Source organism: Dokdonella sp. (assembly GCF_019634845.1).
GTDB lineage: Bacteria > Pseudomonadota > Gammaproteobacteria > Xanthomonadales > Rhodanobacteraceae > Dokdonella_A.
In genome coordinates, this window is sequence record NZ_JAHCAQ010000006.1 from 113402 (window position 1) to 169940 (window position 56539).

At 68.8% G+C, this 56539-nt stretch carries 51 protein-coding genes and 1 pseudogene (2 of these 52 cut by a window edge); 27 read left to right on the forward strand and 25 right to left on the reverse strand.

The window, feature by feature from the left end:
• Together KF903_RS06115 and tldD are read left to right on the forward strand one after the other, a co-directional pair.
• Positions 1–3798 carry the 3' portion of a YhdP family protein gene (locus KF903_RS06115; RefSeq protein ID WP_291212452.1) on the forward strand. 18 nt of this gene lie to the left of the window's left edge, so the window shows 3798 of its 3816 coding nt (coding positions 19–3816); its start codon lies off the left edge, out of view; the stop codon is at positions 3796–3798.
• A gap of 116 nt (positions 3799–3914) precedes the next feature.
• Complete coding sequence (gene tldD, locus KF903_RS06120; protein WP_291212455.1) at positions 3915–5354, forward strand: metalloprotease TldD; 1440 nt, start codon at positions 3915–3917, stop codon at positions 5352–5354.
• Positions 5355–5390: 36 nt separating this feature from the next.
• On the opposite strand, the gene yjgA is transcribed toward tldD, so the two are convergent.
• A complete protein-coding gene (yjgA, locus tag KF903_RS06125) occupies positions 5391–5936 on the reverse strand; it encodes a ribosome biogenesis factor YjgA (protein WP_291212458.1) in 546 nt (181 codons plus the stop codon).
• A 21-nt stretch (positions 5937–5957) separates the two neighbouring features.
• On the opposite strand from yjgA, the gene pmbA reads away from it, so the two are divergent.
• Together pmbA and KF903_RS06135 are read left to right on the forward strand one after the other, a co-directional pair.
• Positions 5958–7313: a metalloprotease PmbA gene (gene pmbA / locus KF903_RS06130; protein WP_291212460.1), complete on the forward strand. Its 1356-nt coding sequence runs from the start codon at positions 5958–5960 to the stop codon at positions 7311–7313.
• Positions 7314–7389: 76 nt separating this feature from the next.
• On the forward strand, positions 7390–7806 hold the full coding sequence (locus KF903_RS06135; RefSeq protein ID WP_291212463.1) for a DUF4870 domain-containing protein: 417 nt from the start codon (positions 7390–7392) through the stop codon (positions 7804–7806).
• A gap of 7 nt (positions 7807–7813) precedes the next feature.
• Here the strand turns inward: KF903_RS06135 and KF903_RS06140 are convergent, their stop codons facing one another.
• From KF903_RS06140 to tdh, 4 genes are all read right to left on the reverse strand, one after another.
• On the reverse strand, positions 7814–8698 hold the full coding sequence (locus KF903_RS06140) for a farnesyl diphosphate synthase (protein WP_291212632.1): 885 nt from the start codon (positions 8696–8698) through the stop codon (positions 7814–7816).
• Positions 8699–8887: 189 nt separating this feature from the next.
• On the reverse strand, positions 8888–9148 hold the full coding sequence (locus KF903_RS06145) for an exodeoxyribonuclease VII small subunit (protein WP_291212465.1): 261 nt from the start codon (positions 9146–9148) through the stop codon (positions 8888–8890).
• A 33-nt stretch (positions 9149–9181) separates the two neighbouring features.
• Positions 9182–10531, reverse strand: a complete 1350-nt coding sequence (tilS, locus tag KF903_RS06150) for a tRNA lysidine(34) synthetase TilS (protein WP_291212467.1) — start codon at positions 10529–10531, stop codon at positions 9182–9184.
• A 43-nt stretch (positions 10532–10574) separates the two neighbouring features.
• Positions 10575–11597 (reverse strand): L-threonine 3-dehydrogenase, encoded by a 1023-nt coding sequence (gene tdh, locus KF903_RS06155; protein ID WP_291212470.1) that lies wholly within the window; start codon positions 11595–11597, stop codon positions 10575–10577.
• A 177-nt stretch (positions 11598–11774) separates the two neighbouring features.
• On the opposite strand from tdh, the gene KF903_RS06160 reads away from it, so the two are divergent.
• The 8 genes and pseudogenes from KF903_RS06160 (at position 11775) to KF903_RS06195 (ending at position 19119) form a co-directional block, all read left to right on the forward strand.
• A complete protein-coding gene (locus KF903_RS06160; protein WP_291212473.1) occupies positions 11775–12284 on the forward strand; it encodes a response regulator in 510 nt (169 codons plus the stop codon).
• 80 nt (positions 12285–12364) lie between these two features.
• Positions 12365–13294 carry a tRNA (adenosine(37)-N6)-dimethylallyltransferase MiaA gene (gene miaA, locus KF903_RS06165; RefSeq protein ID WP_291212475.1) on the forward strand — a complete coding sequence of 310 codons (930 nt, stop codon included), beginning with the start codon at positions 12365–12367 and terminating at the stop codon, positions 13292–13294.
• 167 nt (positions 13295–13461) lie between these two features.
• A complete protein-coding gene (gene hfq, locus KF903_RS06170; RefSeq protein ID WP_291212477.1) occupies positions 13462–13734 on the forward strand; it encodes an RNA chaperone Hfq in 273 nt (90 codons plus the stop codon).
• A 68-nt stretch (positions 13735–13802) separates the two neighbouring features.
• The gene (gene hflX, locus KF903_RS06175; RefSeq protein ID WP_291212636.1) at positions 13803–15182 is read left to right on the forward strand and encodes a ribosome rescue GTPase HflX; all 1380 of its coding nucleotides are present in this window, start codon (positions 13803–13805) and stop codon (positions 15180–15182) included.
• A 111-nt stretch (positions 15183–15293) separates the two neighbouring features.
• Complete coding sequence (gene hflK, locus KF903_RS06180) at positions 15294–16349, forward strand: FtsH protease activity modulator HflK (RefSeq protein ID WP_291212479.1); 1056 nt, start codon at positions 15294–15296, stop codon at positions 16347–16349.
• Positions 16349–17209, forward strand: coding sequence for a protease modulator HflC (gene hflC, locus KF903_RS06185; RefSeq protein WP_291212482.1), 861 nt, complete (start codon positions 16349–16351; stop codon positions 17207–17209). The genes hflK and hflC overlap by 1 nt, the downstream gene beginning before the upstream one ends.
• Before the next feature lie 396 nt (positions 17210–17605).
• Positions 17606–17740, forward strand: a pseudogene (locus KF903_RS06190) (adenylosuccinate synthetase); the annotation flags it as partial.
• An 86-nt stretch (positions 17741–17826) separates the two neighbouring features.
• On the forward strand, positions 17827–19119 hold the full coding sequence (locus tag KF903_RS06195) for an adenylosuccinate synthase (protein WP_291212484.1): 1293 nt from the start codon (positions 17827–17829) through the stop codon (positions 19117–19119).
• A 37-nt stretch (positions 19120–19156) separates the two neighbouring features.
• Here KF903_RS06195 and KF903_RS06200 read toward each other — a convergent pair whose 3' ends face one another.
• On the reverse strand, positions 19157–19726 hold the full coding sequence (locus KF903_RS06200) for a M15 family metallopeptidase (protein WP_291212487.1): 570 nt from the start codon (positions 19724–19726) through the stop codon (positions 19157–19159).
• Complete coding sequence (locus tag KF903_RS06205; protein ID WP_291212490.1) at positions 19723–21252, reverse strand: DUF3887 domain-containing protein; 1530 nt, start codon at positions 21250–21252, stop codon at positions 19723–19725. The genes KF903_RS06200 and KF903_RS06205 overlap by 4 nt, the downstream gene beginning before the upstream one ends.
• 144 nt (positions 21253–21396) lie before the next feature.
• Between KF903_RS06205 and KF903_RS06210 the strand changes: the two genes are divergently transcribed.
• Both KF903_RS06210 and KF903_RS06215 read left to right on the forward strand, forming a co-directional pair.
• Positions 21397–23565 (forward strand): hypothetical protein, encoded by a 2169-nt coding sequence (locus KF903_RS06210; RefSeq protein WP_291212493.1) that lies wholly within the window; start codon positions 21397–21399, stop codon positions 23563–23565.
• A gap of 332 nt (positions 23566–23897) precedes the next feature.
• Positions 23898–25217, forward strand: coding sequence for a M64 family metallopeptidase (locus tag KF903_RS06215; protein ID WP_291212496.1), 1320 nt, complete (start codon positions 23898–23900; stop codon positions 25215–25217).
• Here the strand turns inward: KF903_RS06215 and KF903_RS06220 are convergent.
• Together KF903_RS06220 and KF903_RS06225 are read right to left on the reverse strand one after the other, a co-directional pair.
• On the reverse strand, positions 25110–27290 hold the full coding sequence (locus tag KF903_RS06220) for a M1 family metallopeptidase (protein ID WP_291212500.1): 2181 nt from the start codon (positions 27288–27290) through the stop codon (positions 25110–25112). The two genes, KF903_RS06215 and KF903_RS06220, sit on opposite strands and share 108 nt — an antisense overlap.
• 267 nt (positions 27291–27557) lie before the next feature.
• Positions 27558–29114, reverse strand: a complete 1557-nt coding sequence (locus KF903_RS06225) for a phage tail sheath subtilisin-like domain-containing protein (RefSeq protein ID WP_291212639.1) — start codon at positions 29112–29114, stop codon at positions 27558–27560.
• On the opposite strand from KF903_RS06225, the gene KF903_RS06230 reads away from it, so the two are divergent.
• Together KF903_RS06230 and KF903_RS06235 are read left to right on the forward strand one after the other, a co-directional pair.
• On the forward strand, positions 29028–29237 hold the full coding sequence (locus tag KF903_RS06230) for a hypothetical protein (protein ID WP_291212650.1): 210 nt from the start codon (positions 29028–29030) through the stop codon (positions 29235–29237). The two genes, KF903_RS06225 and KF903_RS06230, sit on opposite strands and share 87 nt — an antisense overlap.
• 103 nt (positions 29238–29340) lie before the next feature.
• Positions 29341–29793: a hypothetical protein gene (locus KF903_RS06235; RefSeq protein ID WP_345777742.1), complete on the forward strand. Its 453-nt coding sequence runs from the start codon at positions 29341–29343 to the stop codon at positions 29791–29793.
• 21 nt (positions 29794–29814) lie between these two features.
• On the opposite strand, the gene KF903_RS06240 is transcribed toward KF903_RS06235, so the two are convergent.
• The 4 genes from KF903_RS06240 to KF903_RS06255 form a co-directional block, all read right to left on the reverse strand.
• Positions 29815–30588, reverse strand: coding sequence for a CPBP family intramembrane glutamic endopeptidase (locus tag KF903_RS06240; protein WP_291212503.1), 774 nt, complete (start codon positions 30586–30588; stop codon positions 29815–29817).
• Positions 30585–30776, reverse strand: a complete 192-nt coding sequence (locus KF903_RS06245; protein ID WP_291212506.1) for an Arc family DNA binding domain-containing protein — start codon at positions 30774–30776, stop codon at positions 30585–30587. The genes KF903_RS06240 and KF903_RS06245 overlap by 4 nt, the downstream gene beginning before the upstream one ends.
• Positions 30777–30875: 99 nt before the next feature.
• Positions 30876–31754 carry an SPFH domain-containing protein gene (locus tag KF903_RS06250; RefSeq protein WP_291212508.1) on the reverse strand — a complete coding sequence of 293 codons (879 nt, stop codon included), beginning with the start codon at positions 31752–31754 and terminating at the stop codon, positions 30876–30878.
• Positions 31755–31883: 129 nt separating this feature from the next.
• Positions 31884–33329: a transglutaminase-like domain-containing protein gene (locus KF903_RS06255; RefSeq protein ID WP_291212511.1), complete on the reverse strand. Its 1446-nt coding sequence runs from the start codon at positions 33327–33329 to the stop codon at positions 31884–31886.
• 148 nt (positions 33330–33477) lie between these two features.
• Here KF903_RS06255 and KF903_RS06260 point away from each other — a divergent pair, with 148 nt between their 5' ends.
• The gene (locus KF903_RS06260) at positions 33478–33759 is read left to right on the forward strand and encodes a hypothetical protein (RefSeq protein WP_291212513.1); all 282 of its coding nucleotides are present in this window, start codon (positions 33478–33480) and stop codon (positions 33757–33759) included.
• On the opposite strand, the gene KF903_RS06265 is transcribed toward KF903_RS06260, so the two are convergent.
• The 4 genes from KF903_RS06265 to KF903_RS06280 all read right to left on the reverse strand — a co-directional run bounded on the left by KF903_RS06265 (position 33737) and on the right by KF903_RS06280 (position 36564).
• Positions 33737–34465 (reverse strand): arginyltransferase, encoded by a 729-nt coding sequence (locus KF903_RS06265; RefSeq protein WP_291212516.1) that lies wholly within the window; start codon positions 34463–34465, stop codon positions 33737–33739. The two genes, KF903_RS06260 and KF903_RS06265, sit on opposite strands and share 23 nt — an antisense overlap.
• 202 nt (positions 34466–34667) lie before the next feature.
• On the reverse strand, positions 34668–35054 hold the full coding sequence (locus KF903_RS06270; protein ID WP_291212518.1) for a hypothetical protein: 387 nt from the start codon (positions 35052–35054) through the stop codon (positions 34668–34670).
• A gap of 4 nt (positions 35055–35058) precedes the next feature.
• Entirely contained in the window at positions 35059–35934 is an 876-nt protein-coding gene (gene tesB, locus KF903_RS06275) for an acyl-CoA thioesterase II (RefSeq protein WP_291212521.1), read from the reverse strand.
• Between the two features lie 57 nt (positions 35935–35991).
• Entirely contained in the window at positions 35992–36564 is a 573-nt protein-coding gene (locus KF903_RS06280) for an N-acetylmuramoyl-L-alanine amidase (protein ID WP_291212524.1), read from the reverse strand.
• 294 nt (positions 36565–36858) lie between these two features.
• On the opposite strand from KF903_RS06280, the gene KF903_RS06285 reads away from it, so the two are divergent.
• The 7 genes from KF903_RS06285 to KF903_RS06315 all read left to right on the forward strand — a co-directional run bounded on the left by KF903_RS06285 (position 36859) and on the right by KF903_RS06315 (position 43849).
• Entirely contained in the window at positions 36859–37371 is a 513-nt protein-coding gene (locus tag KF903_RS06285; protein WP_291212526.1) for an alpha/beta family hydrolase, read from the forward strand.
• Between the two features lies 1 nt (position 37372).
• Entirely contained in the window at positions 37373–39574 is a 2202-nt protein-coding gene (gene rlmKL / locus KF903_RS06290) for a bifunctional 23S rRNA (guanine(2069)-N(7))-methyltransferase RlmK/23S rRNA (guanine(2445)-N(2))-methyltransferase RlmL (RefSeq protein ID WP_291212528.1), read from the forward strand.
• A gap of 79 nt (positions 39575–39653) precedes the next feature.
• On the forward strand, positions 39654–40112 hold the full coding sequence (locus KF903_RS06295) for a hypothetical protein (protein WP_291212530.1): 459 nt from the start codon (positions 39654–39656) through the stop codon (positions 40110–40112).
• Positions 40113–40308: 196 nt separating this feature from the next.
• Complete coding sequence (locus tag KF903_RS06300; protein WP_291212533.1) at positions 40309–40926, forward strand: methyltransferase domain-containing protein; 618 nt, start codon at positions 40309–40311, stop codon at positions 40924–40926.
• 67 nt (positions 40927–40993) lie between these two features.
• Entirely contained in the window at positions 40994–42181 is a 1188-nt protein-coding gene (phaE, locus tag KF903_RS06305) for a class III poly(R)-hydroxyalkanoic acid synthase subunit PhaE (RefSeq protein WP_291212535.1), read from the forward strand.
• Positions 42182–42187: 6 nt separating this feature from the next.
• Complete coding sequence (locus KF903_RS06310) at positions 42188–43252, forward strand: class III poly(R)-hydroxyalkanoic acid synthase subunit PhaC (RefSeq protein WP_291212537.1); 1065 nt, start codon at positions 42188–42190, stop codon at positions 43250–43252.
• A 15-nt stretch (positions 43253–43267) separates the two neighbouring features.
• Positions 43268–43849, forward strand: coding sequence for a DUF488 domain-containing protein (locus KF903_RS06315; RefSeq protein WP_291212540.1), 582 nt, complete (start codon positions 43268–43270; stop codon positions 43847–43849).
• A 134-nt stretch (positions 43850–43983) separates the two neighbouring features.
• Here the strand turns inward: KF903_RS06315 and KF903_RS06320 are convergent, their stop codons facing one another.
• A complete protein-coding gene (locus KF903_RS06320) occupies positions 43984–44199 on the reverse strand; it encodes a DUF2945 domain-containing protein (RefSeq protein WP_291212543.1) in 216 nt (71 codons plus the stop codon).
• A 96-nt stretch (positions 44200–44295) separates the two neighbouring features.
• Here KF903_RS06320 and KF903_RS06325 point away from each other — a divergent pair, with 96 nt between their 5' ends.
• A complete protein-coding gene (locus KF903_RS06325) occupies positions 44296–44601 on the forward strand; it encodes a lipid-A-disaccharide synthase N-terminal domain-containing protein (RefSeq protein ID WP_291212546.1) in 306 nt (101 codons plus the stop codon).
• A gap of 66 nt (positions 44602–44667) precedes the next feature.
• Here KF903_RS06325 and metH read toward each other — a convergent pair whose 3' ends face one another.
• The 3 genes from metH to KF903_RS06340 are packed head-to-tail and all read right to left on the reverse strand — an operon-like array spanning position 44668 to position 49386.
• Positions 44668–47499, reverse strand: a complete 2832-nt coding sequence (gene metH / locus KF903_RS06330) for a methionine synthase (protein WP_291212549.1) — start codon at positions 47497–47499, stop codon at positions 44668–44670.
• Entirely contained in the window at positions 47405–48448 is a 1044-nt protein-coding gene (locus tag KF903_RS06335; protein WP_291212551.1) for a homocysteine S-methyltransferase family protein, read from the reverse strand. The genes metH and KF903_RS06335 overlap by 95 nt, the downstream gene beginning before the upstream one ends.
• Positions 48445–49386: a metalloregulator ArsR/SmtB family transcription factor gene (locus KF903_RS06340; protein WP_291212554.1), complete on the reverse strand. Its 942-nt coding sequence runs from the start codon at positions 49384–49386 to the stop codon at positions 48445–48447. The genes KF903_RS06335 and KF903_RS06340 overlap by 4 nt, the downstream gene beginning before the upstream one ends.
• Positions 49387–49476: 90 nt before the next feature.
• Here KF903_RS06340 and KF903_RS06345 point away from each other — a divergent pair, with 90 nt between their 5' ends.
• Positions 49477–50277: a hypothetical protein gene (locus KF903_RS06345; protein ID WP_291212557.1), complete on the forward strand. Its 801-nt coding sequence runs from the start codon at positions 49477–49479 to the stop codon at positions 50275–50277.
• A gap of 16 nt (positions 50278–50293) precedes the next feature.
• On the opposite strand, the gene KF903_RS06350 is transcribed toward KF903_RS06345, so the two are convergent.
• Positions 50294–51127, reverse strand: coding sequence for a TlpA disulfide reductase family protein (locus tag KF903_RS06350; protein WP_291212560.1), 834 nt, complete (start codon positions 51125–51127; stop codon positions 50294–50296).
• Positions 51128–51253: 126 nt separating this feature from the next.
• On the opposite strand from KF903_RS06350, the gene KF903_RS06355 reads away from it, so the two are divergent.
• Complete coding sequence (locus tag KF903_RS06355) at positions 51254–52414, forward strand: acyl-CoA dehydrogenase family protein (RefSeq protein ID WP_291212563.1); 1161 nt, start codon at positions 51254–51256, stop codon at positions 52412–52414.
• An 85-nt stretch (positions 52415–52499) separates the two neighbouring features.
• Here the strand turns inward: KF903_RS06355 and KF903_RS06360 are convergent, their stop codons facing one another.
• The 3 genes from KF903_RS06360 to KF903_RS06370 all read right to left on the reverse strand — a co-directional run.
• The gene (locus KF903_RS06360) at positions 52500–54215 is read right to left on the reverse strand and encodes a heparinase II/III family protein (RefSeq protein ID WP_291212566.1); all 1716 of its coding nucleotides are present in this window, start codon (positions 54213–54215) and stop codon (positions 52500–52502) included.
• Positions 54216–54342: 127 nt separating this feature from the next.
• Positions 54343–56142, reverse strand: a complete 1800-nt coding sequence (locus tag KF903_RS06365) for an ATP-binding protein (RefSeq protein ID WP_291212569.1) — start codon at positions 56140–56142, stop codon at positions 54343–54345.
• Positions 56143–56147: 5 nt separating this feature from the next.
• Positions 56148–56539 carry the 3' end of a hypothetical protein gene (locus tag KF903_RS06370; RefSeq protein WP_291212571.1) on the reverse strand. The gene runs 1399 nt beyond the window's last position, so 392 of the gene's 1791 nt are visible here — the last part of the coding sequence; its start codon lies off the right edge, out of view — the gene reads right to left on this strand; it ends in the stop codon at positions 56148–56150.

A 56539-nucleotide genomic window follows, 5' to 3' on the forward strand; every position in this document is an offset into this window, starting at 1 on the left:
CGCCTTGCGGTGTTCGGCATGCTGGCCACGGGCGTGATCGTGCTCGGCGTGCTGGCCGGGCTCACCCATCTGGCGATGCCGTGGCTGGTCAGTCACCCGCAGAGCGTGGCGCGTTGGCTCGGCGAGCGGCTCGGTCGCACGGTCGCGATCGGGCGCCTCGAAGGGGCCTGGTATGGCGGCGGTCCAGTGCTGACGTTGCGCGAGGTCAGCATCGGCCAGCGCGACCCGGCCCAGCCGCCGCTGACGCTGCCCACCGCGCAACTGGCCTTCGACCTGCTGGCGCCGCTGCGCCGCGGCCGCGCGTTCTCCGAGTTCCGCATCGACGGCCTGGAGCTGCAGCTCAGCAACGAGCAGGGCCAGTGGCGCCTGCACGGCTTGGAGCCGGGCGCCACCGATGCGACGGCGCAGGAACCGTTCTCGCTCGGCGCGCTCGGCGCGCTCGAGCTGACCCATGCCCGCTTGCGCATCGACGACGCACAGCGCGACCTGCACCTGCAGTTCGGTTCGCCGGCACTGCGCGTGCTCAATCGCGGCGACGAGCTGCGCGTGCTGGCGCGACTGTCGCCCGGCGCGGCCAGCACCGGCATGTTCGACGTGGTGGCCGACGTGAATCCGGCCACCCATTCGGGCACGGTCTACGTCGGCAGCAAGGACGTCGATGTCGCCGCCGCCCTCGGCGCGCATGCGCCGGCCGGGTTGCGCGTGCCGGCCGGACGCGGTCTCGTGCAGGCCTGGTTGCAGGTGCGGCAGGGCCGCGTCGAGGCCGTGCGCGCGCGGCTCGATCTTCGCGAGGTGATCGTCGCCGCCGCCGACCCGCTGCCGCTGGCGCCGGGCCTCGCGCCGGCGCCGCAGGCGGCGTTCGAGCGCCTGGGCCTGGCCGCGCGCTGGCTGCGCACGGACTCGGGCTGGGCACTCGATGTGGCCGACCTCGTGGCTGGCGCGGCCGACAGCGCGCCGGCGCGGCTGCGCGTGCAGCGCAGCGGGTCTGCCGATGACGCGCACTGGGACGCCGCGGCCCGCGGGTTGGACCTGGAGCCGCTCGGTTCGCTGGCGATGCTCGCATCGCAGACGCCGGCGTCGCTGCGGCGCTGGCTGTACCAGGCTCATCCGCGCGGCAGGCTCGACACGCTCGGTCTGCGCTGGGACGGCGAGAACGATTTCGACCTGCGCGCGAGCATGCGCGGCGGCGAGATCGCGAGCGCCGGCCTGGTGCCGGGCGTGGAGCGCCTTGATCTCGACGTCGTTGGCGATGCGCAGGCGATCCTGCTGCAGGTGCCGCTACAGGCCACCACCGTGAACCTGCCGCCGGTGTTCCGCCGGCCGTTCGTGTTTGCGCAGCTGGGCGGCGACGTGGTGCTGCGCCGGACCGACGACAACGCCTGGCGCATCGAGACCGACCGCGTCGCCTTCGAGGGCGAGGGCTACGGCGGCGAGTTGCGCGGCGCTGTCGAACTGGCTTCCGGCCGGCGCCCGTTCCTCGACCTGTATGCGGTGACGGCGCATGGCGACGTGCCGGCGGCCAAGCTGTTCTGGCCGCTCAACATCATGCCGCCGACGGCGGTGGCCTGGCTCGATCGCGCGCTCGTCGAGGGACGCATCGTCGACGGCCGCGTCGCGTTCCGCGGCGACCTCGCCGACTGGCCGTTCCGCAACCACGCCGGCAACTTCGTCGCACGCGCCGAAATCGACGATGCGACGCTCGACTATCACCCGGACTGGCCGCGCGCCCAGGATTTGCATGCAGTCGCCTACTTCATCAACGACGGCATGCAGGCCGACGCCAGCGCCGCCAGTGCGATCGGCAACAGCGTGCAGGCCGCCAGCGCGACCATCCCCAGCTTTTCCGACGCGGTGCTCGACCTCGCGGTCAAGGGCAGCGGCAGTGCCGCCAACCTGCTCACGTTCGTGCGCGCCACGCCGTTCGGCAAGCGCTACGCCGAGCCGCTCAAGGATCTCGTCATCGATGGCAGGGGCAACGTCGAGTTCAAGCTGACACTGCCGTTCGATGCGCTCGACGCGCTCGCGCTCGACGGCAACGTGAAGCTGCAGGCGCGCAAGCTCGACCATCTGCGCTACGACCAGCACTTCAGCGATGTCAGCGGAACGCTCCATTTCACCCAGCAGGGTCTTGCCGCCGAGGCGCTCGATGTGACCTACCGCGAGCGGCCGGCCAAGCTCTCGCTCGACATCGGCAGCTTCGCCAGCGACCCCGCGCACGCGCTCGAACTGCGACTCGATGGCCTGTTTCCGGCCGCCACCGTGTTCGCCGATGCGCCGGTGCTGGCACCGGTCGTCGCCCACTTGCAGGGCGAGTCGGCCTGGAGCGCGCTGGTCGCGGTCGGTGCCGTCGACAGCGGCGCTGCGCCGATCCACCTGACCCTGGACAGCGACCTCGTCGGCACCACCATCGACCTGCCGGTGCCGCTCGACAAGTCCGCGACCGCGCGCTGGCCGCTGCACATCGCGCTCGACCTGCCTTATGCAGGCCAGCGTGTCGCCGTGCGGCTGGCCGACCTGCTCGCGATCAGCGCGCAATTGCCGGCCGACGACAAGCCGTTCGGTATGCGCCTGCGGTTCGGTGCCGCCGACGCGGGCATGCCGCCCGCCGGAGAAATCCTCGTCGATGGCAACCTGCCGCAGCTCGATGCCGGTGCCTGGATCGAACTCGCGCTCGCCGGCGGCGGCACTGCCGGCGCTGCCGCCCACGCCATCGACGTGCGCGGTGCCGACGTGGTGCTCGGCGGCCGCCACTTCGCCGACGTGCGACTGGCGATCGAAAACCTGGCGCAGGCCACGCGCATCGGCATCGACAGTGCCGCGCTCGCCGGCACGCTCGACATCGCACGCGGTGGCGGCGCCGGCGGCATCGACGCGCATTTCGCCCGCGTGCACTGGCCCGAGGCGCCAGCGGGCAAGGACACTGCGAGCACGCTGGCCGCGGTGGCGCCGGGCAGCCTGCCGCCGATCCACCTCGTCGTCGACGACTTCCGCCTCGGCACGGCCAATTTCGGCAGCGCGCAGTTCGACAGCCATCCGATCGCCGACGGCATGGCGATCGAACGACTGACCACCCACTCACCCAACATCGAGATGTCGGGGCAGGGCGAGTGGACCGGCAGCGCGGCCGCCAATCGCTCGCGCATGACGATCGCGCTGCGCGCGCACGACGTCGGCCGCATGATGGATGCGCTCGGCTACGCCGGACTCATCGACGGCGGCGCCACCCGCGCCGACATCGACGCGAGCTGGCCCGGCCCGCCCTCGGCGTTCGCGCTGGCCGATCTCGATGGCAGCCTGGCGATCAACATCGCCGATGGCCGCATCCCCGATGCCAAACCCGGCGCCGGCCGCATCTTCGGCCTGCTGTCGATCACCGAGATCCCGCGCCGGCTGAGCCTGGACTTCAGCGATTTCTTCAAGTCCGGGCTCGGCTTCAATTCGATCGAAGGCAAGTTCCACCTCGCCGACGGCAACGCCTGGACCGATGGCCTGCGCGTGGACAGCCCAGCCGCCGAGATCATCGTCACCGGGCGCACCGGGCTGCGTGCGCGCGACTATGACCAGCGGCTCGTGGTCGAGCCACGCGCGGGCGCCACCCTGCCGGTGGTCGGCGCGCTTGCCGCCGGCCCGGTCGGCGCCGCGGCCGGCCTGGTCGCGCAGGGCCTGCTCAACAAGCCGATCGGCCAGGCGGTCAAGCGCCAGTACAGCGTGACCGGTTCCTGGGACAAGCCCGAGTTCACACCGATCACGGCCAGCGCGACAGATCGCAAGCCCGGTCCGGTGCGCCCGAAACGTTGATCGTCGCCGCGCCGACGGTCGCTGTCATTGTGTTGCGGCCGCCGCGCCCCCATTGAACCTGCGTCATACTCGCGCGGCGCCTGCCGCGCCTGCCGCCTGCCGAGTGCCCGCCGCCGATGTCCGACCTGATCCTCACCGCCGAACGCCAGTTGCTTGCTCCGGGCGGGCTTGCCAGCGCCGATCTGGAGCGCGTGTTCGCCCGCCTCATGGGGCCGGCGATCGATGCCGCCGATCTGTATTTCCAACACTCGCGCAGTGAGTCGTGGGTACTCGAGGACGGCATCGTCAAGGACGGCAGCCACGCCATCGAGCAGGGCGTAGGCGTGCGCGCCCTGGCCGGCGAGAAGGCCGGTTTCGCCTATTCCGACGAGATTGTGCTGCCGGCCCTGCTGGAGGCGGCCGGTGCCGCGCGCGCGATCGCCCATGCCGGCGCCAGTGGCGTCGGCAGGCCGCTCGCGATCGCCAAGGCGCATGCGCTGTATCCGCCGATCGACCCGATCGACACGCTCGGCAACGAGGCCAAACTGGCCGTGCTGCGCGAGGTCGATGCGTATTGCCGCGCCGCCGATCCGCGCGTGCGCCAGGTCATCGTCAGCCTCGCCGCGACGGTCGACACCGTGCTCATCGCCCACTCCGACGGCACGCTCGCCGCCGACGTGCGGCCGCTGGTGCGGCTCAACGTGCAGGTCATCGCCGAGGCCAACGGCCGTCGCGAGAGCGGCAGCGCCGGCGGCGGTGGTCGCTATGGATTCGACGAACTCCTCGCCGGCGGCCGCGCCCGTGCCTTCGCGCAGGAAGCCGTGCGCAGCGCGCTGGTCAACCTCGACGCGGTGCCCGCGCCGGCGGGCACGATGACCGTCGTGCTCGGCCCCGGCTGGCCCGGCGTGCTGCTGCACGAGGCGATCGGGCACGGTTTCGAGGGCGACTTTCACCGCAAGGGCACCTCGGCCTTCGCCGGCATGCTCGGCGAGAAGATCGCCGCCGATGGCGTCACCGTGGTCGACGATGGCGCCATGGCCGGGCGCCGCGGTTCGTTGTCGATCGACGATGAAGGCACGCCCACCCAGCGCACGGTACTGGTCGAGAACGGCGTCATGAAGGGCGTCATGCAGGACAAGCTCAATGCGCGCCTCATGGGCCAGCGCGCCACCGGCAATGGCCGCCGCGAATCGTTTGCGCACCTGCCGATGCCGCGCATGACCAACACCTACATGCTGCCGGGCGCGCACGCGCCCGACGAAATCATCGCCTCGGTCGATAAGGGACTGTATGCGGTCAACTTCGGCGGCGGCCAGGTCGACATCACCAACGGCAAGTTCACGTTCTCGGCCAGCGAGGCCTACCTGATCGAGAACGGCCGCGTCACGCGGCCGGTCAAGGGCGCCACCCTGATCGGCTCGGGTGCCGAGGTGCTCAAGCGCGTGTCGATGATCGGCAACGATCTCAAACTCGACGAAGGCGTCGGCGTCTGCGGCAAGGATGGCCAGAGCGTGCCGGTCGGCGTCGGCCAGCCGACGCTGCGCATCGATGCGATGACGGTGGGCGGTACGGCGTGACGGCGTTGGGCCGGGCCCGCGCCGCCGCCGGGCACGCTATTCGATTTCGCTCGCTCCAGCCGTTGCCGTGGTGTCACGCACGAGGCGAAACAGCTCGCGCTGCGCATGCGGCGGCTTGCCGGCCTTGCGTTCGGCCAGCGCATTGCGCACGAGCTGGCGCAGTTGCTGGCGGTCGGCGGCCGGGTGCTCGGTGATGAACTCGGCCAATGCCGCGTCACCTTCGTCGAGCAGGCGCTGCCGCCAGCGCTCGCTGCGGTGCAGGGCGGCGGCCTCGCGCTGGGCACGGCCGCGGTCCTCGCCGAGCACGGCGCGGATCGCGGCCAGCGCTTCCTCGTCGAGGCCGCGCAGCTGCTTGGCCAGATACTGTTCCTGGCGCTTGCGCGCGATGTGCGAGGTGACCGCGCGCGTGCGCTGTACCTCATCGCGCAACGGATCGGTGAGCGGGATTGGCGCCAGTTGCGCCGGACTCAGGCTGGCCAGTGCCTGCGCCAGTTGGAGCACGTCGAGCGCGTCGCGGCGGCGCTGGCTGCGGCTGGGTTCGGGGGTGGCGAGCGCATCGCCCGGGGTTTCGTTATCGTGCATCGGAATGGATGGGGCAGTGCAGTGAATTCGATCGTCGCAAACAAAGATACCAGCTTGGCCGACCTCGACCGTCTGGCGCAGATCGCGCAGGACGTGGTGGCGCAGGCGCGGCGCCAGGGCGCCAGCGCGGCCGACGCGGCCGCCAGCATCGACCTGGGCCTGGCGGTCGGCGTGCGGCTGGGCGAGGTGGAGACGGTCGAACGCACGCGCGATCGCGCGGTGTCGGTCACGGTCTACTTTGGCCAGCGCAAGGGATCGGCGACCACGGCCGACCTCGATCCGCGCTCGATCGCGCAGACCGTCGAACATGCCTGCGCGATCGCGCGTTACACCGAGCCCGATCCGGCCAGCGGCCTGGCCGATCCGGCCTTGCTGGCAAAGACGTTTCCCGATCTCGACCTGTGGCATCCGTGGGACATCACGCCCGAGGAGGCGATCGCGCTCGGCGTGGAGATCGAGGCGGCCGGTCGCGCGGTGGACGCACGCATCGACAATTCCGACGGCGCCGCGGTGCAGGTTGGCGCCTCGCTCACGGCCTACGCCAATTCGGATGGTTTCGTCGGCACCGAGCGCGGCACGCACCATTCGCTGTCGGTGGCGCTGATCGCCGAGGACGACGCCGGCATGCAGCGCGACTACTGGTACGACAGCGTGCGCCGGCCCAGCGATTTCGCCAGTGCCGAATCGATCGGACGCAAGGCGGCGCAGCGCACGCTGGCGCGGCTCGGTGCGCGCCGGCTGTCGACGCGGCAGTGTCCGGTGCTGTTCGCGCCGGAGGTGGCGCGCAGCCTGATCGGGCATTTCCTGTCGGCGGTCAGCGGCGGCGCGCTGTATCGGCGCGCGAGCTTCCTCGTCGACCACGTCGGCCAGCGCGTGTTTCCGTCGTGGCTGCAGATCGTCGAGCGGCCACACATCCCGCGCGGGCACGGCTCGACCGCGTTCGACAACGATGGCGTCGCCACGCGCGATTCGGACCTGGTCAGGGACGGCGTGCTGGCGCGCTACATCCTCGGCAGCTATTCGGCGCGCAAGCTCGGCCTGCAGTCGACCGGCAATGCCGGCGGCGTGCAGAACATCCTCGTCGAACCCGGCGCCGATGACTTCGCCGCGCTGCTGCGGCGCATGGGCAGCGGGCTGCTCGTGACCGAATTGATGGGGCAGGGCGTGTCGCTGATCACGGGCGATTACTCGCGCGGCGCCAGCGGCTTCTGGGTCGAGCATGGCGAGATCGTGCATCCGGTCGAGGAAATCACCATCGCCGGCAACCTGCGCGACATGTACGCCAACCTCGTCGCTGTCGGCAGCGACGTCGATCCACGGTCGCACATCCTCACCGGCTCGCTGCTGCTCGAGCGCATGACGATCGCCGGCGAGTGAGGCCATGACCTCAGGCCATTGACGCCACGCGTGGATGCGGCACCATGCAGGGCGACATCCACGCGGGAGTTGATCCATGAGCGAGCTCGACAACCTGACTGCGCCACCACCGCCGCCCGAGTCGGCGACACCGCCATCGAGCGAGGAGCGCACCTGGGCCCTGTTCGGCCACCTGTCGTCATTCACCGCTTTCGTCACCGGCGGCCTCGGCGGCATGCTCGGACCGCTCGTGGTGTGGCTCATCAAGCGCGACACGATGCCGTTCGCGGGCGATCAAGCCAAGGAAGCGCTCAATTTCAACATCACGGTGTTCATCATCGGCTGCGTGCTCGTGCTGTTCTCGATCGTCACCTTCGGCATCGGCCTGCTGCTGGCCTGGCCGCTCGGCATCGCGCTGTTCGTCGGTTGGGTGGTGCTGACGATCATCGCCGCGATCAAGGCCAACGAGGGCACGGCCTATCGCTATCCGTGGACGCTGCGCCTGGTGAAGTGAGCGCGGCTCAGCTCGCGCGCTGCGCCACGAAGCGGGCGAGATCGGCCAGGTGGCCGGCGCGCGCAGCGAGCGGTGCGATCGCGCCGAGCGCGCTGGCGGTCAGCGCGGCCAGTTCGCGACGCGAGGCCTCGACGCCGAGAATGGCCGGGTAGGTCGGTTTGTTGGCCGCCACGTCCTTGCCGGCGGTCTTGCCGAGCTCGGCGGTGGCGCCTTCGATGTCGAGCAGGTCGTCGCGGATCTGGAACGCCAAGCCGATGGCGTGGCCGTAGCGGTCGAGCGCGGCGAGCGTGTCGGCGTCGTGGCGGCCGGCGGCGATCGCGCCCAGGCGCACGCTGGCGCGGATCAGCGCGCCGGTCTTGTATGCATGCATGCGCTCGAGCTCGACCGCGTCGAGGCGTTGGCCGACCGCGGCAAGATCGAGCGCCTGACCGCCGGCCATGCCGTGCGAGCCGCAGGCCGCCGCCAAGGTGCGCAGCATGTCGAGGTGGGCGGGCGCGTCGGCGGCGAGCGCCGTGTCGGCCGCGAGCACCTCGAACGCGAGCGCCTGCAGCGCATCGCCGGCGAGGATCGCCATCGCCTCGCCGAACGCGACGTGGCAGGTGGGTCGGCCGCGCCGCAGTTCGTCATCGTCCATCGCCGGCAGGTCGTCGTGCACCAGCGAGTAGGCGTGGATCACCTCGACCGCGACCGCGCTGGAATCGAGCCGGTCGAGGCTGGCGCCGAAGGCGAGTCCGGTGGCATAGACCAGCAGCGGCCGCAGCCGCTTGCCGCCGCCGAGCACGGCGTAGCGCATCGCGCGATGCAGCGCGTGCGGAGGCTGCGTTTCGGCCGGCAAGGCGCGCGCGAGCGCGGCGTCGGCGCGTGCCGACAGCGCGAGCAGCTCGGGTGTCAGTTCGTTCAAGACCCAAGACCTGTGTTGGGCGCGGCGGCGCTGGCGGTTGCCGGCGGCAGCGCGTGGCTTGCGCAGGACGGGCGGCGCCGCAGCCGGGGTGGACGGGCGACGGAGGTGTCGCAAGCCGAGCGGCCGCCGGCGCCAAGGGCGCCGGCGCGGCACCTGCCGCGCGCAACCGTCAAGGCAGCCTCATGGCGGATCGCGCAGGTCCTCGTCGAACGGCTGCGCCGATCCGGGAGCGTCGGGGTCGAGAAGCTGGCTGACGCGCAGCTTGGCGCGGTCGAGCGCGCCCTGGCAGTCGCGATAGAGCGCGATGCCGCGCTCGAAGGACTGCAGCGAATCATCGAGGCTGAGTTCCCCCTGTTCCATCCGCACGACCAGTTGTTCCAGTTCGTCGAGCGATTGTTCGAACGAGGCGGCGGGCGGCGGCGTGGCGGGCTGCTTTGGCATGGGCGCGAACGCTAACGCAGCGGCGCGGCAAGATCAATTCGCGCGCGGTCGGCGCAGCATCGTCGGCGCATCGCCGGTGTCCCACTCGATGCCCGCGGTCAGCGGCGGCAGCAGGGCCGTCGCGGTGTCGCTGAGGTAGATGTCGGCGACCGCGAGCAGGCGGTCGTCGGCGTCGAACAGCAGCGGCAGGCGCGCACGCTGCCATGGCGGCACGCCGGCTTCCTGCAGCAGGTCGCGCAGCTCGCGGCTGGGGCCACTGCCGTGCAGGCGCAGGCTCTCGCCGCCGCGGCGGAAGCGCACCTGCAGCGGCGCGGCCAGGCGCGCCTGCGCGCTGGCGCCGCGCAGACGCAGCACGCCGAGGTCGAGCGGCAGCGCCAGTTCGCCGCCGTCGAAGCGGCCCTGCCACTCGGGCGGCGGCAACTGCAGCGGGCGCATCGCGTACAGCAGGTCGCGGTAGCGGCGCACCTCGACGCCGGGCCAGCGGACGCAGGGCTGGCGATCCTCGCCGGCCTCGCTGACCTGCCGCAGCAGTTCGCTGGCCTGGTAGTGGGTCGGCTCCGGCAGGTCGAGACCACGCAGCCACAGCCGCAGCACCGGGTCGCGCAGCGCCTCGGGCAGGTCGAGCCAGCCGCGAAAGCGCAGCGTGGCGGGGTCGGGGCCCTGCAGCAGCTCGAGCATGCGCCGCGCGTGGTCGTCGACGAACTGCGCCGCACTGCGCGCCCAGGCGGCGCTCTGCGCAATGCTGGCGCCGGCCTCGGGCCAGCGCGCGAGGATGCGCGGCAGCACCTGCAGGCGCAGGTAGTTGCGGTCGATGTTGCGGTCGTCGTTGCTCGGGTCGGCCAGCCAGTCGAGGCGATGCACGATCGCGTACTGCTGCAGCGCCGCGCGCGGCAGTGCCAGCAGCGGCCGCCAGGCGTAGCCGCGTCCGAGTGGGCGCAGTGGACGCATCGCGCCCAGACCTTCCGGACCGGCGCCGCGCAGCAGCTTGAGCAGCACGGTTTCGGTCTGGTCGTCGCGGTGGTGGGCCAGCGCGACGAATTCGCCCGGCCGCAGCAGGGCCTCGATCTCACCGTAGCGCGCCTGCCGCGCACTGGCCTCGAGGCCGAGCTCGGGCAGGCGTGTCACAGTGACCCGGCGCACGCTGAGTTCGACTTTGAGCGAACCGGCGAAGGCCTCGCAGTGGCGGGCCCACTGGCCGCTGTCCTCGTGGATGCCATGGTCGATGTGCACGGCGCGCAGGCCGCGCGCACGAGCGGCGTCGCTGCAGGCCAGCGCGTGCAGCAGCGTGGTCGAATCGAGTCCGCCGCTGCAGGCGACGAGGATCGGTCCCGGCGCCAGTGCCTGCAGGGCTGCGTCGACGACTTCGCGCAGGCGCAGGGTCACGCGCCCGGATCCGCAGGCAGCCGCCGATGCTGGCCGCGCGCGGTCAATTCCACGAGCACACGACCTTGCCGCAGTTGCCTGCATCCATGAGGTCGAAGCCCTTCTGGAAATCGTCGATGTGGATCTGGTGGGTGAGCACCTTCTGCAGCGGAAACCCGGTCAGCACCATCTGCGTCATCTTGTACCAGGTCTCGTACATGCGCCGACCGTAGATGCCGTGCAGCGTGAGGCCCTTGAAGATCACCTTGTCCCAGTCGATGCCGGCACCGTTGGGCAGGATGCCGAGCAATGCGACCTTGCCACCGTGGTACATCACGTCGAGCATGTCGGCGAACGCGCGCGGGTTGCCGCTCATTTCCAGCGCGACGTCGAAGCCCTCCATGTGGAGGTCCCTGACCACGTCCTTGAGCGACTGCTGCGACACGTTGACCACGCGGGTGGCGCCCATGTCGGCGGCGAGCTTGAGCCGGTAGTCGTTGACATCGGTCACGACCACGTTGCGCGCACCGACATGCTTGCAGATGCCGGCGGCGATGATGCCGATCGGGCCGGCGCCGGTGATGAGCACGTCCTCGCCGATCACGTCGAATTCGAGCGCGCAGTGCGCGGCGTTGCCGTATGGATCGAAGAACGCGGCCAGTTCGCTCGGAATCTGGTCGGGGATAGGCCACAGGTTGGAGGCCGGCATCGCGATGTATTCGGCGAAGGCGCCATTGCGGTTGACGCCGATGCCGATCGTGTGGGGGCACAGATGCTGCTTGCCGGCGCGGCAGTTGCGGCAAACGCCGCAAACGAGATGTCCCTCGGCCGACACACGCTGGCCCAGCTCGTAGCCGCGCACGCCGGCGCCGATGTCGACGATGCGGCCGACGAATTCGTGGCCGATCACGAGGCCGGGCTTGATCACGCGCTGCGACCATTCGTCCCACTTGTAGATATGCAGGTCGGTGCCGCAGATCGCGGTCTTCTCGAGCTTGACCAGCACGTCATTGGGGCCGATCGTCGGCACCGGCACCTGTTCCATCCAGATCCCGCGCGCGGCTTCGCGCTTGACCAGGGCTTTCATCATCTGCGGCATGGCGGGCTTCGGTCCGGGTGGGGGCGCAAGTATACGTCGCAGGCCCGCCGCTGGCCGCGTCGGCCCGCCCGCGGTGCGCCCAATCGCGTGCCGGCGCTTGTATGTGGTCCGGTCACGCGGGACACTAGCGGGCGCCGGCGAGGGGCACGGCAGGGGAGTAGCTGGATGTTCGGGTTCCTGAAGCGATTGTTTGCGGGCAAGTCGGCGGCCAGCTTCGACGGTGCGCGTCGCCAGCACCAGCGCGTGAACGCACGCAGCGGCATGCGCGTGCTCGTGGTCGACGATTCGACCACGATCGTCGCCACGCTGCGGCGCATGCTCGAACAGAACGGCTACGAGGTGGTCGAGGCGCTCAATGGCGAAAAGGGCGTCGAAGTGGCGACTGCCGACCCGCCCGATCTCATCTTCCTCGACATCATCCTGCCCGGCATCAATGGTTTCGCGGCGCTGCGCCAGTTGCGCCGCAATGCCGCCACGCGCGACGTGCCGGTCATCATGATGAGCGGCAACGAGCAGGCCACCGAGCAGTTCTATGCGCAGCGCATCGGTGCCGACGACTTCATGAAGAAGCCGTTTTCGCGTGCCGAGGTGTTCTCGCGCATCGAGAAGCTGCTCGACATCTCGCTGATGCCGCGCCGCCGCCAGCATGCGGCCGACGCGCGCTCGACCGCCTGAGCGGGCTTGACCGCGCCGCCGGGCGCAGTTGCAATGCCGCGATGCGCGGCAGCGATCGACGGCCACCGGCGATATTCCTGATGGGGCCGACCGCGAGCGGCAAGACGGCCCTCGCCTGCGAGTTGGCCACGCATCTTGCGCTCGACCTGGTCAGTGTCGATTCGGCGCTCGTGTACCGCGGCCTCGACATCGGCGCGGCCAAGCCCGACGCGGCGACGTTGGCGCGCCACCCGCATCGCCTCATCGACATCCGCGAGCCGACCCAGGCGTACTCGGCAGCCGATTTTCGCGGCGACGCGCTGGCCGCCATGCGCGAGATCAGCGCCGCCGGCCGCGTGCCGCTGCTGGTGGGTGGCACCGGGCTCTACTTCCGCGCGCTGGCACAGGGGCTGGCGCGCTTGCCCGACGCCGATCCACAACTGCGCGCACAGCTCGCCGCCGAGGCAACGGCCAAGGGCTGGCCGCTGCTGCATGCGCGCCTGCTGCGACTCGATCCGGTGGCTGGTGCGCGCATCGGGCCCAACGATGCGCAGCGCATCCAGCGCGCACTGGAAGTCATCGAGCTCAGCGGCAAGCCACTGTCGCAGTTGCAGGATGGCGCGCTCGAACGGCCACCGTTCCGCATCCTCAAGCTCGCGCTGCTGCCGGCCGCGCGCGGGCTGCTGCACGCACGCATTGCGGCGCGGGTCGATGCGATGCTGGCGGCAGGTCTCGTCGACGAAGCCCGCCGGCTGCGCGCGTTGCCGGGCTGGGATGCCGATCTGCCGGCGATGCGGGCGGTCGGCTACCGACAGGCATGGCCCTACCTGGCCGGCGCCTGCGACCTGGCCACATTCCGCGAGCGCGTCGTGTTCGCGACGCGCCAGTTCGCCAAACGCCAGTTCACCTGGCTGCGCGGCGAACTCGATGCACGGCCGCTCGATCCCGACGCCAGCGCGCTGCCAGACCATGCCGCGGCGATCATCGCGGCCTTTCTCGGACCCTGCCGCGGTGCCGTCGGCGAGTTGTGAAGCCGGTCATTTCTCTTTGTGCGGACAAACGCTTAAGATCGCCGTGCAAGTTTGGAACCGGGCGTGAGCGACGACGGGGAGTGCAGGGCGCCGGGGACGCCCCACGCAGTGCGACGCGCGCGCGATTTGGCCGGTTCCGCGACACATCCAATTGGAGAACAAGACTCATGTCCAAGGGGCAATCGTTGCAGGATCCATTCTTGAACGCGCTGCGCCGCGAACGCGTGCCGGTGTCGATCTACCTCGTCAATGGCATCAAGTTGCAGGGGACCGTCGAATCGTTCGACCAGTTCGTGGTGTTGCTGCGCAATACCGTCAGCCAGATGGTCTACAAGCACGCGATCTCGACGATCGTGCCCACGCGCAACGTGCGGCTGGGAGTGGCCGACGCCGGCCATGCCGGTCACGCGGCCGAAGCGGCGAGCGTCGACGAGGCCTGAGCGGGATGCCTTGAAACGGCGCCACGGTGGCCGCATCAAGGGTTGTCCCATCCGACGGGTGAATCGAGCTGTTCGAGCGATCAAAAAAAGGTGAGCGCGCGCTGCTGCTGCAGCCGCAGGCGCCCGGGCAGGCCGATCCGCAGGCGCTCGACGAGTTCGCCGAGCTGGCGCGCTCGGCCGGTGCCACCGTGGCTGGCCAGTTGCTGGCGCGCGTGGAACGCGCCAATCCGCGTTATTTCGTCGGCAGCGGCAAGGCCGAGGAGCTGCGCGAACAGCGCCAGGCGCTCGATGCCGACCTCATCCTCGTCAACCATGCGCTCAGCCCGGTGCAGGAGCGCAACCTCGAACAGTTGACGCAGTGCCGCGTGGTCGACCGCACCGGCCTCATTCTCGACATTTTCGCCCAGCGTGCGCGCTCGCACGAGGGCAAGCTGCAGGTGGAACTGGCCCAGCTCAAGCACATGTCGACGCGGCTGGTGCGCGGTTGGACCCATCTCGAACGCCAGCGCGGTGGTTCGATCGGCCTGCGCGGCCCGGGCGAAACCCAGCTCGAGCTCGACCGCCGGCTGCTCGGCGAGCGGGTCAAACAGCTGCAAAAGCGCCTCGACAAGGTCGAGACGCAGCGCGCCACCGCACGCCGTGCACGCCAGCGCAATGCGCTGCCGGTGGTGGCGCTGGTCGGCTACACCAATGCCGGCAAGTCGACCCTGTTCAATACGTTGACCGGTGCCGCGGTCTACGCCGCCGATCAGTTGTTCGCCACGCTCGACCCGACCTTGCGCCGCCTCGATGGTCTGGACTGTGGGCCGCTGCTGCTGGCCGACACGGTCGGCTTCATTCGCGAGCTGCCTCACGATCTCGTCGCCGCCTTCCGCGCCACGCTGGCCGAGGCACGCGACGCCGACCTGCTGTTGCACGTCGTCGATGCGGCCGATCCCGAGCGCGACGAACGCATCGCCGACGTGGAGCGCGTGCTGGCCGAGATCGGCGCGGCCGAGGTGCCGCAGGTGCTCGTGTACAACAAGATCGACCTGCTCGCTGCCGCGGACCAGGCCGACCATTCTGGCGCCGCGTCCGCGCCAGCGGCCGCCTATCGCCTCGATCACATCGACGGCGGCGAGTTGCCGCGCGCGTGGGTGTCGGCGCGCAGCGGCGCCGGGCTGGAGGGCCTGCGGCGCGCGATTGCGGCGCGGCTCGGCACGCAGCGCGTATGCGCCGATCTGTTGCTGCCACCGGTCGCGGGGCGACTGCGCGCGCGTCTGCATGCGCAGGGCCTGGTCGCGCACGAGCGCGTCAGCGAGCAGGGCTGGCATGTGCACATCGATGCGCCCCGCGTGCTGGTCGAGCCCTTGTTCGGCATGCCCGATGGTGACGGATCATGGTTGCGCGAGCATTTGCTTGCCGCAGTGCAGGGGGCTACCTACAATCCCGCGACGACTGCATCCTGAGGATGCGCCCACGCAAGCTGGCCGTGGCCTTCCGGCACGGCCCGTGACGATTCCACTGGCGTAGCGGATGGCGACATCGTCTCGCCCGACGCCGCGCGACAAGGCAGAACGATGGCTTGGAACGAACCCGGCAGCGGCAAACAGCGCGATCCCTGGAAGGATCAGGGCGGTGACGGCCCGTCGCCCGATTTCGACGCCTGGTTGCGCAAACTGCGCGACGCCGCACGCCGCGTGCTCGGTGGCGGTGGCGGCGGCATTGGCATTGCCATCCTCGGAATCGTGCTGGCATGGGTGGCCTTCGACAGCGTCGTGCGTGTCAATGCCGGCGATACCGGCGTGGTGCTGCGCTTCGGCCGCATGGCACGGCTGGCACCGCCGGGCCTGAGCTTCAAGTTCCCGCGGCCGATCGAGACCGTCACCATGGTCAACACCGGCAAGACGCTGCAGACCAGCGACCAGGTGCGCATGCTCACGCGCGACGAGAACATCGTACTGGTCGACTTCTACGTGCAGTATCGGATCGACAACGCCAGACGCTTCCTGTTCGACGTCAAGGATCCCAACGAAACGCTCGGCCAGGCCGCCGAGAGCGCGGTGCGCTCGGTGGTCGGCAGCAACGACATGGATTCGATCCTGACCGGCCAGCGCAACGAGCTGGTGGCCAAGGCGCGCGAGGTGCTGCAGCGAACGCTCGAGCAATACCAGACCGGCCTGGTGCTGATCGATCTCAACATCCAGAACGTGCGCCCGCCGGCCGAGGTCAAGGATGCCTTCGACGACGCCAGCCGCGCGCTGCAGGACAAGTCGCGCCTGGAGGAAGACGCGCGCGCCGAAGCCAGTCGCATCGTGCCCGAGGCGCGCGGCGAAGCCGCCGAGATCCGTGCGCGTGCCGAGGGCGACAAGAGCGAGCGCATCGCGCGCGCGCAGGGTGATGCGCAGCGCTTCAGCCTCGTTGAGGCGCAGTATCGTGCCGCGCCCGAGATCACGCGCAAGCGCCTCTACATCGAGACCATGCAGGACGTGCTGCGCAAGACGCCCAAGATCATCGACGGCACCGGCGGCAAGAATCTGCTCAACCTGCCGCCGCCGCTGCAGGCACCGCCACCGCATGCCACCACGCTCGGCACCACCGTGGTCACGCCCGAATCCGGCAAGGCAGGCAACTGATGCGTACCGTACTGCTCGCGATCGCCGCGATCGCGCTGTTCATCGTCGCCAGCTCGGCCTACGTCGTGTCGGAGGCGCAGACCGCGATCCTGTTGCAGTTCGGCCGCATCGTGCGTACCGACATCACGCCTGGCCTGCACTGGCGCATCCCATTCATGCAGCAGCCCAAGCGCTTCGACAAGCGCCTGCTGTCGTTCGACTCGCAACCCGAACGCTCGCTCACCGCCGAGAAGAAGGACGTCACCATCGACTTCTTCGTCAAGTGGCACATCGTCGATGCCGCGCGCTACTACGTGGCGGCAGCCGGCGACGAACTGCAGGCGCGCGATCGCATCGCGCCCAAGGTCAAGGAAGGCCTGCGTCGCGCGGTCAACACGCGCACCCTGCAGGAACTGGTCGCCGGCGGTCGCGTCGACCTGACCAAGGAACTGGTGGCCGACGCCAACAAGGCCACCCAGGAGCTGGGCATCGAGATCGTCGACCTGCGCATCAAGCGCATCGACCTGCCCGAGGACGGCACCGTGATCGGCTCGGTCTACGAGCGCATGAAGGCCGAGCGCAAGAAGGTCGCCTCGCAGTTGCGCGCCGAAGGCGAGGAATCGGCGCGCACGATCCGTGCCGATGCGCAGCGCCAGGTGCAGGTGATCCGCGCCGAGGCCTCGCGTGACGCCGAGAAGACGCGCGGCGAGGGCGATGCGACAGCAGCGCAGACCTACGCCGCCGCTTACGGTCGCAACCCGGAGTTCTACGGCTTCTACCGCAGCCTCGAGGCCTACCGCGACGTGTTCGACGCCGGCAACGGCACCTTCGTGCTCGATCCCAGGTCGGAGTTCCTGCACTACCTGCAGGACAGCAAGTGAGCCGCTGCGTGCTGGCCTGAGTCGGGCAAAAGCCGCATAATCCAGCAAAGCCGGTCGAGGCCCTGTGCCTTGCCGGCTTTTGTCTTGTCTGCGTCCCGTCACCCGATGGGCGCCGCAGGCCGGGTGACCTGACGAGCGAGGAACGCGAGGCTGGTCACCGACGTCGCCCCACGGGTGGGGCACTGGATCGGAGTGGAAAGGTCATGGGTCAATCGGTAGTGGTGCTGGGTGCGCAGTGGGGGTGAGCCGGGGTTTCGCGCAATGCGATCGCGCATTGCGCGCCGGCGAACGCCGGAGGCAGGAAGCCGTAGGCCGGGTGACCTGACGAGCGAGGAACGCGAGGCTGGTCACCGACGTCGCCCCACGGGTGGGGCACTGGATCGGAGTGGAAAGGTCATGGGTCAATCGGTAGTGGTGCTGGGTGCGCAGTGGGGCGACGAAGGCAAGGGCAAGATCGTCGACCTGCTCACGCAGGACATCGGTGCGGTGGTGCGCTTCCAGGGCGGCCACAACGCAGGCCATATGCTCGTAGGCCGGGTGACCTGACGAGCGAGGAACGCGAGGCTGGTCACCGACGTCGCCCCACGGGTGGGGCACTGGATCGGAGTGGAAAGGTCATGGGTCAATCGGTAGTGGTGCTGGGTGCGCAGTGGGGCGACGAAGGCAAGGGCAAGATCGTCGACCTGCTCACGCAGGACATCGGTGCGGTGGTGCGCTTCCAGGGCGGCCACAACGCAGGCCATACGCTCGTCATCCACGGCAACAAGACCGTGCTGCACCTGATTCCGTCGGGCATCCTGCGCGCCGACGCACTGTGCCTGATCGGCAACGGCGTGGTGCTGTCGCCGGCGGCGTTGCGCAAGGAAATCGAGGAGCTCGAGGGCAGCGGCGTCGAAGTGCGCTCGCGCCTGAAGATCAGTCCGGCGGCGCCGCTGATCATGCCCTACCACATCGCGCTCGATCAGGCGCGCGAGAAGGCCGCCGGCGGCAAGGCCATCGGCACCACCGGCCGCGGCATCGGTCCCGCCTACGAGGACAAGGTGGCGCGACGCGGCATCCGCATCGCCGACCTGCATTATCCGCAGCAGCTCGCCGAGCTGTTGCACAGCGCGCTCGATTACCACAACTTCGTGCTGGAAAAATACCTCGGCGCCGAGCCGATCGACTTCCAGCGCACCTACGACGAAGCGCTGGCGTTTGGCGAGTATGTGCAGCCGATGAAGTCGGACGTGGCCGGCATCCTGCACGAGTTGCGCCGGCAGGGGCGGCGCGTGCTGTTCGAGGGCGCGCAGGGCGCGCTGCTCGACATCGACCACGGTACCTATCCCTATGTGACCTCGTCCAACACGACGATCGGCGGCGCGCTGGCTGGCGCCGGCGTCGGCGCCGACGCGATCGACTACGTGCTCGGCATTGCCAAAGCCTACGCGACGCGCGTCGGCGGTGGGCCGTTCCCGACCGAGCTCGACGACGCGGTGGGGCAGGGCCTGCGCGACCGTGGCCAGGAATATGGCGCCTCCACCGGTCGGCCGCGCCGCTGCGGCTGGATGGACATCGTCGCGCTCAAGCGCGCGGTGGCGATCAATGGCATCAGCGGCCTGTGCATCACCAAGCTCGACGTGCTCGACGGCATGGACAAGCTCAAGATCTGCATTGCCTACGAATACCGCGGCAAGCGCACCGAGTACGCGCCGCTCGATGCGGGCGGTTGGCAGGAGTGCACGCCGGTGTACCTCGAGTTCCCGGGCTGGAGCGAGTCGACCCACGGCATCACGCAGTGGGATCGCCTGCCGGCGGCTGCGCGTGCCTACCTGCGCGCGCTCGAGGAGCTGGCCGGTTGCCCGCTCGCGATCGTCTCAACCGGGCCCGACCGCGACGCCAACATCGTGCTGCGCGATCCGTTCGCCTGAAGCCGCGCCGCCACAGCGCGGTCGCTGTCGGCGCGCCTCAGCCTGAGCTGCGCCGCGCGTGCCAGCACCAGTGCCACGGTTCGTAGCTGATGCCGTGGCGATTGCCGCGCGGGTAGGACAACGCGAACCCGAAGCGTGCGGCGTGGCGTTGCAGCCACGCGAATGCGGCCGAGTGTTCGAATTCCTGCTCGAGCGCGGCACAACCTGGCGTGGTGAGGTCGATGGCGCGCCCGCTGTGGTGTTCGCTGTAGCCCGGCGCCGCGCTCACGGCGAGGATGTCCTCGATCTCGATGCCGCGCTCGCGCTTGCGCGCGATGATGCCGAGCTGGTAGCGCGCCGAGCGGAACGCCGACACCGGCTGCAGGTCGATGCCATCGTCCTGCGCCGCCGCCCGCATGCGCCGCCAGGCGCGCGCGGCGCGCGGCAGCAGCCACTGCTCGCGGCCATGAACGTCGGTTCCTATCGAGGCCAGCATCGCGGGTTCGCGCACGAGACGCAGGCCGCGCCGACGTCCATAGTCGGCGGGTACGCCCAGCGCGATGGCCTGCTGCACGATGACGGCGCGTTCGCGCGCATCGCAGCGCTGCGGGGCTGAATCGGACGTCATTGCGCGGCGGCGTCGATCGGTTTGATGTAGAAGCCGGCGATGCGGCCGTCGCTGCCGCAGGCCACCTGCGCATAGAGGTTGCCCTTGTCGAACAGCAGCGGGATCGTGATCGCGATGTAGCCTTGGACGTCGGCGGCATGGCTCTGGCCGCGCGCCTGCAGCGTGCCGAACTGCGCCAGCGATTCCCAGGCCGCGCGGAACTTCGGCACCGGCAGCGCGCTGCGCATGGTGGCGTCGAAGTCGCGCGTGGCGGCGGTGAAATCACCCTTCTGTGCCGCATCGAGCAGGGCGGTGGCGCGCGCCTCGCAGCTCTTGACGAGTGACCGCGCCGCGTCGTCGGCACTCTCCGGCGCAATCGCTTGCGCATTCGTCGTCGGCGCCGCGGGCGCAGGCTCGACCGTGTCCGGTGCAGATGCGCCGGCTTCGCTGCCAGCGGTCGGCGCGGCGGCCGGTGCGTCGGCAGCGGCCTCATGCGTCGTGTCGGCTGTGGGCTCGACTGCGGCGGGCACGGCGGAGGCTGGTGCCGGTGCATCCGCTGCAGCGTCGTGAGTCGCAGCCGCTGCGGGTTCGACTGCGGTGGATGCGGGCGCTGGAATATCGGAGGCGGTTCCGTGCGTCGCTTCGGCTGCTGGTGCGGCGCTGCTGGCAGGTGCTGCGTCCTGCTTCTCGGCGGGTGCCTGGGCGGGCGTCGGCGCGGGCGCTTGTGCCGTCGGTGCGGCTGCGGTCGGTGTCGCGGTCGGTTTGGCGTCCTTGGCGCGCGCGAGCGCATCGCCGTCGATGTCCTGGGGGGCGGGCTGCGCTGCCGCCGTCGGCTCTCGTGTCACGTCGGCGGTTGCAGCCGCACTTGCTTCGGTGGCGACGGGCGCGTCGTCGGATGCAGGGTTGGGGGCTGCGGCTGGCGCTGCTGCGGCGGGCGGTGAGGCTTCGGTTGCCGGCGGTGTTGCTGCCGCGGATTGTGGTGTGTCGGCGGCTTGCGCTGCGTTGGTCACGCGTCTTGCCGCAGCGGGCCCGGCTGCTTCGACGGGTCGAACCGCGTCGGTGGCCTGCGCGCTGCTGGCAGCTTGCGATGTCGTGCCGGACTCCGCGGCGCTCATGTTGGTCGCGGCTTGAGTATTGCCGGCCGGCACTGGTGCAGCGGCCTCGGGCGGCGCGGCTTGCTTGTCGTCGGCGGGCGGTGCCGCCGGGCTCGGCTCGGCGCTCGTCGCGGCAGGCGTCGCTGTGCTGCCGGGCTTTGCGTCCTTGGCGCGCGCGAGTGCATCGACGTCGATGTCCGCGGGTGCCGTCATTGCAGCCGGTCGGCTTGCCGGAGTCGCGGATGGCGGCTTCACGGCAAGTGCGGGCGGGCCCACGACGAGCAGGCAGGTGGAGAGCAGGGCGCTGGCTTTCATCGGCGGATCTCGGGCTCGGCGGCCCGCGCAAGCTAGCACGATGGCGTGTGGCGTGCCGGCGATCATCATCACGCGCGAGCCGCCGAAGCCGGGTAAGTACATGGTGAGTCGGACCATCAGCACCGGACTGTGCGCCACTTGCTCGAGGAAACTTCCGCGGTCGCTGCCGAAGCGAGGTCGCACGAAATGGTTTGGGTACCGTCATCGAAGGCTTGCACGCGGCTGCTGGCGCCTTGCGGCTGATCCAGTAGAATCGTGTCGACTCTTGGCTAAGGACCAACCATGAGGATTCGATCGTTGGTCGCGCAATTGATCGTTGCCGCGATTGCTGGCTTCTGCTTCAGCGCATTCGCCGCGCCGCCGGCCGGACCCGAGTTCCGGCCACTGGGGCGCATCACCGACTACTTTCAAGGCGCCGGGTCGGGAGGGATTGCCAAGGCGGATTTCGATCAGGATGGCGCCGACGAGATGGTGTTCGGCGCGGCTTCCGGCGACCCCCTGCTCTATGTGGTCGGGGATGACGGTTCCGGCGTGCCCGGAATCAAGCAGTCATTGATCATCACGGGAACGAGCGGGCAGCCCGGGTATGCCCCTTATGCGACGATCCTTGCCTGGGAGCAGGGGGCCGGGGCCAAGCTCGTCGCGGTGACTCGGGATGGCACGGCGCTCGTTTTCTCGGGTTGGCCATTGGCCGAGGAGTACAGGTTCGCGGTGGCGGGTGCGGCGGTCGCAGCTGCCATTGGCGATGTGGACGCGGATGGCAACGATGAACTGCTGGTGCTGACACAGAACGGCGTCCATGTTTATTCGATGGCCAGCGGCGCTGCGTTGTGGAGCCATGCAATAACGACTGGCAGCGATATCGCGTTGGCGCAACTCGACGCTGATCCAGCACTTGAAATCGTCATTACCGGGTCGAATGTCGGCATCGTTCTCGATGGCGCGACCCGCGCCACGGAGTGGAGCTACGCCGACGGCTTCGGTCAGCGCCTCGCGACGGGTGTATTCACTGCCGGTGGCATGACGCAATGGGTGGGTGCCAAGGGCTGGTACTGGTTCTCCATTTTTGGTTCGAGTCCGTGGTCGCGACTGTGGGATTACGCGACCCAATCCGACATCGGTGCGATAGCGACCGGTGATCTGGATGGCGCCGGTATCGATTCGATCCTGTATGGGGATAGTCAGTGGGGCAAAGTCCACATCATCAATCCGGCAACGCATCAGGAACGTTTCAGCATACCCTACGACGGATTCTCGGTACGAGCGATCGCCATTGCGAACCTGCTGGGAGGCAACAATCCACAGATCGGCTTCCTGTCTGCTTCTACCGCTACGGATGGCGGCTTGTTCACGCTCGCCAGCGCCGCGACCGGCGGGACGGTCTGGCAGTTCGAATCGGTTGGCGGGCCGTATCGGGTTACCGCGGTCGGCGATGTGGACGGCGACGGCGCGGATGAAATCGTCGCCGCCACTGGCGGTAGTCAATACAACTTGGGGGTGTCCGTCTACGACTTCGTGACCGGACAGAGGAAGTGGCAAAGCCCACCCCCCGCCCCCAATGCCGATGACCCGTTTTACATGTTGGTGCGGCGCATCAAGTTGGTACCGCGAGCGAATGCACCGGGCATGAACATCGTGCTTGCCGGGTCAGGAACCTACTACGGCAAGGCCGTGGTAATTGACGGCGTCGACAAGCATGTTATCCGGCAGATAGGTCACTACCAGACGCCGTCGATTCCGGACCGTGCTATCACCGGTATTGGCATGTTGGACTTCGATCATGACGGCGTCGACGATTTCGTCTTCGCGACGGCGCCTTCGACCACCGCTACTTCCGGTGCCAAGTTGTTCGTCGTATCGGGCACCAGTGAGCAGATCCTGTGGGAATCGATTGCAATGGGCAGCGGTTTCAGTGACATCAACGATGTCCTGGTGATTCCGCCCCAGACTGCGGGGGCGGCCAGCGAGCTTGTGGCGGTACTGCCCGGGAGCCTGCGCGCGTACAACAGCCAGACGCTGCTGCTCGACTGGGTCATTCCCGCCACCAACACTGGCGCCGCCTACATCGCCGACGGGGTCGCGGGCCCCGAATTCGTGACGTGGCAGACCAATGGTGCGGTCACGTTCTACGACGCCGCGACACAAGCGTACCTGCGTGCGTTCTCGCTGGCTTCCCCCTTGAGTGCCCTGACGGTGCTGCAAGGCGGCGAAGGCAGCCTGTTGGCGGCCGCGGACAATCGCCTCGAGCTTGTGGCCGGCAACGACGGCAGTGTGCTGGCTGCGAGCGACCCGTTGGGCGAGTTGTGGTCGATGGCACCGCTCGCGGCACCGGCTGCAGTCCCGACGGGTACGTCGTCCTGGCATGTGGCGCTTGCGTCGCAGCCCGCGCTGTGGCGCATGCAGCTGGATGCGACCGACCGCATCTTCCTGGGCACCTTCGATTCGCCTTGAGCGTGTGCGAGGCCCGCAATTCTTGCTGTGCCACGCATCCGATGGCAAAAGCGATGCGGGGCGAAAACGGGGGCGTAGTCGGCTTTCTTTCGCCAGCCATGTGCAGTATTGCGCCAACCGTACGATCAAGAGCTTAAAGTACGCGAACGGGGTCCTGCGCGAGCTGCAGCTGAAGGGACGCAAGCCTCTTCAGGCAGGCGGGGATGGCGCGGTGCCGCCGCGCGGGGGCGGCTCGAACACGCTGCAGCCCACGCCGGGGGCGAGGTGGGCGCGGCGACGTGGGTGTTGAGGACATCGCCTGCGTGTGGCGGACAGCATTGGGGCGGGGCGGCATGAAGATCGTGGATTGCGCCGTGGTCGGGTGGGTGTGTGCAGCTTTGGCGTGCCTGGGCAGCGTGGCTGCCGCGGCGACCCCGGTGCACTACGTGGTGTTCGAGATGAGCCAGGACGGCCGCGTCAGTCCGCTGCACTATGCGCGGGTGGAGATGCAGGCCGACGCGGAGGCGCTGCTTGCAGCGCAGACGGTCGCCGCAAGCGGCCACGATGCGGTGGTGGACTACCACCTGCGCCAGCATGGGGTGGACCTCGGCGCACGGCAGCTGCGACTGCCGCTGCTACGCGGCGAATTTGCCCGCGATCCCGGTCGCGACGGCAGCATCGTGGCGGCGTCGGTTGACGACTCCGCGCCGCGCGCGTTCGTGCTGCGCGTGCCGGTCGACGCGGCCGGTGCGATCGAGTTCGGTAGCGGCGCTGCCGTACAGACATTCGACCTGGCCACGCTGGCGCGGCAGGCCACGCAGTTGCGCGAGGCGCGGCTGCCGCAACTGCAGGTGCAGCGCGCCTCCGCCAGCGGTCCGGCCGCCAATCGCGTCGACCTGCTGGTGTTCGCCGAAGGCTACACCGCAGCGCAGCAGGCGCTGTTCAACGCCGATGTCGCGTTGCTGCACGATGGCCTGTTTGCGCTCACGCCGTACAAGGACTACGAGAGCCACATGAACTGGACGCCGGTTTTCGCCGTCTCGGCGCAGGCGGGTGCCGATCATCCGCCCTATCAGGCCGGCTGCACAGGCACGAACTGTTGCGCCGACACGGCGGCGCAGTCCGATCCGCGCGCGGGCCAGTTCGTGAACACCGCGTTCAATGCGCGCTTCTGCGCCTACCAGGTACACCGGCTGCTGACGGTCAACAATGCGCTCGTGCTCGCCGCGGCGGCGGCCTATCCAGACTGGGACGAGATCGTCGTGCTCGTCAACGATCCTGTTTATGGCGGTTCGGGCGGTGACCTGTCGGTGACTTCGACCAACACCTATGCCAGGGAGATCGTGCTGCACGAGTACGGGCACAGCTTCACCGGTCTGGCCGACGAGTACAGCGATCCCTACCCGGGCTTTCCGGCCTGCAGCGACCTTGCTGGCAGCGCGCAGTGCGAGGCCAATGTCACCAACCAGACCAACGCCGCACTGGTGAAGTGGCGCGCCTGGTTCACGCCCGGCAATCCGATTCCGACACCGGCTGGCACGACCGGGGTTACCGCCAGCGTCGATTCAACTGTCGGTTCCCGACAGCCAGGCGTCCACGGCCGGCAAGCGATCGCGACGCACCATCACGCGATATTCGACGTCGGCAATGGCAGTGTCCGCATCCTTGCGTGAAGTGGGCGCAAGGGTGGCCGCGTAGGCCTTGAGCTTGCCGATCATCGATGGGCTGGACGAGTTGCCGCCCAATCTCGGGTAGTAGCGGGCGAGCGAGGACCCTCCGACCAGCCTGTCCACTTGGGCGCGATGCGCCATTGCGAAGTCCCACGCGAGGTCGGGATGCAGCGCGGCCACATTCCGGATCATCTTCGCTCCGGTGGTGGCGCCGGGCTCGTCGGTCAGCGCCAACGCCAGCGCCCGCCCGGCAAGGGTCTCGTCCCCGACCGAGGCGAGCAAGGTGTACAGGTTGTCCTTGACCAGCGGCGTGGTTTCCGCCTGCGCCTCGGCGCGAAGCTGGTCCCACATGGGGGCATCGGCGTGCTGCGAGACCACCGCGAGGATCACCTTGCGCAGTTCCCCCGGCACCGCATTTGGATCGCCTGCCTGCGCGGTGTAGCGTCGGTTCGCTTCGGCGATCACCGTCTGGTCGTCAAGGGCGGACAAGGTGCCGATCAGCAGGCTGCGCAGGATCTTGGCCGATGCACCGTCATCCGCGCGTGGCTCCCAGCCGATGCGACGGAACACCGGCGACAAGCGCGCGATGGCGAAGCGCTGGAACGCTGCCTGACGCGCGGCATCACCGCGGTAATAAGCGTTCAGTTCGCCGAGCTTGCCGGTGATCGCCGCCCAGAGATACGGATCCGCATCAGTGGGCATCGCCGTGGCCAGGTCCAGGAAATCGGTCACCGGCTGCAGCCCCGCCAAGCCAAGCGCATAGGTGTCCCCCAGCACGCCAAGTGCATCGACCGGGTCGAGCCTGGCTGCGTCGCGCCTGATCGCGCCGAATGGCGCCGGTGCGTACAACGTGCGGTAGTAGCCGCGCTGACCCGCATTGACCACCAGGGTTCCGCAGCCGGGCACGCTGAAGTTCACGTCGCCGCCGCTGACCAGCATGCGCGCAGACGCGCCGCCTAGCGTCTGCGCGGTCACCGGCACCCGCCAGCGTAGCGGGGTCTTGTGGGGACGGTCCTTGGTGAACTCGGCCTGCGTCAGCCGAACCTCGGTGTCGCCATTCCGGCACGATGCCTCATCGACGCGGATCAGCGGCACGCCCGACTGCAAAGTGAAGTCGTGCGCGATGGCGGTGACCGGTTTGTCTGGCGCGGCGCTTTCCATTGATCGCCACAAGTCGTCAGATACTGCGTTGCCGTAGGCATGAGCCTTGATGTATCGGCGCACTCCACCACGCCAGGCATCCGGTCCGATCCAGCCCTCCAGCATCCGGATCACCGCTTCGCCCTTTTCATACGTGATTGCATCGAATGCCTGCGCGGCCTGCTCCACGGTTTCGACGTGCCGGACCACGGGATGGGTGCTGGCGGCCGCGTCCAGCGCCATCGCGCGCTCGCGGGTAAAAACGGGAAACAGTGCCGGATTCCATTCCGGATGCATCGTTTCCTGCGCGCGCTGCGACATCCACGAGGCAAAGCCCTCGTTGAGCCAAAGGTCGTCCCACCAGCGCATCGTCACGAGGTTGCCGAACCACTGGTGTGCGATCTCGTGGGCGGCGGTGTTGAACACCTCCTGACGGTCGTCCTGCGTAGAAATCGATGGGTCCAGCAGCAACCAGTATTCGAACGTGTAGATGGCGCCCCAGTTCTCCATGGCACCGGTGGACTCGGCCCGGCCCGGCGAGGCGACGTTGTCGAGCTTGGGCAGTGGATACGGTACGCCGAAGTAGTCGTTGTACTCGTGCAGTACCGCTTTGCCCGATTCCAGCGCAAAGGCCGATTGATCGGTCTTGCCCTTCTGCGTGACCACGCCTATTTCGGTGCCATCCGAGGTGGCGGTGGCACGCTCGAAATCACCGAGGCCGAAGAACACCAGGTAGGTCGACATCTTCGGCGTGGTCTGGAACTTCACCCGCGCAAGGCCGTTGCCGAGATCGACGCGCGAAGCAACGGGCATGTTGCCGATCGCCATCTGCCCGGCGGGCACCGTCGCTTCGATTACGCCGTCGACGGCGAATCCAGGATTCGATCCGATGCGGAACCGACCCCGCAGGGCTGCGCTCGGCCCATTGTTGAGCATCGGTCAGAGTTGCCCAGGGATGGCGCCGATGAGCGGCCCCGATCTGCCGAAATCCAACGCGTGGTCGTCCGGTTCGGTGGCAGAACCGGCGCTTGCACGACCGCCGCCTGCCCGCCAGACTCCCCGAAAAGGCCGTTTGAAATTCCTACACTCGCACGACGATGCACGCTGCCTTTCAGTCGTCTGTTTCCGCGCCGTGCCGTCGCCGTCCCGCACACACCGGGACCGCATCGTGGTCGTCGCAGTGGGACGACGATCAGCACCTCATCACGCCTCGAAACCGGATGCGAACAGGCGGTCGTCGTACGGCATGTCGAATTGAAGGATGATGAATTCCGCCGGTCGCACTGGCGCCACGCCGAAGAAACAATGCAACGTGTCGTCGGAATCCGTGCACTGCACGAAATAACCCTGAGCAGGCGTGCTTCCCATCAATGCGCCGCGCTGCCAGTACGCGTGAAAATAACTCTCGATCAGACTTGAAATTTGCGCCGACGTCGGTCGCGGAGCGGCAACCGGAACCCACGAAAGCGAACGGCGAATCGAGAAGTCCAGCAATCGCACAAAACGCGATACCGACACATAGCGCCATTCCGGATTCTGGCTCACCGTGCGTGCGCCCCAAACGAGGATGCCGTCGATCCCCACAAAGCGCCGCAGCACGTTGACGCTTGCGGGATTGAGCTGATCCTGTTCGGCCTGAGTGAACGCTTGTTGCAGTTGCACATCGATGCTCGTGGACAGTGCGGCGTCGCGTCCGGACGGCGCTTTGAAAATCCCCTTGTCGTGATCGATGCGAGTGACCACGCCCGCCACGGCGGCGGAGGCTGGCATGGCGATCGTGGTACCGCCACCATCGATCGGCACATCCAGCCACGGCGCATAAAGGGCGGCGCGGGCGGATGACAGGGTCTGCGCAAAAGCCATCAGCGCATTCACATCGCTTCCTTGCGGTGCGTCGATGATGCCGAAACGATTGGCCGACGCATCGACATGCTCGATCAGCGCGGCGATCATCGCGCCATGTTCGACCGCACTGATTCCAGGCGTGGCCAGACCCGGCATGGCAACCAGATCCACCGGCAACGAGGCCGAGGCCATCAGCGCGCTGCGAACATGCTGTTCGGTGTTTCCGCGCGGGTCGATGACGTACAACACGCGCCCGCCATTGGCAAAGAACAAGCGTGCCGACTGATAGCCGAAATCGGCCGCCGGATCGGCGAGTCGGCCATACACCGCTTCATAGCTGGCGAGACTGGCAACTGGCACCGGCGGCGTTACCACCCGCGCGGTTCGGACCACGAACAAGGTCGCACCGTAATAGTGGTCTTCGATTGGCGGAAGCGCCGTTCCCATCGCCGGCATCGACATGCAGAACAGCGCAGCGACCAACAGCTTGTTGCGGAAAACCAGTAGCCAGACCAATCGAAATGGATGCATGGGATTCGTTGATGGCGGCGGATGTGGTCGGATGTTGGCCACATTGCGTGTGCAGAGCAAGCCCCTGCCAACACTGACAGATGCGGCTGATGGCGGATGCAACCCTGGTTTGCCGTCCCTGCATCGGAGCGCGCCGTGCCGTTCCTCGCCGCATTCTGTCGGCAGGCCGAGGTGAGGACAAAAGGGGGACGGAGGAATGATCCGCCGATGGCGTCGACTGAAGGCCGAGACGTAGCGCTGGTTCGGCAGTCGCATCGCGCGCGCAAGGTCGCTTAGGCGTGCCGGCGAGGCCAGGAGATGGACATGGTTGCTCATCAGGGCATAGGCGTGGACGCCGACCCCGTGGCTGGCGGCGATTTCGGTCAGCAGTTCGCGGTAAAGCAGAGGGTCTTCGGCATCGATGAAGGTGGCGCCTCGATGCACGCCACGCTGCGTAACGTGAAGCGGAACGCCAGCGACGAGCAGGCGTGGACGACGAGGCTTGAGGGAGCGCGGGCAGTGGGCTGAAGCACGAGCATGGCCCGGAGCCGGGTCATCGTCAGTGGCAGGGCGCCGCGAATGCGTGTAGGAGGGCGGCCTGTTCCAAGGCGCGCGTTACCTCAGCTCGGGCATGTATCGCCCAGTCGATAGCCAGTGCCAGATGCGGATGCTCGGCCAGCCGTTCTGCCCGGTGTGCCGGCAGGAATACGTGCGCAAGCTGTACGCCGGGGGGTGGGGCGTGCCGTCAGGCGGTATCAGCCCGATCGAGCCCGGCAGCGCGTCGCCGCCGACCACGCAGCCGGTGGACTATGTACCCGGCACCACGCGCACCTTCAGCGTCGACCTGCTGTGGCCATCGGTGGGGACGCTCGACACGCAGTGGTGGCTCGATGGCGTGCGCATCGTCGGGCCATGGACGGCCAGTTATCCGTTCGTGCAGGCGACGCCGACGCCGGCCACGCGCACGCTCGAAGTGCGCGTGCGCGATCCTTCGCCGTACGTGGCCGGCAACCTGCCCACCTACACGCGCAGCTGGACGATCCACGTCGATGCCGAGCGCATTTTCACCGATGGCTTCGACTGACGCGGGGCGTGACCGTGGCGCTCAGGCGCCGCCGAGCGGGGCGGCCACGTGCAGCACAAGATCGGCGCAGAAGTGCGCGAGCATCGCGTGCTCGAGGCCGCGGCGCCAGTACAGCCATCCAAAAACGAAGCCACCGAGCGCGTTGTAGCCGATCACGCGCATGACCAGGTCGGCGGTCAGCGGGGCGAGCCGAGCCGCCGCCGGCAGGTGGCCGAGGCCGAACACGAGGGCTGCCAGGATGATCGCAGCCAGCATGACCCAGCTGCGCGGCTGGCGGCCGCTGAAGCGGCTCAGCAGCCACGCGGCCAGCCCCATCACGAACGCGCGCAACATGACTTCCTCGGTGATCGCGCCATAGGGGGCGGCGAGCAGGCCCTTGAGCGCGAACGCGAGCGACGGCGGCGGGGTGGCGGTGGGGTGTTCGATCGGCGCCCCGAACAGCGCGATCGCGGCGAGTATTGCCAGCGCAGCAACGATGCCCAGCGCCGCGGCCTGCGCCCAGCCAGAGCGGGTCGGCCGTGGCCGGCCGTACAGCCAGGCCGCGAACCATGGCGCCCCCAGGCCGAGCGGTGCGCCGAGTTTGAGGCCGGCCCAGCCGAGCAGCAGGCACATGACGCCGGCCTGTGCGGCCTGCAGCGCGACCATGCCCCAGGCCGGCCAGCCCGTCGAGGTCTGCGCGAGCGCCAGCGCGTCGGGCTGCAGCGCGAGCACGTACGGGAACAGCAGCGCGGTGGCGATTGCGCTGGCCAGGCCGAGCAGGGCCGCCAGGCCCAGTTGCGGAGGCGACTCGTTCATGTGGAATCATCCTCGATGGCAACCGGTGCAACCGGTGGCTTGAGACGCCCGTTCCTGCGCAGCGCATCGCGCAGCAGGTACTCGATCTGGGCATTGAGCGAACGCAGCTCGTCGTCGGCCCAGCGCTGCACGGCGTCGAGTACCGGCGCACTGATGCGCAGCGGATAGGCTTTCTTCTCGGCCGCCACGGACTCAGGGCCTGCGCAGGCGGGCGGCGGTGACCACGACGCGCACGGCGGGCAGGGCGGGAGTGGCGCAGGGCATGCAGGTGTGCTCCGGCCGCGGGCTCAGTACAGACTGCCGGTGTTGACCACGGGCTGGGTCGCCCGCTCGCCACACAGCACCACGAGCAGGTTGCTGACCATCGCTGCGCGACGCTCGTTGTCGAGATCGACCACGCCGCGCTTGCCGAGCTCGGCCAGTGCCATCTCGACCATGCTCACCGCGCCTTCGACGATGCGCTCGCGGGCGGCAACGATCGCGCTGGCCTGCTGACGCTGCAGCATGGCCTGGGCGATCTCCTGCGCATAGGCGAGGTGACTGATGCGTGCCTCGGTGACCTTCACGCCGGCCTTGCCGAGGCGCTGCTGGATCTCGTTGGCCAGATGGGTGTTGACCTGGTCGCCGTGGCTGCGCAGCGCCGGCTTGCCCGCTTCGTGTGCGTCGTAGGGGTAGCTCTGCGCCATCTGCCGCAGCGCCGATTCGGACTGGATCTGCACGAAGTTCTCGTAGCTGTCGACACAGAACACGGCTTCGGCGGTATCGACCACCTGCCAGACCACGATGGCCGCGATTTCGATCGGATTGCCGTCGGCATCGTTGACCTTGAGCTTGGACGACTCGAAGTTGCGCACGCGCAGGCTGATCGCCTGCTTGGCGTAGAACGGGTTAGTCCAGCGCAGGCCTTCCTCGCGCGCGCTGCCCGCGTAGCGACCGAACAGTTGCAGCACCTGGCCCTGGTTGGGTTGCACCTGGAACAGGCCCTTGGCGAGAAAACCGATGACGCCGACCAGCAGTGCCGGCACGAGGACACCGGCGGGACTCGGCGAGGCCGGCGCGGCGGTGACAATCGTGCGGATGATCCAGCCGATGCAGCCGATGCCGAGGGCGAGCAGGACGAGCAGGGTCGGGATGCCGGGCAGCGTGAAGGCATTGCGTTCGTTCATGGCTGGCGCTCCGTGGGGTCGAGTCAAGTAGATATCAAAACGATATCTACGTCAAGGAGCACTGCGCCGGGCGCGCGGGCGTCGCGCGCGGTCGAGTCCGCCATCGTGGCTGCCGGTCGCCATGGCCGATCATGGCGTCGATGCGGTGGCCGGTACGGTTTCGATGCTGCGCAGTTCGAGGTTGCCGAGTTGTTCGACGCCGGCATAGAAGCGCCACGGATCGCCGTCGCCGACGCCCAGGGCGAGGTGGCCGGCATCGAACTGGCCGAGTGCGGCGTCATAGCTGCGCCAGCGTCCGTCGACGAAGGCCTGGGCCCAGGCATGCGGCACGAACACGTGGTCGTGGCCGGCAAAGGTCGGCGCATAGGCCAACCCGGTCACCACGCGCGTGGCAATGCCGCTGGCGCGGCCGAGCGCGGCGACGAGTACGGCGTGTTCGGTGCAGTCACCTTCGGGCTTGCGCACGATCTCGAGCGCCGAGGCGTAGCCGACACCGAGCGACTTGTCCTTGATGTAGCCGCGCACGAACTGCTCGATGTTGTGCATCTGCTGCGCCGGCGCGCTCGCCTCGCCGGCGGCGCGGCGTGCCAGCGCGAGGACTTCGGGGGCATCGCTCTGCAGGTAGTTGTTGGGGGCGAAGTCGGCCGCCGTCGGCTGTTCGACCGGCGTGGCGCCCTGCGCCTGGGCGCGCACGATGACCACGCGCTGCGCGCCGCTGCCACTGCTGCGCTGTTCGTCGGTCGTCGTCGGCCCTTGCGTTGTGTGGCCGCGCAGCGTGAAGGTGTAGCGCAGCGTGCCGGCGAGTTCGCCGGGCGTCAGTGCGCGCGGTGCGCTCACGAGCGTGCGCGCGAAGATGTCGCTGCCCTGGTTGGGCGCCGTCGCGCAGGCGCGGTCGCACGACAGCAGCACCAGTTGCACGCCCAGCAGCGGCATCGTCAGCTTGTGGATCGTCTGCTGCGCATCGACCCAGCTTTGCGAGCGCATCGTGCCGAACGGCAACTGCATCGTCTGTTCGATGCGACTGAGCGGGCGCCGTCCGCCCGGCAGATCGACGCTCGTCACCGCGCCGACCTCGGTGATGACGCGCGCCGTGTCGAGGCTGGAGGGCTGGAACGCGAGAACCTCGTAGCGCGTGCCCGGCTCGAGACCGGCGCGCAGGCCGGCCAGACGCGCGCCTTCGGCAAGCACGGCGCCATCGGGCCAGGCCAGGCTGCGGGTCTGGCTGGCGCCGCCCGTGCGGGTCGTGACTTCGATGCGGCCGGCGGCGACGCGGCCGTCGACGCGCTGCTCCACGCCCGACAGCAGCGAGCGCGCGGCGAATGCGAGCGGCTTGCCGTCGCGCGTCTCGGTGGCGCTCTCGCTGCTGCGCAGGTCGATCGCAATGCCGGCGCGTTCGAGCGTGATCTGCAGGGTTTGCGTGGTCCGTACCTGGCCGTCGCGTTCGATGCGCTCGGTCTGGAAGCTGCCGATCTTGCGTCCGTCGAGCTGCACGCTGAACCACTGCTCCTGCGGTGGCGTTGCGTGCGCCAGCGGAACGAGCGCGAACAGCAGCAGGGCAAGGGCGAATGGGCGCATGGCGATGCCTGGGATGGTGATGGCAGGAGTCGGCATAGTGTGCCCGACCGGCGCGGCACGCTGCGTTACCATGATGCATTCGCGGCCTGAGGCAGCGCAGGTGCCGGTCGCCGGCTGCTGCTGCGGCGCGCCAGCCATGGAGTCATGCATGAGTGAGCCGGCCAATTATGCGGTGTTCCTGTTTCCGCAAGCGATCGAGGCGCTGGGCGAGGCGATCAAACCGTACCTGCGTGCCGGCAATGCGGGGCCGCACATCGTCTGCAGCGAGGTCGATGCCTCGGGACCGCTGTTCCAGATGACGCTGATCGGTGCCGGCCCGAACCAGGAACGGCTCGAACTGGAACTCATGCTGCCGGTGGCGATGGTCAGGCTCGTCATGTCGATGCACGGCGAACACGACATCGGCTTCATCGCGCGCGGCCAGGCTTGACGTCCTCGAGCGGTTTCCAGTCGCCGCCATCGAGGATCTCGAGCGGCCGGTAGCGCTTCTTGTAGTCCATCTTCGGGTGGCCGGCGATCCAGAAACCCAGGTACACGTAATCGAGTGCCTGTTGCCGTGCCAGTTCGATCTGGCTCAGGATCGCGCAGGTGCCGAGGCCGCGCTGCGCTTCGTCCGGATCGAAGAACGTGTACACCGCCGACAGCCCGCTGGCGCAGAAGTCGGTGACCGCGAGCGCGATCAGGCGCGTGCCCGCGCGCATCTCGAGGAAGCGCGTCGGACTCCAGGTGGTGTAGAGGAAGCGCGAGAAGTCCTCGGGGCGCGCATCGTCCATGCCGCCGCCGCGATGGCGCCCGCGCAGGTAGCGCTGGTACAGCGCGAAGTACTCCTCGGTGTAGCCGGCCGGTGCCAAGCGCAGTGACAGGTCGGCATTGCGCGCCAGGCAACGGCGCTGCGAACGGTCGGGGCGGAATTGCGCCACCGGGATGCGGCAGGCGACGCAGGCGCGGCATCCCGCGCACTGCGGGTGGTAGACGTGGCCGCCGGCGCGACGGAAGCCGCGCTGCACGGCCAGGTCATACAACTGCGGCAGCTTGGGCGCGCTTGGATCGATGACGAGGTTTTGCGCCGTGCGTTCGGCAAAGTAGCCGCACGGATGCGGCAGGGTTTGGAACAGGCGGACGACGTCCGAGCGCATGACGGTGATTCTAGGGACGCTGCGATCGATCCCGCAATGGCGTCATGGCGTGCACACGATCGGCCATGCCCGGTGGCTGTGGTCGGGTGCAGGCGGGCTGCCTCGATACGGCGCGCATGTCGCGCTGCGGAGCTTGCGGATGGCACGCCGGCGCGGCGCCGAGCGGGGCTTCGGCGGCGGCGCGCGAACCGACCGGCGCGCGTCAGGCGCCGAGCATGCGCAGCGCGATGAGCACGCAGATGCCGACGATCAGCGCCAGCACCACGAGCTTGACGCGCGAGGATGCGCGCCGGTGGCGGGTCGGATCGGCCACGCCGCGGGCGGCGGCCAGTTCATCGGCGAAGCGCGTCGCCGGCTCGATGCCGGCCTCGCGCAGCAGCTTGCGTGCCAGCGTCTGATCCGCCGCGCGCACCACCGACACGTTGGGCCAACTGTCGCGGTCGGCGCGTGCGGTGTACGAAAAGCGCTTCCAGTCGGCGCCCTGGTAGCCGCGACGGTTGCCGATCGAGGTCTCGATGCCGTGCTCGGCCATCAGCGCGACGACACGCTCGATGTTCTCCATGCGGGGCGAGGTGTAGATCTGGCGCATCGGTTCAGTCCTGGCCGCGCTCGGCGCGCACGCGCACGAGGCCTTCCTGCGTGGTCGAGGCGACGAGGCGCCCGTCCTCGCTGTAGATCGTGCCGCGGGCCAGGCCGCGCGCGCCCTGCGCGGTCGGGCTGTCGCAGGAATACAGCAGCCATTGGTCGACGCGGAACGGGCGGTGGAACCACATGGCATGGTCGAGGCTCGCCACCTGCACGTTGCTCTGCAGGAACGACACACCATGCGGCAGCATCGTGGTGCCGATCAGGTGGAAGTCCGACGAGTAGGCCAGCAGCGCGCGTTGCAGGGCCGGATTGTCGGGCGCGCGCTCGGCCAGCCGGAACCACACATGCTGGAACGGCGGTCGCTTGGGTGGGTTGAGTTCGTCGCGCGGGTAGACATGGCGGAACTCGAACGGTCCGTCGTTGCCGAACCAGCGTTGCAGCTTGGCTGGCAGCTTGTCGTAGACCTCGGCCGGCAGCGGCGCCGCGGGGTTGAGGTCGCCCGGCGCCGGCACGCTCGGCATCGGCAACTGGTGCTCGATGCCGTTCTCGGCGACCTGGAACGAGGCCGAGAAGTTGAAGATCGGCTGGCCGTGCTGGATCGCGGTCACGCGCCGCATCGAAAAACTGCCGCCGTCGCGGGTGCGCTCGACGCTGTAGATGATCGGGTGCTCGATGTCGCCGGCGCGCAGGAAATACGCATGCAGCGAATGTGCGGCGCGACTCGCGTCGACGGTCTGCTGCGCCGCCGACAGCGCCTGGCCGAGCACCTGGCCGCCGAACACGTAGCGCGTGCCGATGTCGCGACTCTGACCGCGGAACAGGTTGTCCTCGAGGCGTTCGAGCTGCAGCAGCGACAGCAGTTCCTGGACGGCGGAAGTCATCGGGCGCGAAAGTGGCGGTGGGGCCGGCCAGTATAGCGGCGCCGCGCGGCACGCCGCTCAGCGCGCAGTGGGCAGCAGGCGTTCGAGGCCGCTGCCGGCGAGCACTTCGGGCCAGGGAAACAGCGGCCCCGGATCCTGGCGTCGGCGCAGCATGATCGAAGGATCGTCCTGCGCCGGTTCGAGGCGCCGATCGAGATCCTCATGGCCGGCGATCCAGTGCAGGTTCGGCAGATCGTTGCGCAATTGGCCCAGCAGCGCGCGCAGCGCGTCGATCTGCGCCTTGGTGTAGGGCACCGTGAACGCCTGGTGACGGCTGTCGCCCCAGTGCGGATAGCGCCCGATGTTGCCCAGCTCGATGCCGATCGAACGCGGGTTGTAGCCGTAGGTGTGGTGCGCGACGCGCGTGTCGACGACGAAGCGCAGCACCTTGCCGTCGGTGTCGATGTAGTAGTGACCGCTGTTGCCGGTCTGCGATTGCTCGTTGCGGATGCGCTCGCCGAATTCGCGCGCCATCGCCATGTCGGGCAGCTCGGTGCAGTGGATCACGACCAGGTCGATCGCGCTCAGCGGACGCGCGGCGAGCCGGGATTCGTAGGGCAGGGGCCAGTAGTCGATGGCGAGGGCGGGCATGGTGGTCGGCGTTGGGAAGCGGAATCGGGACGATGGGTCGCGCGCGGCCTCGGTCGACGACGCGGGCAGGTTGCCGGGGATCGGCCTGCCGCGAACCCGGCTCCGGCGGCGCGCCGGAGCGGGCGAAGCAGGGTGCCGGGCCATGGCACGGTGGCGACTGCCGGCGCAGGATACCAGTGCAGCGCGCCGCGGCGTGGCCGCTCGCCGCCCAGGCCACGCCCGCAAGCACGACGCCTGCCGCTATGCTGTCGCACTTCGCGCTGCCCAATCCCCGTTCCCGGTCGAGCCCCTGCCATGAAAGGCACCATCATCCTGTCGCATGGCCTCGAAAGCGGGCCGCAGGCCACCAAGGTGGCTGCATTGGCGGCCGTGGCGAACCAGCTCGGCTGGGCCGAACTGCGCCCTGATTTCCGCGACATCGACGCGCGACGCGAGGTGCGCGACATCGATGCGCGCGTGGCACGCCTGCTCGATGCGCTGCCGGCCAGCGGGCGCGTGGTGCTGGCGGGTTCGAGCATGGGCGCGTTCATCTCAGGCCTGGCCTCGCTCGAGCGCGGCTGCGCGGGGTTGTTCCTGCTGGCCGCACCGATGGCGATCCCCGGCTACCGGCGCGCATTCGCCGCGGCCCGGGTGCCGCTCGGTTTCGTGCACGGCTGGCGCGACGAGGTGTGCCCGGTCGATGCCGTGATCCGCTGCGCGCGCGAGCACCAGGCCATCCTGCACCTGGTCGATGACGAACACCGCCTGGCTGCGCATGTGGGCGAGTGTGCGCAGTGGTTTGCCCAGTTCCTGCAGCGGTTGGGTTGAGATGGCACGCTATTTCGCCACCTGCCCGAAGGGCATGGAGTACCTGCTGCGCGACGAGCTGAGCGCGCTTGGCGCGGGCGACGCCCACGAGGCGCTGGCCGGCGTCGCCTTCAGCGGCGAGCTGGCTCTGGCCTACCGCGCCTGCCTGTGGTCGCGCCTGGCCAGCCGCGTGTTGCTGCTGTTGGCCGACTTCGAGGCCGCCGATGCCGAGGCGCTGTATGCGGGTGTGCGTGCGATCGATTGGGAACAGCATCTGGCGGTCGATGGCAGTTTCGCGGTCGACGCGGTCGGTGGCGGCGATGCGCTGCGCAATTCCCAGTTCGTCGCCCTGCGCAGCAAGGACGCGATCGTGGACCAGTTCCGCGAACGCCATGGCACGCGTCCCGACGTCGACACCGAACGGCCGGCGCTGCGCGTGAACGTGCGTCTGCACAAGGGACGTGCCGGCGTCGCGATCGACCTTGCCGGCACGCCGCTGCATCGGCGCGGTTGGCGCCAGGGCACCGGCGAGGCGCCACTCAAGGAAAACCTCGCCGCGGCGATCCTGCTGCGCGGCGGCTGGCCGGCGCTGGCCGCGACCGGCGCCGGCCTGGTCGATCCGATGTGTGGCTCGGCGACGTTGCTGATCGAGGGCGCCTGCATGGCTGCCGATGTCGCGCCGGGCCTGCAGCGTGACCATTTCGGTTTCCTCGGTTGGCGCGGACATGACGCGGCCAGCTGGCAGGCGCTGCGCGAGGAAGCCGAGCAACGTGCGCAGCACGGATTGCGCACGCTCGGTCGCGTGTTCCACGGTTACGACAGCGATCCGCTGGTGCTCAAGCAGGCGCGCCACAACGTGCAGGCGGCGGGCCTGGCCGGCTTCATCCAGCTCACGCGGCAATCGGTGGAGCGCCTGCAGCGTCCCGACGGCATGGCGACGGGGCTGGTGGTGTGCAATCCGCCCTATGGCGAACGTCTCGGCGAGCGCGAAGCACTGGCACCGCTGTACCGCAGCCTGGGCGAGCGCCTGCGTACGCAGTTCGTCGGTTGGCAGGCCGCCGTCATCGTCGCCGACGACGAGCTGGGTCATGTGCTGGGCCTGCGCGCGCACAAGCGCTACACCCTCTACAACGGCGCCATCGAGTGTCGCCTGCTCAACTTCGATCTCGCGCAGACGGCACCGGCCGAACGCGAGACACGGCCGTTGTCGGCCGGCGCGCAGGCATTGGCCAATCGTCTGGCCAAGACCTCACGCCACCAGCGCAAACAGCTCGCCCGTGAAGGCATCACCTGCTGGCGTGCCTACGATGCCGATCTGCCCGACTATGCGGCGGCGATCGACGTCTTCACGGTGATCGGCCGCGATGACGCGCCGGCGCCGGTCGCGCCGGGATCGGCCCCGTTTCCGCAGACCTGGCTGCATGTGCAGGAATACGCGCCGCCGCGCGAAATCCCCGAGGACACCGCCCGCACGCGCCTGCGCGAGCTCGTGCGCGTGGCCGGTGAGACATTTGCAGTGCCGCGCGAACGCATCGCGCTCAAGACACGCTACAAGGCCAAGGGCGGCTCCAAGTACGGACGGCTGGCCCAGCGCGGTCAGTTCCTGCTGGTGGAAGAGGGCGGCCTGCGCTTTCGCGTCAACCTGTTCGATTACCTCGATACCGGCCTGTTCCTCGATCATCGGCCGATGCGTGCGCAAGTCCGCGCGCGCGCGCGCGGGCAGCGCTTCCTCAACCTGTTCTGCTATACGGGCGCGGTCAGCGTGTGCGCCGCGGCGGGTGGCGCCGCGACAACCACCAGCGTGGACCTGTCGGCGACCTATCTGGAATGGGCCACCCGCAACTTCACGCTCAACGCGATCGGCGGCCCGCACCACCAGCTCGTGCAGGCCGACGCGCTGGCCTGGCTGCGCCATGCACGCGGGCAATACGACCTCATCTACGTCGATCCACCGAGTTTTTCCAACTCCAAGCGCGCCGACGATTTCGACGTGCAGCGCGGCCATGCCGAGCTGCTGCTGCTGTGTGGCCAGCGGCTGGCTCCCGGCGGGGTGATCCTGTTCTCGAACAATCTGCGCCGGTTCCGCCTCGACGAGTCGCTGCAGCAGGTGTTCGAGGTGCGCACGACCACGGCGGCGACCATCCCGTTCGACTTCGCCCGCGACGGGCACGTGCACCATAGTTACGAATTGCGACAGCGTGCGGTCGAGCTTGCGAAAACTTAACGGGTCGCCGCACGATTTCAGTGCCGATTCAGCGCCGCGATCCCACGATGGCTGCGTCGTTACGGGAGGCATTGCAGACATGCGCAAACGGCTTGGCAACTGGGTACTGGGTGCGCTGCTCGCGGTGGGCGTTGCGTTTGCCCCGGCGGCATTCGCGCGCGGTCACGTCAGCGTCGGCGTCGGCATCAACCTGCCGGGCCTGAGCATCGGCTTCTCCGACTGCCGCCACTGCGGCCGCGGCTACGGCTGGGCCGGCAACTACGGTTACGGCGGCTATTACGCTGGCGGCTACTACGGTGGCGGCTACTACGGTGGCGGCTACGGCGGCTACTACATGCCGGCCTACTACTACACGAGTTATCCGGTCGCGTATGGTCCAGCCTGGTATGGGGCGGGCTACTACGACGATTACGGGCCGTCGTACTACCGTGTGCGGGCGCCGCGTGTCGTGCAGCGCACCTACTATGGCGACCACTACCGCGGCGACTACGGCCATCGCGGCCGCTACTACGATCGCGACGGTTACTACCGCCGCTGATCCGACCGGTCCAGCGCTGGCTGCCCCCCTCCCCCCTTCATGCAGCCAGCGTCCTCGCCCCGCGGCGATTTCCCCTGATCGCCGCGGGGTTTTTCTTGTCGCCCGGTCATCCCGGACATTGTGCAGGCCGGTTTTCGACCGGCGTACCGCGCCGCCGCCGCGCTATGATGCGCGCTCGGCGGTCCCCAGGAAGTGCATGAACGAAGATGGCAGCGGCGGCGATATCGGCTTGCGGCAGTCGATACCCGCGACCTGGACGTTTTTCCGGCAATGGGTGCGACACCCGTTGTCGACCGCCTCGGTGGCACCGTCGGGCCGCCAGTTGACGCGCGCGATGATGCGGCAGTTGCCGAGCGATGCCCATTGCGTGGTCGAGCTTGGTGCCGGTACCGGCGTGTTCACGCGCGCGCTGCTCGAGCATGGCATCGCGCCACGCGACCTGCTCGTGGTCGAACTCAATGCGGAGTTGCATGCGCTGCTGCACCGGCGTTTCCCACAGGTTGCGATCGTCAATGGCGATGCACGCGACCTGCGCGCGATCGTCGCGCGCGCCCACTGCGAGCAGCCGGTCGATGCAGTGGTCAGTGGCCTGGGGCTGCTCGCAATGCCGCGCGGGGTGCAGAAGCAGATCCTCGATGCCGTATTCGCGGTGCTCGGGCCGGGCCGCAGCCTGATCCAGTTCAGCTATGCACCGGCGGTGCCGGTCGCCAACGGCCTGCTCGATGACCTCGGGCTGCGCGCCGAACGCGTGGCGTTCGCGCCGTTCAATCTGCCGCCCGCCTTCGTGTTCAAGTTCTCGCGCCGCCAGGGCTGAGCGCGGCCCGCCGCGACGGTTCGGGTCGCCGCGGTACAATCACCTGTCTGGCAATCGAGGATCGATCGTGTCCGAGTGGTTCACTTCCGACGCACACAAGCAATGGCTGGCCTTCCTGCAGCAATCGGGCGGGCCGTGGGCGCAGTTCCTGCGCGGCGGGGCCCCGTCCACGGGTGCCTTCGAGCAATGGACGGCGTTGTTCGACGGCGCAGGCGGCATGCCGCGTGAGGCGATCGAGCGCTTCGTGCAGGGTGCGCGTGACTATGTCACGTTCCTGCAGTCGAGTCTGGGCAAGGCCGGTACGAGCGTGGAGGGCATGGCCGGTTGGGTCGAGCCGCTCAAGCGCATGTTTGCAGGGCCGGCTGCCGGTGGCGCCTTCGAGCATCCATTCGCCCGCCTGTGGCCGGGGCAGATGGCTGCGGTCAATCCGTTCGCGGCCGGTGTGCAGCTGCCCAGCCTCGATTTCACCGACCTCAAGTCATGGCTGGCGCTGCCGGCCTTCGGTCCGGCCCGCGAGCATCAGGAGACGCAGCAGAAAGCCGCGCTGGCCTGGTTCGAGTACCAGGAGCAGATGGCGCGTCACAACGAGCTCATGCTCAAGGCGGCGCAACGTGGGTTCGAGCTGTTCGAGGGCAAGCTCGCCGAGCGCGAGCAGCCGGGTCGGCAGATCGATTCGCTGCGGGCGCTGTACGACCTGTGGGTGGATGCCGCCGAGGAAGGCTACGCCGAAATCGCGCTGTCGCAGCAGTACCGCGAAGTCTACGGCGCGCTGGTCAACGCGCAGATGCGCGTACGCTCGCACGCGCAGCGCGAGGTCGAGCGCCTGAGCAGCGACCTGGGCATGCCCACGCGCAGCGAGATCGACAGCATCGGCGAGCGCCTGCAGGCGCTGCGCCGCGAAGTGCGCGCGCTGCGTGGCGGCGACGCGCTGGTCGACGAAGTCGCGCAGTTGCGCGACGAACTGGCGGCCGCGCAGCGCGCCGCCGCCGCACCGGCGGCCCGGGCGGCGGCGCCAGCGCCTGCGCAGCGCGTCGCCGCACGGCGTCCGGCACGCAAGCCGGCCACCACTGCGAACAAGGCCGGCACCGCACGCAAGAGTGCGCCGCGCACGGCAGCGGCGACCGCCAGCGGCGGTTTCGCCACCCGCATCGCGCAGTTCGCCGATGCCTCGCTGGGCGGCAAGCGCAAGGCGCGCAAGGCCACCACCACCGTCGCCGGCGCCAAGCGCAGCGGCAAGCGTCCGGGCAAGAGGTAAATCGCCATGCAACCGATCCGCATCGAACCTGCCAAGGCAATGGACGAGGTGCTCACCACCCAGCGCAAGCTGGCCGCCGCGCTCGACACGCTGCGCTCGATGGATGACGTCGATTTCGGCGTCACCGCCAAGGAAGAGATCTACCGTGAGGACAAGGTCGTCGTGTACCGCTTCAAGGGCGAGCGCGCGCCGACCGCCAAGGTGCCGATCCTCATCGTCTATGCGCTGGTCAACCGTCCCTACATGGTCGACCTGCAGGACGACCGTTCGCTGGTCAAGAACCTGCTCGCCAAGGGCGAGGACGTGTACCTGATCGACTGGGGCTATCCCGACGCCGCCGACCGCTGGCTCACGCTCGACGATTACATCAATGGCTACATCAAGCGCGCCGTCGACGCGGTGGCGCGCCATCGCCGCCTGCGCAAGATCAACCTGCTCGGCATCTGCCAGGGCGGCGCCTTCTCGCTGTGTTTTGCCGCGCTGCATCCCGCGCGCGTGCAGAATCTCATCACGATGGTGACGCCGGTCGACTTCCAGACGCCCGACAACATGCTGTCGAATTGGGTGCAGAAGCTCGACATCGACCTGTTCGTGGACACGCTCGGCAACGTCCCGGCCGACCTCATGAACCTGTGTTACCTCATGCTCAAGCCCGTGCGGCTCAACCAGCAGAAGTACATCGGTCTCGTCGACATCCTCGACAACAAGGTCGAGATGGAGAACTTCCTGCGCATGGAAAAGTGGATCTTCGATTCGCCCGACCAGGCCGGCGAGGCGTTCCGCCAGTTCCTCAAGGACTTCTACCAGGGCAACAAGCTCGTCAAGGGCGGGCTGCGCATCGGCGGGCAGGAAGTGCATCTGGGCAACATCACGATGCCGGTGCTCAATGTGTTCGCCGAGCAGGATCATCTGGTACCGCCGGCGGCCTCGCGCGTGCTCGGCGAGCACGTCGGCACCAAGGACTACACCCAGCTCGCATTCCGCGGCGGCCACATCGGCATCTACGTCTCGGGTCGTGCCCAGCGCGAGGTGCCGCCGGCGATCCACGACTGGCTTGCCGCGCGCTGCTGAGCACGCGGCGCCGCGATGACCGCTCGTCACGCACCCGCCGCGCCGGCCGAGTGGCCGGCCGGCACGGTGTTCACGCTCGGCCATTCGACGCTGCCGATCGAGGAATTCATCGCGGTGCTGCGCGGCTACGGCGTGCAGTGCCTGGCCGACATCCGCACGGTGCCGCGCTCGCGCCACAACCCGCAGTTCAACGCCGATGCGCTGGCCGAAAGCCTGCCCGCCGCCGGCATCGAGTACCTGCCGCTGCCCGCACTGGGCGGCTTGCGCCATGCGCGCAAGGACTCGCCTAACGGTGGTTGGCGCAACGCGAGCTTTCGCGGCTATGCCGACTACATGCAGACGCCGGCGTTCGCCGCGGAAGTCGATGCACTCGTCGAACGCAGCCGCGTGCAGCGCATCGCGCTCATGTGCGCCGAGGCGGTGCCGTGGCGCTGCCATCGCTCGCTGGTGGCCGACGCGCTGCTGGTGCGCGGCGTGCCGGTGCAGGAGATCTTCTCGGCCAGTTCGTGCCGCCCGCACAAGCTCACGCCGTTCGCGCAGGTCGATGGCACGCGCGTGAGCTATCCGCCGGACGTGGACGCGACCGCGGCGCCGTAGCGGTGCGCAACGGCCGCGGCGTGCATGGCGCCGGGCGCGCAGCCGGTGGGCGTGTCCGCGGCGCGTGAACACCGCCAGCGGTGCGTTGCGCGCACTCCGCAGCTGCCGCCCGCGACTGCAAGGCCGGCCGCCGCTCAGCTGCGCAGCAGCGTGAGCGCCGCTCCCTTGTGCAACGCGACGTGGTCGGTCTTGTCGCTCGCGATCTCGTACTGCGGTTCGGCCGCGCTTGCGTGGTGGATGTAGCCCTTGTACGGCGTGTCGCTGGTATGGATCTTGACGATGCGGCCGCTCACGCGGCCGGCTTCCGAATTCCAGGCGACATGGTCGCCGACGCGGAACTGCCGGGTCATCGTGCTGCTCCCTCGCCGCACCGGTCGCGGAAACTGCCGCGAAAGCCGCGCCGCGGCATGCTGCGGCTCTCAGCCTTCGATTATCGCGAGCTTTCGATGAATGACGTCCTGTTGCAGTTTCACGGCCTCGTGATCACGCCGTGGAAGCTGATCGGCCTGGTCGGCACCTGCCTGTTCACCGCGCGCTGGTTCGTGCAGATGTATGCGACGCGCAAGCTCAGGCGCGTCGTGATGCCGATGACGTTCTGGTATCTGTCGGTAGTCGGCAGCGTGATGACGCTGAGCTACTTCGTCTGGGGCAAGAACGACGCGGTCGGCATCATCCAGAACGCATTTCCGATGTTCGTCGCGTTCTACAACGTCTACGTGCACCTGCGCCACCGGGCCGCGACCGGGCAGTGAGCACTTCGCGGCGCGCCCGTGCGGGGCGGCGGCTGGGCCGCGTCACGGGCGCGTGCGGTCGCCGAGTCAGTCCGGGTCGTAGTCGAGATTGGCCGACAGCCAGCGTTCGGCCTCGGCCACGCTCCAGCGCTTGCGCCGCGCGTAGTCCTCGACCTGATCGCGGGTGAGGCGGCCGGCGACGAAGTACTGGCTGCGCGGGTGCGAGAAATACCAGCCCGACACGGCGGCGGCCGGATACATCGAAAAACCCTCGGTGAGTTCGATGCCGGCGTTGGCCGTCGCATCGAGCAGGCGGAACAAGGTCGCCTTCTCGGTATGGTCGGGGCAGGCCGGGTAGCCCGGCGCGGGACGGATGCCGCGGTACTGCTCGGCGATCAGCGCCTCGTTGTCGAGGCCCTCGTCGGGCGCATAGCCCCAGTAGCGGGTACGTACTTCGCGGTGCATGTATTCGGCGAGCGCCTCGGCCAGGCGATCGGCCAGCGCCTTGAGGATGATCGCCGAGTAGTCGTCGTTGTCGGCGTGGAAGCGGTCGAGGTGCTCCTCGATGCCGAGGCCCGCGGTGACCGCGAAGCCGCCGATCCAGTCGGCGACGCCGCTGTCCTTGGGCGCGATGAAGTCGGCCAGGCACAGGTTGGGGCGCTCGACCGGCTTCTCGGCCTGCTGGCGCAGGTGGTGCAGCATCACGTGCTCGTCGCCGTTGCGCAGTTCGATGTCGTCGCCGACGCGCGCGGCCGGCCAGAAGCCGATCACGGCGCGCGCGCGCAGCCACTTTTCCTCGATGACCTGCGCGAGGATCTTCTGCGCGTCGGCGAACAGCTCGCTGGCCTGCGCGCCGACCACCGGGTCGGTGAGGATCGCCGGATAGTGGCCGTGCAATTCCCAGGCCTGGAAGAACGGTGTCCAGTCGACCACCGGCAGCAGCTCGGTGAGTGGGATGTCGTCGAACACGGTGATGCCGGGCTGGCGCGGCGCCGGTGGCACGTAGTCGGCCAGGTCCAGCACCAGGCCGTTGGCACGCGCCTGCTGCAGCGTGACCAGCCGCTTGTTGCCGCCACGGTTCTTGTAGCGCTCGCGCACCTCGGCGTATTCGCTGCGCACCTTGCCGAGAAAATCGTCGACGAGTTCCTTGCTGACCAGCGACTGCGCCACGCCGACCGCGCGCGAGGCATCCTTGACCCAGACGCAGGCCGTTTCGTAGTGCGGCTCGATCTTGAGCGCGGTGTGCGCGCGTGAGGTGGTGGCGCCGCCGATCAGCAGCGGAATCTTGAAATTCTGCCGCGCCATCTCCTTGGCGACGTGGGTCATCTCCTCGAGCGAGGGCGTGATGAGCCCCGACACGCCGATCATGTCGGCCTTCTCGGCAATTGCGGTGTCGAGGATCTTCTGCGTGGGAACCATCACGCCGAGGTCGACGACCTCGAAGTTGTTGCAGGCCAGCACCACGCCGACGATGTTCTTGCCGATGTCGTGCACGTCGCCCTTGACCGTGGCCATGACGATCTTGCCGTTGGGCTTGCCGACTTCGCCGGTGCGCTTCTTCTCTTCCTCCATGAACGGCAGCAGCCAGGCCACCGCCTTCTTCATCACGCGCGCCGACTTGACCACCTGCGGCAGGAACATCTTGCCGGCGCCGAACAGGTCGCCGACCACGTTCATGCCGTCCATGAGCGGCCCTTCGATCACGTCGAGCGTGCGGGTGCAGGTCTTGCGCACTTCCTCGGTGTCCTCGGTTACGTACTGGTCGATGCCGTGCACGAGCGCGTATTCGAGCCGCTTGGCCACCGGCAGTTCGCGCCAGGCCAGCGTGGTCGCAGTGTCCTTGTCGCCCTTGCCCTTCTTGTGGCGGTCGGCGATCTCCATCAGGCGCTCGGTAGCGTCGCTGCGGCGGTTGAGCACGACGTCCTCGACGCGCTCGCGCAGCTCGGGGTCGAGGTCGTCGTAGATCGGCATCGCGCCGGCATTGACGATGCCCATGTCCATGCCGGCCTTGATCGCGTGGTACAGGAACACCGAGTGGATTGCCTCGCGCACCACGTTGTTGCCGCGGAACGAGAACGACACGTTCGACACGCCGCCCGAGATGTGCGACAGCGGGAAGCGGCGCTTGAGCTCACGCGCGGCTTCGATGAAGTTGACCGCATTGTCGGCGTGTTCCTCGATGCCGGTGGCGATCGGAAAGATGTTGGAGTCGAAGAAGATGTCTTCGGGCGGAAAGCCGATCCGTTCGGTGAGCAGGCGATACGAACGCTCGCAGATCTCGAGTCGGCGCGCGACGCTGTCGGCCTGGCCCTGCTCGTCGAAGGCCATCACCACCGTTGCAGCGCCGTAGCGCAGGATCTTGCGCGCCTGGTCGAGGAACGGGCCTTCGCCTTCCTTGAGCGAGATCGAGTTGACCACGCCCTTGCCCTGCAGGCATTGCAGGCCGGCCTCGATCACCTCCCACTTGGAGGAGTCGACCATGACCGGAATGCGCGCGATATCGGGCTCGGCAGCGATCAGGCGCAGGAACTTGACCATCGCCGCCTGCGCATCGAGCAGGCCCTCGTCCATGTTGACGTCGAGGATTTGCGCGCCGTTCTCGACCTGTTGCCGCGCCACTTCCACCGCCTCGGCGTAACGGTCTTCCTTGATGAGTTTCTTGAACTGGGCCGAGCCGGTGACGTTGGTGCGCTCGCCGACGTTGACGAACAGGATCTGCGGCGTGATGACGAGCGGCTCGAGGCCGGACAGGCGCGTGTAGCGGGGCGTGGAAGTCATGGTCGTTGGCGTGATGACGGGGGGTGCGCGCGGCGCGCGGCGGCGATCAGGCGGCCTGGTCGCACGGCACCGGCAGCGCGCGCGGCGGCAGCGCGGCGACAGCGGTGGCGATGGCCTTGATGTGGGCCGGCGTGGTGCCACAGCAGCCGCCGATGAAATTGACGAGGCCGGCGCGCGCGAACTCGCCCAGCGACGTCGCCATCTGCTCGGGCGTCTCGTCGTATTCGGCGAACGCATTGGGCAGGCCGGCGTTCGGATGCGCGCTGACGTGGCACTCGGCAATGTTGGCCAGCATGTCCACGTACTGGCGCAGTTCGGTCGGGCCGAGCGCGCAGTTGAGACCGACCGCGAGGGGGCGCGCGTGGCGCACCGAGGCGTAAAAGGCCTCGGTGGTCTGCCCCGACAGGGTGCGACCCGACAGATCGGTGATCGTGGCCGAGATCATGACCGGCAGGCGGTCGCCACGCGCGTCGAATTCTTCCTCGATCGCGAACAGCGCGGCCTTGGCATTGAGCGTGTCGAAAATGGTTTCGACCATGAGGATGTCGGCGCCACCGTCGATGAGGCCGCCGGCCGCTTCGCGGTAGGCAACGCGCAGTTCGTCGAAGCTCGTGTTGCGGAAACCCGGGTCGTTGACGTCGGGGCTGATCGAGGCCGTGCGGCTGGTCGGCCCGAGCACGCCGATCACGAAGCGCGGCTGGCCTGGCGTGCCGGCTTCGGCAGCGTCGCAGCGCTCGCGCGCGAGGCGCGCGCCGGCGGTGTTGAGTTCGCGTGCCAGCGCTTCGAGCCGGTAGTCGGCCTGGCTGATCGTGGTGGAGTTGAAGGTGTTGGTTTCGATGAGGTCGGCGCCGGCCGCGAGGTAGGCGTCGTGGATCGCGCCGATCACGTCGGGGCGCGTCAGCGTGAGCAGGTCGTTGTTGCCCTTGAGGTCGCTGTCGTGGCCGGCGAAGCGCGCGCCGCGGTAGTCGGCCTCTTCGAGCCGGTAGCCCTGCACCATCGTGCCCATGGCGCCGTCGATGACGAGGATGCGCCGCGCGAGCGCGGCGAGGAGCGCGTCGACGCGCGCTGGATTGCGGTAGGGCAGGGTCATGGTTTGCGGGCCAGCAGGCTCAGGACTTCGAAGTGGGGCGCGCGGCGTTCGCGCGTGAGGCGCTCGCAGGCGAGCACGGTCAGGCCGGCCTTGCGCGCGTGGCCGCGCAAGTCCTCGACGCTGAAGCCGAGGTTGCGGTGTTCGAACGGCTCCACCACCGCGCGATGGGCATGCTTGCCGAGCGTGGCGGCGAGCAGGCGGCCGCCGGGCCGCAGCACGCGCGCGGCTTCGGTCAGTACCCGCGCAGGCCGATCGCTGTAGGTGAGCGCATGCATGAGCAGCACGAGGTCGAAGCTCGCGTCGGCCAGCGCCAGCGCATGCATGTCGCCACTGCGCACCTGCACGTTGGCGTAGCCCTTGAGGCGCTGGCGCGCGGCCTCGACCACGCGCTCGCTGGTGTCGACGCAGATGATCGAACGCGCGCGCGGCGCAAGCAGCTCGGCCAGCACGCCATCGCCTGAGGCGATGTCGAGCACGTCGCCGGTCTCGACCAGTTGGGTCATGCCGCGGGCGAGCGCTTCCCAGGTACGGCCCGGCGAGTAATGGCGCTCCATGTCGCCGGCAACCGTGTCGGCCCAGCCCTGGGCACGCGCACGCTTGGCCAGCAGCGCCGGCAGGCGGCGTTCGTCGTCACGCAGGATCGCATCGTCGACGTTGTCGCGCAGCGCACGCAGCAGGGCCGATTCCTTGGGGTCGAGCTCGCCGTTGTAGCGGTAGTACGAGGACACGCCGGCGCGACGGTCGCGCACGAGCTCGGCCTCCTTGAGCTTGGCCAGGTGCGTCGACACGCGCGGCTGGGCCAGGCGCAGGATTGCCGACAGCTCGGCCACGGTCAGTTCCTCGCGCTCGAGCAAGGCCAGCAGACGCACCCGCGTCGGGTCGGAGAGCAGGCGCAGCAAGGCAGAGGTCGCGGCCAGGTCCACCAAATATCCTTTCATCTTGATACAAAGATTCGTGCAAGCCTAGCGCCGCTCCGGCGCGCGCGTCAACGTGGAACGGGCCGGTCCGGCGCCGCTATGCTGCACGTCATGCGGGAGCCGTGCGCCGTCATTGCGAGTGGAGCCTTGCTGCTGGCGGCGGTCTGCTGCGCCGCCGGCAGCGTGCCTGCGCGTCCGCTCGAGGACGACGCGCTCGGCAAGTACTGGACGGCCGATGCCCAACAGGTGCCTTATCGCGCGGTGCAAACGCCGGGGCGCCGCGACGGCGAGTTGCTGCCGCTCATCGTGTTCCTCGCCGGTGACGGGCAGGACGGCACCGACAATCAGGCGCAGCTCGATGGCCGCGGCAATGGGTCGTTCGAACTCGTCGATGCGGCGCTCGCCGGCGACATTCCTCTGGTCTACGCCGCGCCGCAGACCACCGGCGGCTATTGGCCGCCGCGCCGCGTGCTTGCGGTGATCGTCGATGCGATGAGGCATTGGCCGATCGACGCGCGCCGCATCTACCTCACCGGGCTGTCCGATGGCGCGACCGGCGTGTGGGACGCGCTCAAGACCTGGCCCGCCTGTTTTGCCGCCGGCGTGCCGATGTCGGGCATGACCGAGTTGGCCGGGCTGGCGCCGATCCGCGACGTGCCGCAGTGGATATTCCACGGCGGCAAGGACAACGATACCGACATCGAGACCGGCTACGGCGGGGCGATGGTCGGCTCGCGCGCGGTGGTGCGCGCGCTGCGCGCGATGGGTGCCACGCCGCGCTACACCGAATACCCCGACGGCGACCACGTGATCTGGCCGCGCGCCTACGGCGAGCGCGCGCTGCTGCCGTGGCTGCTCGACCAGCGCCTGCCCGGGCGGCCGTGCGATTTCGCTGCCTTGCAGGAGCACTGAACCGGTTGCCGCAGGCTCAGTGCGGCGCCGCCGGTTCGGCCACCGGCGGGAAGTGCCGCCGCAGGATGCGTTTGAGTCCGGCGCCGCTGAGCTCGCCCAGGTGCGAGTCGACGAGGCGCCCCTGCGCGTCGAAGAACAGCGTGCTCGGCAGGGCGCGTGCGCCGAGCGCGCGCATCGCCTGCATCTGTGGATCGAGCAGCACGTGCTCGATCGCCAGCTGCTCGTGTTCAAGGTAGCCGCGCACGGTGGCCGCGTCCTCGCCCTCGTTCACGAACAGGAACGCAACCTGCGGATGGTTCGGCGCGGCCTGTGCCAGCGCCGGCATCTCGCGCCGGCACGGCGGGCACCAGGTTGCCCACAGGTTGAGCACGACGGGTCGGCCGCGCTGCTGCGTCGGCGTGACGGGCTGTCCGTCGAGCGTGTGCAGCGCCAGTTCGGGCAGCGCGGGCGGCGCCGGCGCAAGCAGGTCGAACCCGCCCTGCGCGGCGAGCCAGGCGCCGCTGCCGAGCGCGATCGCGAGCAGGGCCGGTCGCCGCAGTGGCTGCTGCCGGCGCGTGCGCCACAGCACGAAGGCGCACGCCGCGGCAATGCCGAGCCATGCGCAGTAGCCGCCGTCGGCAAGGGCCAGCAGTGCACGCGGCGCGGCGAGGTAGTCGGGCCACCAGCGCAGCACGAAGCCCAGGCGCGCCGCCACGAGCCCGAACAGCAGCGCATCGAACACGTGGCCGGCCGTCTGCTGGCGTTGCTGCCGCGATGCATCGCGCGGCAGGTGGTACGGCAGGCGCCAGGCGATCACGACGCCGATCAGGACGGCGACGGTGGCGGTGGAGAAGGGGCCGAACGACGACATCGGAACATCCTGCAGGAGGTGGCGGCGCTGCCCGGTCGAGCGTGGCATGCGGCCAACGCGGCAGCGGGCCATGCGCGGGAGCCGCTAGAATGGGCGTCTGCCCATTGTCATGCATTGGACCCCACGATGGATTTCAATCCGACCGAAGACCAGCTTTCGATCCAGGCCATCGCGCGCGACTTCGCCCACAAGCGCATCGCGCCCAGCGCCGCCGCGCTCGATGCCAGCGGCGAGTTTCCGCTCGACAACATCCGCGAAATGGGGCAGCTCGGCCTCATGGGTATCGAGGTGCCGCACGAATACGGTGGCGCCGGCATGGACACGATCGCCTACGCGCTGGCGATGATCGAGATCGCGGCCGCCGATTGCGCGCATTCGACGATCATGTCGGTCAACAATTCGCTGTACTGCAATGGCATCCTCAAGTACGGCAGCGAGGAGCAGAGGCAAAAGTACGTGCGGGCGATCGCCACCGGCGAGGCGATCGGCGCCTACGCGCTGACCGAACCGCAATCGGGCTCGGATGCCTCGGCCATGCACACGCGCGCGACGCGCAACGGCAACGGCGACTGGGTCATCAGCGGCAAGAAGAGCTGGATCACCTCGGGACCGGTCGCGCGCTACATCATCCTGTTCGCGATCACCACGCCCGGCGTCGGCGCCAAGGGCGTATCGGCCTTCCTCATCGACACCACGCGCGCGGGTTTCCACGCCGGCAAGAGCGAGCCCAAGCTCGGCATCCGCGCCTCGGCAACCTGCGAGATCGAGTTCAACGACTACGTGTGCCCGGCCAGCGACATGCTCGGGCCGGAAGGCAAGGGCTTCGCGATCGCGATGGGCGTGCTCGACGCCGGCCGCATCGGCATTGCCTCGCAGGCGGTGGGGCTGGCGCGGGCGGCCTACGAGGCGAGCCTGGGCTGGGTGCGTGAGCGCAAGGCGTTCGGTCATCCGATCGGTTCGTTCCAGATGATCCAGGCCAAGATCGCCGACATGAAATGCCGCCTCGACGCGGCGACCCTGCTGGTGCTGCGCGCCGCGTTCGCCAAGATGGAGGCCGAGCGCAACGGTGGCCGCTTCAGCACCGAGGCTTCGGTGGCCAAGCTGTTTGCGTCGGAAACGGCAATGTTCGTGACCCACCAGGCGGTGCAGATCCATGGCGGCATGGGCTATTCGAAGGAACTGCCGCTGGAGCGCTATTTCCGCGACGCCAAGATCACCGAGATCTACGAGGGCACCAGCGAGATCCAGCGTCTGGTCATCGCGCGCAACGAGACCGGCGTGCGCTGACGCAGGGCGGCGGCGACGGCTGGCGTGACTCCGCTGTCGCCGCGGGTCCGGTGCGTGGTGGCGCGATCGGCCGCGTGCGCGCCAGTCAGTTCGCGTCGAAGCCGTTGGCGAAGAGGACGTCGCTGCTGCTGAATTCGACCACATAACCGGTGCTGCCGCCGCTGACGTCGAGGCGCCAGCCGCGGTGGTAGGTTTCGTCATCGCCGCTGCGCGTGGTCCAGTCCAGCGCGCTCAACGTGGCGCCGGGCGGTGCCAGCACGCGGATCGTGAGCGGCCCGGCCTGCGCGGTGCGCCCGCTGATCACGGGCTGCAGCGGCGTGTTGACCTGGAAGGTCGCCGTGCTGCCACTGCCGAGCGTGAAGCTGTCGCTGACGGTGAGCTTGCGGGCGGCAAAGTCGATCGTGCGCTGCCACCCACCCACGGCCGCGTCGCCGGCGTAGGCTGGCGTGAGGTCGGCCACCGCGTGCACCGCGCCACCCGCGCCGGGCGTGACGCTCATCGTCGAAGTGGTGCCGTCGCGTTGCGGCACGATGTGGCCGTTGCGCTCGAAGCGCAGCACGTTGTGGGTGTCGGTGCCCTGCTGGATGCCGCTGTGGGTCCAGATGTTCTCGGTGACCGCGAGCCAGGTGCCTTCGTAGAGCGTGAACGAGCCCTGGTCCTGGTGGGCATGGCTCTGCAGGTAGGGGCCGGCCGAGAAGTTGAGCCAGATCGCCGCCGTGTCCCAGCCACTGCGCGCGAACAGCTGCCCGGTGCCGGCGGCATGGTAGACGAGGGCGGTCGGTGCCACGGTGTCGGTGCCGGCCGGCAGCAGGTTGTGGCGGTAGTTGAAGCCGCTTTCCATGTCCTGGTCGGAGATGCGGTGCAGCCACCACGCGGCATCGGCGCGGGCAGCGGCATCGAGGGTCTGTTGGCGCGCCTCCAGCACGAGGTGGCGGTGGTAGTCGTAGATGACGGGCTCGGACACGCGCGCCTGATCGCCGATCGGCGCGACCTTGTCGCGGGTCGGTACGGTGGCGTGGATCCACCAGCGGATGCTGTCGGTCAGGTGCGCGTTGGCATTGGCCAGGTCGGTGCCGGTCGAATCACGCCACAGGCGATACAAGCCGAACAGGCTGCGATGCGACAGGCCGTAGCCGCTGCCTTCCTGGCTGCCGCCGCCGGCAATGGCGGCCACGTAGTCGCGCAGCGCCGGCAGCTTGTCGGTCGTCAGCAGATTGAGCCAGGTCGTGTCGTTGCTGGCCAGGCCCCAGTACATCGTCGCGGTGACGAAGCTGTAGTAGTAGTTGTTGGCCGGATCGGTGGTCGCCCAGCCCGACCACGGGAACGCCACGCCGCCCCAGCTCGCCTGCGCGTGGTGCCACACGTTCCACACCGCCTGCTGCGCATAGGCAGCCCAGCGCGTGCGCTGCGTGCCGGTGGTGTAGGCCGCGCACCAGTCGTAGGTGAGGGCGAGATCGCCGATCATCGGGCCGACGTGGAGGTAGGAATCGCCGGCGACTTCGGGGCGTTGCTGGTTGGCGATGGCCTGTTCGGCGGCAACGACCTGGGCTTCGACCGTGGCGACGGCCAGCTGCGCATAGCGCGCATCGTTGCTGAGGCGATACATCCAGGCCGCATCGGTGGCCGTGAATCCGTAGCCGGGATTGCCGGCCAGCGCCGCGTCGACGAAGCCCTTGAAGCGTTGGTACTGCGGCGAGGCCGTGTCGACCCAGGACAGGTCGAGCACGATCGTGGCGCGACACGGCAGCGCCAGCAGCGCCAGCGCGATGCCCAGCAGCCAACGCCTGTGGATCGGTTGCATGCGTGGATTCCTCGTTGCCTGGAGCCGGTGCGGGCTGCGCGCGTGACTGCCGGCGCCGCGCTGCGCACATGCTAGCCCACGTCGGTGCGACCCGAACGCGACCTGTGCCGCACTGTGCGGGCCGCGGTCATGGGCGCGGCCAGCGCAGCTCGGCGCAGGTGCCAATACCGTCGGCGCCGGCGCCGAGGCTGAAACGGCCACCCAGTGCGCGCATGCGCAGCTCGACATTGCGCAGGCCGCGCCCGCCGCCGGCGGCGGGTGCCACGCCACGGCCATCGTCGTTCACCGCCAGCACGATCTGGCTGCCTTCGAGCTGTGCCGCCACCTGCAGTGTTCGTGCGCCGGCATGTTGTATCGCGTTGCTGAGCAGTTCCTCGATGCAGCGGAACAGTTCGGTGAGGCGCCGGCTGCTGCCGACCTTCACTTCGGCGACGGCATCGATTTGCCATTGGCTGCGCATGCCTGCGGCAGCCAGCGGTGCCTCCATGCGCCGACGCAAAGTCGACAGCGCAGTGCCGAGCGACTGGCAGGAGCCGTCGATCGCATCGATCATCAGACGCAGGTCGAGCAGCGCGCGCTGGATGTCGGTGGCAAGTTGCGAATGCGGAGTGTGCTGCCGGATCTGCGTCAGCACTGCGAGCAGGCGGGCGCCGAAGCCGTCATTGATGACATCGAGCATGTACTGCCGCTCGTCGTGTGCGAGCTCGCCCGACACCATGTCCCACACCCGGCCGCTGGCCGCCGGGCTGTTGAGCAGGCTGTCGTCGATGCGGTGTCCGAGCCTGCGTGCCGCCTGGCCGAGCAGACGCGTGCCGGCGCTGGCGCGACGCGCCAGAAGCACACCGAGCACGATGACGAGCACGGTGGTGCCGAGCGGGTAGATGCCGATGGTGCTGCGCAGCGGGAACACGAACTTGCTGGTGGTCTCGAGCACCGCGCAGGCGATCGCGAAACCGAGTGCCCAGCGCAGGCTGGTGCGTTCGGCCAGTGGGGCATGGCGTGCGCGCACGCTGAGCTCGATGATGAGGCCGCCAGCCAGCAGTGCCACTGCGATCCAGTAGCCCAGTTCCCAGTTGGGCGCGCTGACGAGTCCGGCCAGCGTCATCGCTGTGCGCACGACGATTGCACCGAGCAGCAGCAACGTGCTCCAACGGTGTGCCAACACCGCCCAGAACTGGCACAGCAGCCGATACATCGCGAACACGAACAGCAACACGCTCAGATCCGACAGCGCCCGCCAGCGGGTGGCATCGAGCGGCATCACGGGGCTCAGCACATACAACATGCGACATGCCGCCAGCACGACGCACACGATGTACCAACGCCATATCGGCAGGTTGCGCTGCAGCGACGCCAGCGTCGTGGCGATGAGGCCGAGAATCACGAGCAGGGCGAGGCAGGTGGCCGTGATCCCGGTCTGGCGCCACCAGTTGGCGAGCCAGACCCCGTGCAGGGCTGTGCGCTCACCGACGCAGACCTGGCCCAGCCGGGTGTCACCGAGCGTGCGCGCGACCGGCAGGCGCAGCAGCAACGTGTTGCGACCCTCGCGCAGCGCGTCGTTGGCCAACGGGTGCAGGTGTGGGCCGCGGCTGCGGTGCTCGTGGCGTGAAAAGTCGACTTCAGGAGTCAGATCACGGCCATTGAGCACGAGGCTGTAGATTGGTGCGGCGTGACTGATGTAGACGGCCAGACCGCTGCTCGCAGCCGGCACCTCGAACACATGTTCCAGGCTCAGGGTGCGCGCGCTCGTCGCATCGGCCACGCGCAGCGGCAGGCGTGGTGTGGTTCCGCTTGCCAGGTCGGTCATGTGCTGGACGCACAGCACGGCCGGCGGCACGCTGTTGCGGTAGAGCAAGGCGACGCCGAGCATCGCCGCCAGCAGGACGATTCTGCTCCACCACGGACGGAAGGCGAATGCGGCGGGCATGGCATTCAAAACAGTGGCACGCTGAACTGCGCGTACCGCGTCGCTGCGTCCGCGGCGCACAGCGCGAAGTCGCCGTCGACGGCACCCATCACGCGGTGGACGCGATCGATGGTGGCTGCGCCCCAGTCGCCGCGACCACCGCTGACCACGAAGCGCGCATGGTGGCGCGAGGCCTCCACGCGGATCGTGAGCGCGGCGCGCGGATCGTGCTCGAAGCACTCGCCGAGCAGCTCCTCCAGGCAGCGGTATACCGCGATGAGGCGGTGGCGGTCGCCGATGATGACCTCGTCGATTCCGTCCAGCCGCCAGGCACAGCAGTCGGCGGCCGGTGGATTGGCCTGCTCGATGCGATGCCGCAGGCGCGCCATCGCGCTGGCGAGCGTGGGCGAGGAATCGT

Bases quoted from the DNA above. Each gene is read 5' to 3' on its own strand.
- tldD (WP_291212455.1), top strand. From the start codon at position 3,915: ATGTCCGACCTGATCCTCACCGCCGAACGCCAGTTGCTTGCTCCGGGC.
- yjgA (WP_291212458.1), bottom strand. From the start codon at position 5,936: ATGCACGATAACGAAACCCCGGGCGATGCGCTCGCCACCCCCGAACCC.
- KF903_RS06135 (WP_291212463.1), top strand. From the start codon at position 7,390: ATGAGCGAGCTCGACAACCTGACTGCGCCACCACCGCCGCCCGAGTCG.
- KF903_RS06145 (WP_291212465.1), bottom strand. From the start codon at position 9,148: ATGCCAAAGCAGCCCGCCACGCCGCCGCCCGCCGCCTCGTTCGAACAA.
- tdh (WP_291212470.1), bottom strand. From the start codon at position 11,597: ATGAAAGCCCTGGTCAAGCGCGAAGCCGCGCGCGGGATCTGGATGGAA.
- KF903_RS06160 (WP_291212473.1), top strand. From the start codon at position 11,775: ATGTTCGGGTTCCTGAAGCGATTGTTTGCGGGCAAGTCGGCGGCCAGC.
- miaA (WP_291212475.1), top strand. From the start codon at position 12,365: ATGGGGCCGACCGCGAGCGGCAAGACGGCCCTCGCCTGCGAGTTGGCC.
- hfq (WP_291212477.1), top strand. From the start codon at position 13,462: ATGTCCAAGGGGCAATCGTTGCAGGATCCATTCTTGAACGCGCTGCGC.
- hflK (WP_291212479.1), top strand. From the start codon at position 15,294: ATGGCTTGGAACGAACCCGGCAGCGGCAAACAGCGCGATCCCTGGAAG.
- hflC (WP_291212482.1), top strand. From the start codon at position 16,349: ATGCGTACCGTACTGCTCGCGATCGCCGCGATCGCGCTGTTCATCGTC.
- KF903_RS06195 (WP_291212484.1), top strand. From the start codon at position 17,827: ATGGGTCAATCGGTAGTGGTGCTGGGTGCGCAGTGGGGCGACGAAGGC.
- KF903_RS06200 (WP_291212487.1), bottom strand. From the start codon at position 19,726: ATGACGTCCGATTCAGCCCCGCAGCGCTGCGATGCGCGCGAACGCGCC.
- KF903_RS06210 (WP_291212493.1), top strand. From the start codon at position 21,397: ATGAGGATTCGATCGTTGGTCGCGCAATTGATCGTTGCCGCGATTGCT.
- KF903_RS06215 (WP_291212496.1), top strand. From the start codon at position 23,898: ATGAAGATCGTGGATTGCGCCGTGGTCGGGTGGGTGTGTGCAGCTTTG.
- KF903_RS06220 (WP_291212500.1), bottom strand. From the start codon at position 27,290: ATGCTCAACAATGGGCCGAGCGCAGCCCTGCGGGGTCGGTTCCGCATC.
- KF903_RS06230 (WP_291212650.1), top strand. From the start codon at position 29,028: ATGGACATGGTTGCTCATCAGGGCATAGGCGTGGACGCCGACCCCGTG.
- KF903_RS06235 (WP_345777742.1), top strand. From the start codon at position 29,341: ATGTATCGCCCAGTCGATAGCCAGTGCCAGATGCGGATGCTCGGCCAG.
- KF903_RS06240 (WP_291212503.1), bottom strand. From the start codon at position 30,588: ATGAACGAGTCGCCTCCGCAACTGGGCCTGGCGGCCCTGCTCGGCCTG.
- KF903_RS06250 (WP_291212508.1), bottom strand. From the start codon at position 31,754: ATGAACGAACGCAATGCCTTCACGCTGCCCGGCATCCCGACCCTGCTC.
- KF903_RS06255 (WP_291212511.1), bottom strand. From the start codon at position 33,329: ATGCGCCCATTCGCCCTTGCCCTGCTGCTGTTCGCGCTCGTTCCGCTG.
- KF903_RS06260 (WP_291212513.1), top strand. From the start codon at position 33,478: ATGAGTGAGCCGGCCAATTATGCGGTGTTCCTGTTTCCGCAAGCGATC.
- KF903_RS06265 (WP_291212516.1), bottom strand. From the start codon at position 34,465: ATGCGCTCGGACGTCGTCCGCCTGTTCCAAACCCTGCCGCATCCGTGC.
- KF903_RS06270 (WP_291212518.1), bottom strand. From the start codon at position 35,054: ATGCGCCAGATCTACACCTCGCCCCGCATGGAGAACATCGAGCGTGTC.
- tesB (WP_291212521.1), bottom strand. From the start codon at position 35,934: ATGACTTCCGCCGTCCAGGAACTGCTGTCGCTGCTGCAGCTCGAACGC.
- KF903_RS06280 (WP_291212524.1), bottom strand. From the start codon at position 36,564: ATGCCCGCCCTCGCCATCGACTACTGGCCCCTGCCCTACGAATCCCGG.
- KF903_RS06285 (WP_291212526.1), top strand. From the start codon at position 36,859: ATGAAAGGCACCATCATCCTGTCGCATGGCCTCGAAAGCGGGCCGCAG.
- rlmKL (WP_291212528.1), top strand. From the start codon at position 37,373: ATGGCACGCTATTTCGCCACCTGCCCGAAGGGCATGGAGTACCTGCTG.
- KF903_RS06295 (WP_291212530.1), top strand. From the start codon at position 39,654: ATGCGCAAACGGCTTGGCAACTGGGTACTGGGTGCGCTGCTCGCGGTG.
- KF903_RS06300 (WP_291212533.1), top strand. From the start codon at position 40,309: ATGAACGAAGATGGCAGCGGCGGCGATATCGGCTTGCGGCAGTCGATA.
- KF903_RS06310 (WP_291212537.1), top strand. From the start codon at position 42,188: ATGCAACCGATCCGCATCGAACCTGCCAAGGCAATGGACGAGGTGCTC.
- KF903_RS06315 (WP_291212540.1), top strand. From the start codon at position 43,268: ATGACCGCTCGTCACGCACCCGCCGCGCCGGCCGAGTGGCCGGCCGGC.
- KF903_RS06320 (WP_291212543.1), bottom strand. From the start codon at position 44,199: ATGACCCGGCAGTTCCGCGTCGGCGACCATGTCGCCTGGAATTCGGAA.
- KF903_RS06325 (WP_291212546.1), top strand. From the start codon at position 44,296: ATGAATGACGTCCTGTTGCAGTTTCACGGCCTCGTGATCACGCCGTGG.
- KF903_RS06335 (WP_291212551.1), bottom strand. From the start codon at position 48,448: ATGACCCTGCCCTACCGCAATCCAGCGCGCGTCGACGCGCTCCTCGCC.
- KF903_RS06340 (WP_291212554.1), bottom strand. From the start codon at position 49,386: ATGAAAGGATATTTGGTGGACCTGGCCGCGACCTCTGCCTTGCTGCGC.
- KF903_RS06345 (WP_291212557.1), top strand. From the start codon at position 49,477: ATGCGGGAGCCGTGCGCCGTCATTGCGAGTGGAGCCTTGCTGCTGGCG.
- KF903_RS06350 (WP_291212560.1), bottom strand. From the start codon at position 51,127: ATGTCGTCGTTCGGCCCCTTCTCCACCGCCACCGTCGCCGTCCTGATC.
- KF903_RS06355 (WP_291212563.1), top strand. From the start codon at position 51,254: ATGGATTTCAATCCGACCGAAGACCAGCTTTCGATCCAGGCCATCGCG.
- KF903_RS06360 (WP_291212566.1), bottom strand. From the start codon at position 54,215: ATGCAACCGATCCACAGGCGTTGGCTGCTGGGCATCGCGCTGGCGCTG.
- KF903_RS06365 (WP_291212569.1), bottom strand. From the start codon at position 56,142: ATGCCCGCCGCATTCGCCTTCCGTCCGTGGTGGAGCAGAATCGTCCTG.